This window comes from Nocardia sp. NPDC051787 (genome assembly GCF_040681325.1).
Taxonomy (GTDB): domain Bacteria; phylum Actinomycetota; class Actinomycetes; order Mycobacteriales; family Mycobacteriaceae; genus Nocardia.
This window is the reverse complement of the sequence record NZ_JBFAYO010000006.1, coordinates 56527-102004: the sequence shown is the minus strand read 5'-3', so window position 1 is coordinate 102004 and position 45478 is coordinate 56527. Positions and strand designations below refer to the sequence as shown.

The following is a 45478-nucleotide window of genomic DNA, read 5'->3' as shown; positions in this document are numbered from 1 at the left end:
CAAAGCCGGGGTGTGTTGGGGGGGGGGGGGGGGGGGGGGCGGCGCCTCCGCGCCCCCCGCGCGGGGGGGCGGGGGGCGGGCGCCCCCCCCCCACGGAGCGGTTCGAATGCCTATCGCACCGGCGGCGCGGCCGGGTCCTTGCAGTAGGGCAGTTCGGGCGGGCAGGGCGTCAGGATCGTGGAGAAGTACTGGAATGCCGAGAACAGCGCGACCGGGCCGCCGACGGTGATCAGTCCGACCATCGATCCCACCGCGCCGAAGGTGGCCGCGCCGAGCACACAACCGGCGATCGTCGCACCGACCCAGGGCAGCAGCAGCGCGATCACCGGGCTGGCGATCGTCGCTCCCGCCGCGGCGCCGAGCAGGCAGCCGACGCCCCCACCCAGAACGGCACCGATGATGGCGCTGATCGCACCGCCGATCGTGACCCGCTGGGTGAACGCGCCGAGCGCCAATTGATCGCGCGGGGTGAAGGACTCCGCCACCGGCTTCGCGGCTTGCTCCACGGTGACGATCTCGGCCTGGGAAATCGGCGCCACCGCGATGCCGCGCTCGCGAGACGGGGTCAACGTCGCGGTATTGCCCTCGATCCGGGCCGCGATCGGATAGGCCATGGCATCCATGCGATAGGTCAGCGGCACGGCCGCCACCGGTGTGCCGGACACGTCGGTGAGCACGAGCTGATCGCCGACGGTCTGGAGTTTGCCGTCGGTGCTGATCACCGCCGAGTCGCCTTGGCGGCTCACCTCATAGTGCACCTCTTGCTGCGCCGGTTCGGGCGCCGCGTGGGTGGCGCCCGCGCTGACGCCGACGGCCACCGCCGCGAGTACCGCGGTGACAACGGAATTTCGCAACTTCATCGTTGCTCCTCATCAATCGTTTTCTGCAAGCCCGTCCCGGATCTCGCCGGGGCGGGAGTCTGGGGAGTGCCTATTTGCCGGTCTCGATGACGTCGCCGGTGAGCACCCAGTGGTCGCCCTCGAATCGCTGAATCCGGACCGCCTCCATGGGGAAGGCGTCATCGGCGCCGGTGGTGAGCGTGATGCCGGGCAGCAGCAAATCGACGCCGACCTGGTTCAGCGCGCGCATGGAGTCGCGAAGCCCTTCGCGGGTAGGGCATTTCGCGGCAGCCATGGTCTTGTGGAAGCTCTCCGCGGCCGCCCACCCGACGACCGTGTACTGGTTGGTCGGATCGGCTCCCGGCGCGTATTTCGCCAGCTTCTCCTTGTAGCCGCGCATCGCGGGATCGGCTTCCCACTGCAGGTCGGCCGGGTCCTTGGTGAACGCCGCCGATACCACGCCCTGCACGTTGGCGAAGCCGACCGGCTTCAACGTGCTGATGGTGTTGGCGACCTGCGAGACGATGTGCAGCGGATTCCAGTCGGTGTTGCGTGCCTCGGCCGCGAGCGCCTGCGAGGCGAACTTGGGTGTGGAGAAGTTCAGCAGCACATCGGCTTTCGAGGCGGCCAGGTTGCGCACCTGCGCTTCCACGCTGGGATCGGTGACCTCGTAGCTCTGGTCGGCGACCACCGTGACGCCGCTGCCCGCGACGGCTTCGCTGAAGCTGGTCAGCAGATCCTTGCCGAAGTCGTCGTTCTGGTACAGCACGGCCACGGTCGCGTTCGGCCGCTGCTGGCGCACGTACTGGGCGAAGGCGCGGGCTTCGGTGCGATAACTGGGCTGCCAGCCGATGGTCCACGGATGCTTGTCGTCGGCGCCCCACTTCGTCGCGCCGCCCGCCACGAACACCTGCGGTACCTTGCGCTGGTTCAGGTAGTCCCACACCGCCGAGGAGGTCGGCGTGCCGAGGGTCTGGAAGACGGCGAACACCTGGTCCTGTTCGACCAGCCTGCGGGTCTCCTCCACGGTTTTGGGCGGTTGGTAGCCGTCGTCGCGCACCAGGTACTCGACCTTGCGGCCGTCGATCCCGCCGTGCTCGGCGTTGAGGTAGTCGAAATAGGCCCGAACGCCTTTGGGTAGCTCGCCATACGCGGACGCGGGCCCGGAGAGCGGGTAGATTCCGCCGAGTTTGATGCTGGTGTCGGTGATGCCCGTGGTCTGCTGTCCCCGGCAGTCGCCTTGTCCGACGGTGCCGCCGTCGTCGGCGCGGCCTCCGCAGGCCGTGACGGCGAGCAGGACGGCAGCCGCAACTCCCGCGGTGCGGATCGCCTTAGTGCGCATTGGTTTTCCCTTTCCGAACGAGGTGTTCGAGCCAGCGCGCCGCCCGGCCGGCGAGCCCGGCCAATCCGTTCGGCGCGAGGTACATGACCGCGATGATCAGCAGTCCGAAGATGACGCCGGGCGCGGCCTGATTGACGTCCTGGGCGAAGCTCGGCACGTACATCAGGAACAGCCCGCCCAGCAGCGGCCCCCAGTGCGAGCCGAGCCCGCCGACGACCAGCCCGGCCAGCAGGGTGATCGAGAGACCGACCGCGAAAGAGTCCGGGGAGACGAACCCGATCACCCAGGTGTAGACGCAGCCCGCCATCCCGGCGAGCATTCCGCTGTAGGCGAAGGCGAGAGTCTTGTAGAACGCCAGGCGCACGCCCATCACCTCGGCGGCGATCTCGTTGTCGCGGATGGCGTGCAAGGCCCGGCCGATCCTGGACCGCAGGATGCCGGCGACCAGCAGGAAGCTCACGGCGACGGTGGCCAGTGCGAGGAAGTACAGCCACTGGTCCTCGGCCAGTCCCGTCCACGCCGGTGGCGCCGGTTTGGCCAGCGTCAGGCCCATCGAACCGCCGGTGAGGAATTCGACGCGTTTGAGCAGCGGGACCAGGAAGATCGCGATGGCGAGGGTGACCAGCGCCAGATACAGTCCGCGCAACCGCAGCGCGGGCACGCCCAGAGCGAGTCCCAACGCGAACGTCACCGCCGCGGTGACCGGGACCGTCGCGAGATACGGAGCGTCCCATCGGTCCATCAGAATCGCCGCACTGTAGGCGCCGACACCGAAGAAGGCGCCATGCCCAAGGGAGATCTGACCGGTGTGGCCCACCAGTAGGTTCAGGCCGAGCAGTGCGATCGCGTAGATCATCGCCATGGCGAGCTGGAAGGTACGGAACGGCACCAGCTGGAACGGCGCGAGGCAGGCGAGGACGAGCACGACGGCGATTGCCAGCGTCCGCCAGCGCGTCGTCACCAGTTCCAGCAGACGTGCCGGGCGGGGGGCAGCCGGTGCCGCCACGGACTCGTCGACCGCCGAAGCAGCCGTCACCGTGTTCGGAGTGCGCATGTCGCTCATACCCTTTCCACCACCGCTCGGCCGAACAGCCCCTGCGGGCGCAGCAGCAGGACGCCGAGGATGATCACCAGCGGCACGCCGATCTCGAGTTCGGTGCCGATGACGTCGACGTACGCGCCGGTGAGGGTCTCGGCGACGCCGACGATCAGGCCACCGGCCACCGCGCCGCCCGGACTGTCGAATCCACCGAGCGTCGCCGCCGCGAAGGCGTAGATCAGCACTCCGCCCATCATGTTGGGCTCGAGGAACAGCAGCGGCGCCGACAGCACCCCCGACACCGCGCCGACCAGCGCGGCAAGCCCCCAGCCGAGCGCGAGTACGGTGCCCACCCGGATCCCGACCAGCCTGGCCGACTGGGGATTACAGGCGACCGCCCGCATCGCCAGTCCGATCTTGGTGTACCGGAACAGCAGGTAGAGCAGCCCCATCACCACGCCGACCACGGCGAGCACCCCGAGGCTGCCGTACCCGGCGGAGACCCCTCGGGCGCGCAGCGCGCCCTCCGGGAACGGATTCGGGAACGACTTCACCTGGAACGACCAGATCCAGCCCGCCGTCGCGTTGACGAAGAAGTACAACCCGACCGTCACGATCACCAGCGTGAGTTCGGGCGCGCCCTCGACCGGCCGGATGATCACCCGCTCGATCAGCATGCCGCCGGCGAACGAGACCGCGAGCGTGGCGATCAGCGCCAACCAGAACGGCATGCCGTGCTGGGTGAACTGCCAGGCCAGGAAGGCCGAGAACATGGCCAGCTCACCTTGCGCGAAGTTCACGATCCCGGTGAACCGGTAGATGAGCACCAGCGCCAGCGCCAATCCGGCGTAAATGGCTCCGGCGGTGAGCCCTTCGATGATCTGCTGTAGGAACCCGGCCATGGTCAGACCCGGTATCCGAGGTAGGACTGCGCGACCTGTTCGTCGGCGCGTATCTCGGCCGCGGTGCCGGACAAGACGATCCGCCCGGATTCCAGGACATGCGCGTGGTGGGCGGTCTCCAGCGCCAAGTGGGCGTTCTGCTCGACGACGATCACTGTTGTGCGTTCCTCTTCGTTGATGGTGTGCACGATCCGAAAGAGTTCCTGGGTGACCAGGGGAGAGAGGCCGAGCGACGGCTCGTCCAGCAGCAGCAACCGTGGCCGCAGCATGAGGGCCCGGCCGATGGCCAGCATCTGCTGCTGTCCGCCGGACAGCCCGCCCGCCGGCTCGCGCAGCCGTTCTTCGAGCACCGGGAAGTAGTCGAAGACCCGGCGCAGATCGGCTTCGACGCGCACTCGATCACGGTGCCGGTAGGCGCCGAGCCGCAGATTCTCCTCGACGGTCAGGGGCAGGAATGTCCCGCGGCCTTCCGGCACGTGCGCGACACCCGCGCGGGCCACGGCTTCCGGGGCCCGCCCGGTGACTTCGACACCATCGATGCGCACGCTGCCGCGGGCCTTGACCATGCCGCACAGAGCTCGCAGCAGTGTGGTCTTGCCCGCCCCGTTGGGACCGAGGATCGCGCACACCTCGCCCTCGGCCACCTCGAAGGTCAAGCCCTGCAATACTTTCGCGCCCCCGTAGCCCGCGTGCAGTTCGGTGACGGTCAGGAACGCGGTCATGCCGCCGTCCCTAGGTAGGCGCGAATGACGGCCGGATCGCGTTGCACGTCTTCGGGTTTGCCCGCGGCGATGACCCGGCCGAACTCCAGGCACACCACGCGATCGCAGGTGCCCATGACGAAGCCCATGTGATGCTCGACGACTATCACGGTGAGGTCCAGTTCGGCGCGCAAGGCCCGCAATCGGTCGGCGAACTCGTCGACCTCGCCGTGGCTGAGCCCGTTGACCGGTTCGTCGAGCAGCAGCAGTCGTGGTCGCACGGCCAAGGCCCGGGCCAGCTCGATCCGCTTGAGGGTGCCGAAGGGAAGCCCGGCGGCAGGCCGGTCGGCCACGTCCGCGAGGTCCAGCCGGGTCAGCAGGTCATCGATCTGCTCGCGCAACTCGCGCTCTTCTCGACGCACCCGGGGAAGACGCAGACCGGCGGCGACGAATCCGGCCTCCGCTCGGTGGTGCGCGCCGACCAGGACGTTGTCCCGGACCGACATGCGCGGGAAGAGGCCGAGGTTTTGGAAGGTCCGGGCGATGCCGAGCCCAGCGAGGGCGTACGGCCGTACCGCCAGCAAGTCCCGGTCCTGATACCGGAGGGTGCCCGTGGTGGGCTGATACCGCCGGGTCAGGCAGTTGAACAGGGTGGTCTTGCCCGCGCCGTTGGGCCCGATCAGTCCGACCATCTTGCCGGGGTCGACGTGGAACCCGACCTCCTGCAGGGCGGTGATGCCGCCGAAGCGGACGGTGAGGTTGGTTATCTCGAGCATGTGTCCTCCGGCCCACGTGCGAACGTGGGTGCGACTCAGTGCGGGGACGGCGCGGTCGTGCGACCGGCGTGTAGAACGTGGCCAGCGTAAATTTGCTGGTCAGGCTGCACATTGGACACAGCGGCCCAATCTCGGGCGTCCGGTTTGTCCGCTGCGGACACATGCCGGGACCGGGTGGCTCGGTTGACATATCCGGACAGGGCCATGGAGTATCCCCGGATATGTCAGCTAGATCACACCAGGTCGACGCGAGTGGTTCGGCGACGATGCTGGCCGAGCGGACGCGGATCGTCAGCGAGCTGTTCGACCACGCGGACGACATGGCCGCTGCCGGGATGTCGGCCATCATCGCCCAGATCCCCGCGTACGCCGCCCGTGATCTGAGCTTCCAGGCCGACGTGCACGACCAGTTGGCCCAGCTGTGCCGGACGGGACTCGGCGCACTGCTGGAGCGGCGCAGAATTACCGTCGACGACGTGTCCTACACCCGTCGCGCGGCGGCACGCCGCGCCCAAGCCGGGCTCGCTTTGGTGGACTACATCAACGCGTTCCGCCTCGGCCAGCAGGCGTTGTGGAAGTCTCTGGTCGCCCATGCCGGCGACACGGAGGCCGGGCGCGAGGCGGCGCTGTCGATGGTTACCCCGCTGTCGCGGTACTGCGATCTGATCAGCACCCAGGCGGCCAACGCGTATCTGGAGTTCCAGCAGTATTTCTCCACCGAGGCGAGCCGGGACAGCGCGCAGTTGATGGAAAGCCTGCTCGATGGCGTGCTGCCCGAGCGTGGCGCGCTGCTGACCACGGCGCAGGGCCATGGGATCGGTCTGGCGAAGTCCGCGCCCATGGTGGTGATCGACGCGGTCGTGCTGAAGGTGACCGACCGGGGCGATGGCCGGGCCGGGGGGTCGCGCGAATTGAATGCGCAGGCAGGGCACCTCGCGTCCGCCGCGCTCACCCGCACCAGCGTCAACGGGCTGCGCACACTGTCGGTGGTACGCGGGTCGGACATCGTCGCGGTGCCCGCGCTCGGCCGGGGCGGCACCGCCGAGGAGTTGTGCGACCGGCTGCGGGCGATGACGCAACGATTGCGCGCGGAGGGCATCACGCTCGGCGTCGGAGTCAGCGCGGTCGTCACCGATATCGGGGAAATCCCGCAGGCATACCAGCAGGCGCGTGGCGCGCTGGAGCTGCTGCCCGAGGACGGCGGGGTCACGGCGCTGCCGTGCATCACGCCGTTTCGGTATCTGATGCTGCGTGCCGACGACACCGCGCGGCGGCTGGTCGACCCGCGGATCCGCGCGCTGCTCTCCGACGACCGAGCCCGCGGCGGCGTGCTGGCCGAGACCATCCGCGCCTTCGCCCGCGCCGATATGAACCTGCGGGAAGCCGCGGACGCGCTGTGCATCCACCACAACACCGCCAAGTATCGGGTGCGCCGCATCCAGGAACTCACCGGGCGCAATGTGCGCAGTGTCGAGGATCTGGTCGATCTGCTCGTGGCGATCGAACTACACGCCACCGCGAAGTAGCCGGTACCGGCTGTCCAGGCCGTCGAGCAGCGATTCCAGGCCGACCTCGAAGGCGTCCCGATCGATCCGCTGCTGCCGATCGGCCAGCAGGTGCGCCTCGTTCAGATGCGGATACGCATCGGTGTAGACGGCCGCGTCGGAAGGGAAGCCGCCGGCGAACGAGCCGAGGGACGCACCGGTGAGGAAATAGCGCATGAGCGTTCCGACGGTGGTGGCCTCACGGCGCGGCCAGCCCGCCGCGACCAAGCCGCCGAAGACAGCGTCGGCCATGCGCAGTGCGTTCGGCCGTTGTCCTGGGCCGCTGGCCAGCGCGGGCACGATACGCGGATGCGCGGCCATAGCGGTGCGATAGGAGCGCGACCAGGCGCGCAGTGCCGATCGCCAGTCCGGATTGCCTGCGGAGATTTCATCGAACATGGAGATGTCCACTTCGCCGAGTACCGCGTCGACCATGGCGTCGATGAGGTCGTCCTTGGTGCGGACGTGGTTGTACAGGGAGGGGCCCTGCACACCTAGTTCGGTGGCCAGCCGCCGGGTGGAAACGGCCGCCAGCCCCTCGGCGTCGACGAGGGCGAGCGCGGTCGCGATGATGCGCTCGCGGGTCAGCAGCGGCCTGCGGGGTCTGGCCATGGGTCTCCTTTCGACCCTCGCATTCTCGCAATGAAGCTTGCGGCGCTGGTTCCGGTGCCCTACGGTGAGACGGAAACTTGCGCTGCTAGTTTTTTGGAGAGCGATGTCGAGATTCATCAGGCGGTCGGTGTGAACGCGACGCTGTCACTGGCCAGCATCCTGGCCGAGCAGGCGCGGCGGCGCCCGGACCGGACCGCGCTGATCGACGGGGCGCAGCGAATCACCTTCGCAGAGTTGTGGAATCGGGCGCGCGGGCTGATCGAACTCGGGGTGCGGCCCGGTGACCGGGTGGCGCTGATGTGCCCGAATGTCGCGGATTTCCCGGTCGCCTATTACGCGATCCTCGCCGCGGGCGCGGTGGTGGTTCCGGTGCATCCCTTGTCCACCTCCAGCGAGGCGGAATACCTGCTCGGCGATAGTCAGGCCCGGCTGCTGCTGTGTCATCCCGTGTTCGCCGAGGCGGGCCACCCGGCTGCCGCGGCAGCCGGAATCCCTTGTCGCGAACCGAATTCCCTGGTGGGGCAGCCGATCGTGTCCTATGTTTCGCGGCAGCCTGCGGACCCCGCGGTCGTGTTCTACACCAGTGGCACCTCCGGCAGGCCCAAGGGTGCCGAGCTGAGTCATCTGAACCTGGTGATGAACGCGACGGTCAACGCCTTCGACGCCAACGATGTCCGCGTCGACGACGTGGCGCTGGGCGCGCTGCCGCTCTCGCATCTGTTCAGCCAGACGGTCTCGATGAATTCGACCTGGCGCGCGGGAGCCACGCTGGTGCTGATGTCGCGCTTCGACCCCGCCGAAGCGATCCGGCTCATGGTCGCTCACGACGTCAACACTTTTCACGGAGTGCCGACGATGTACGTGCGGCTGATCGCCGCCGCCCGCGAGCTGACGGAACTGCCGAAGTTGCGGCTGTGCATTTCCGGTGGCGCCTCGCTGCCGCAGCCGGTGCTGGAGGCATTCGAGGAGACCTTCGGCGCGCCGATCCTGGAAGGCTATGGGCTGTCGGAGACTTCGCCGACCGCGGCGGTCGATCAACCGGATTTCGGCCCGCGGGTGGGTACCGTCGGGCACTCCATCTGGGGCGTCGAGGTGGAGATCGCCGATCCCGACGACCCGCAGCACGTCACCTTGCTGCCCACCGGTGAACTCGGCGAGGTGGTCATCCGTGGACGCAACCTGTTCAACGGCTATACCGGGAATGCGGCCGCGACGACGGCCGCGGTCGTCGACGGATGGTTCCGCACCGGCGATCTCGGCGTGCGGGACGCCGACGGCTATCTCCGCATCGTCGACCGGATCAAAGAGATGATCATCCGCGGTGGGTACAACGTGTATCCCAGCGAGGTGGAGGCGGCGCTGCTGCGGCATCCGGATATCGCCGCGGTCGCGGTCATCGGTATCCCGGATGACGTGTACGGCGAGGAGATCTGCGCGGTCGTCGTTCCCTCCGGTCCGATCACCGCCGATCAGGTTATCGCTTTCGCGCGTGAGCATTTGGCGAAGCACAAGTATCCACGCCGGGTTGAATTCGTGGCGGAACTACCGCTCGGGCCGAGTCATAAAATTCTCGAACGGAAGCTGAAGGAGCAGTTCGCGTGAGGGTGTTCGGGGATTTCGACGCCCTGCGCGCGGCGGTCGGCGAAGACCTCGGAACCAGCGATTGGATCACCGTCGATCAGGGTCGAATCGACCAATTCGCGGTAGCCACAGGCGATTTCCAGTGGATCCACGTCGACCCGACGCGCGCCGCGCATGGCCCCTATGGGCGCACGATCGCGCACGGGTTCCTCACTCTCGCTTTGCTCGTCCCGATGACTCAGCAGGTGTTGTCGGTGACGTGCGCGAAAATGGCCGTCAATTACGGACTCGGCAAGGTCAGGTTCATCTCTCCCGTTCCGGCCGGAAGCCGGGTTCGCGGCTCGGTCGCGCTCACTTCGGTGACCGATATTCCCGGTGGCGTGCAAACCGAGCGTCGTATAACAATCGCCGTCGAGGGGGCGGAGCGTCCGGCATGTGTCGCCGAGAGCATTGTGCGGTACCTCGGCTGAGTTTGCGGATACCCTTCTTCATGGCACACTTCAGTTCTATTCCGATTCTTCGGCGACCCTGCCGGTCCGACTTGTGGTTGGAGCCAAAATTCGGTTCGTGACTTATGTGTGCGGCGCAGTGACAGTGCTCGATTGATCGTTCAGGATGAAAGCGTCCGTATCACAAATTCATTACGGACGTTCGTGAAAGGCTTGCAATGAAGCACCGAATTCGTCGCCACATATTCGCCGCAGCGATTGTCGCCGGCGCCACCACACTCGCCATGAGCCTCGGCGTCGCCGCCGCGGACGCGGAACCGGATGCGCGGTCTCCACAGCAGCAGCTCGTCGAGGAACTGAACGCGGGATTGGGGCCGGCGCCGGACGGCAGGCAGCCGAAGGCGATCGTGGACTCCGGCAGCAGCTCCGGTTCGTCTTCGCGCAGTTACGCATCCGCCGCGGTGGGTGAGGGTCCTGAGATGCCCGCCTACCTCGCGGCTTTCATGCACGGACTGGCTCATCCCGACGCATCTCCGCCGGGCTCCAACCGCGAGAACTGCACCCCGTCCCCGGCGCATCCGCGTCCGGTCGTCTTGGTGCACGGAACCTGGTTGAACGCCTACGACACCTTCGCCTATCTGTCGCCGCGGTTGGCACGGGCCGGATACTGCGTCTACGCCTTCAACTACGGCCGCTCCGGTCTCTTGGAAGGTGGTGGCATCGGCCCGATCATGCCCGGCCGCTACGGTGTCGGTGCAATGGAGGATTCCGCGCGCCAATTGCGCGATTTCGTCGAGCAGGTGCGCGCGAAGACCGGCGCGGATCAGGTCGACCTGATCGGGCATTCCCAAGGTGGCCCGGTGTCGAGCCAGTACATGAAGTTCGAGGATGGCGCCGACAAGGTGGGAAAACTGATCACCTTCGGAGCGACCCACCACGGCACCTCGCTGATGGGAATGGCGACTCTGGGGCGGATCATCACCAATCTCGGCATCAACATACTGGGTTTCTACGAACCCATCGTGGGCCACGCGAATATCCAGCAGGCGGTCGGATCGAGGTTCTACGCAAAATTGAACGAAAACGGTGACACCGTTCCCGGCGTCGAGTACACGTCGGTCGGCACCCGCCACGACGAGATCTCCAACCCCTACGAATGGACCTTCCTGACAGCGGGACCGGACGCGACGGTGCACAACATCACTCTGCAAGACGGCTGTGCCGAGGATTGGTCCGACCATCTCACGATCATGTACTCCCCACGCGCCGCCTCGATCGCCCTGCGCGCCCTGGATCCCGACGCGAATCCGAGCCTCGACTGCGCCTTCAACCCATGGATGATCGGAGGCGCCAGTCACTGAGCGACTGAAGCTTTCGGCCCGGCACCTGGTCTAGGTGTGCCACGCCCGCTCAGGCAGAGCGGCTGCGCCGGCACTGCCGAGGACCGGATGCCGGTCCACAGCTGCCGGATGACCCGGCACGGATTACCCGCGGCGAAGACCGGCGCCGGGTTTCCCGCGCAACATGCGGGGGAAACGCGGGCTCTCCGGCGCGGATGTCGAGGCGGCAAAGCGAGGTTCGTGCGGGCTGGATGCGATGATGACCTCTTGTGGTGGATTACACGACGGTTTTCGACCGGGTCAGGGGTTCTCTGCTGGGTGGGGCGATCGGGGACGCGCTCGGGTGGCCCATCGAATTCCTTCAGCTGAAGCAGCTTCGCCAACGCTATGGTGCCGAAGGGGTGACGGGTTTTCTCCCGCAACATGTGGAGGGTGCGCCGCAGCAGATCACCGATGACACCCAGATGACCTTGTTCACCGCTGAGGGGCTGTTGCGGTCGGTGCCGGGCGCTGATCCGGTGCCTGCGCTGCGCCGGGCGTACTTGCGCTGGTTGCAAACCCAGCGACAGGACGAGCCCGCGGCACAGGCGGATGGGTGGCTGGTGAGCCTGCCGTTTCTCTACGCGGTGCGCGCGCCGGGGAATGCGTGCATGTCGGGGCTCGGTCAGCAGGCACGGGGATATATCGCACCGGGATCGATCGGTGTGGCCGGTCCGGTGAATCCACAGTCGAAGGGATGCGGCACGGTGATGCGGTCCGCGCCGTTCGGACTCGCCGGGCTCGGGCCTGATCGTGCGTTCACCGCCGCCGCACGGGCCGCGCAGTTGACCCACGGGCATCCGACCGGATACATCGCCGCGGGCGCGTTCGCGGCGCTGGTCGATCGCGTACTGAGTGGTGTCGAGCTGCCGATCGCGGTGCAGGAGACGGTCGCTCAGCTCACGGCGTTCCCCGCGAGTGAGGAGACGACGGCCGCGCTGACCCGAGCCGCCGAGCTGTCCGGGCAACCGCCCGCCGCCGAACTGGTCGAGCAGGTCGGCGCCGGATGGGTCGCCGAGGAGTGCCTGGCCATCGCGGTGTACTGCGCGCTGTACGCCGCGAAGACCGGTGATGTGCGCGCGGCGCTGTTGCTGTCGGTCAACCACTCCGGTGACTCCGACTCCACAGGTGCCGTTGCCGGAAACCTGATCGGTGCCGTCCATGGTGTTTCGGCGCTGCCGCTGGACTGGGCGGCTGCGGTCGAGGGGCGCGATGTGCTGGTTCAGGTCGCCGACGACCTCGTCATGAACTTCGGTGTCGGCGATCGGTCCGCGCTCGGCGCCCGGTACCCGCTCGACAAGGGTCTGTGAAGATCGGCAGCGATCAGGGCGAGGAGGCGTCGCGTTCGCTACTGGTCTCCTCGCCGGGATCTCCCGGTGCGGTCCGCTGTCGGCACACGTCGAGCACGCGGCTGCGCAGCCACCGATGAGCCGGGTCCGCGTCCAGCCGGGCGTGCCAGAGCAGTGACACCGTCACCTCCGGAGCGCGGAAAGGCAACTCGAAGGAGTGCATTCCGCACCGCAGGTTGGTGGTGTGCCGCCCGGGGACCGTGGCAACCAGATCCGAGGCTCGTGCCAGAGCCAAGGCGGCACTGAAGCCGTCCACCACGGTCACGACTTCCCGCTGGCGTCCGGTCGGGTGTAGTGCCTCATCCACCAGTCCCTCGGTCAGCCCGCGTCGTGAGACGTGCACATGCCGTGCCGACGCATACCGGTCGGTGGTGACTTTCCCGGTGCTCAGCGGATGCTCGCCGCGCACCACACCGATGAACCGGTCGGTGAACAGCGGGGTGCTCACGATGTCGGGGGGCGGATCCTGCTCGATGACGCCCGTCTCCATGTCGACGCTGCCATCTCGCAACGGACCGATGTCCTTCTTCGTCTTCTGCACGAAACGCAGCCGCACACCCGGTGCGTCGGTCCCGACCTCCGCCACCAATTCGGGTCCGAACCTCTCTACGAACCCATCGCTGCTGCGCACGGTGAAAGTTCTCGTCAGGATCGCCAGGTTCAGCTCTTCCGCCGGCCGCAAGACCTCTTCGGCCGCGCGGACCAGGCCGTGGACCCGGTCGCGGAGGTCCAGGGCGCGGGGCGTGGGCACCAGTTCTCGGCCTGCCCGCACCAGGAGGGGGTCGCCAGTGGCTCTCCGCAACCGAGCGAGCGCACGACTCATCGCGGACGGACTGAGCGCGAGCCGTTGCCCCGCCCTGGTCACGCTGCCCTCCTCGAGCAGAACATCCAGGGTGACCAGCAAATTCAGATCGGGCCGCGCCATGTTCCCACGATCTCACAAATCAGCCATACATGGCGTTGCGTGCACAAATACCTTTCCATCTTTGCGTCTTCCGCCAGGTCATGGGGAGATCTACCGTCCATGACGACCCCTTTTACGCCGAGAAGAGGACACCCGTGAGATCAGCAACGCCTCCGGGCGCCGAAGCTCAGCAGGCATCGCCCGCGCAGCGTCCACCACTGGGCTGGACGCTGACCGCCCTGTCGTTGTCGATGCTCTTGCCCTCGCTGAGCATCAGCATCGCCAACGTCGGCCTGCCCGCCATGGCCGTGGCATTCGACGCTTCCTTCAACGAGGTCCAGTGGGTCGTGATCGCCTATCTGCTGGCCATCACGACACTGATCGTCGGGGCAGGCCGACTCGGTGACCTCACCGGCCGGCGTCGCCTCTTGCTCGGCGGCATCACCGTGTTCACGATCGCGACGCTGCTGTGCGGTCTCGCTCCGGATCTGGTCTCCCTGGTCGCGGCCCGGGCGCTGCAAGGCGTCAGCGCCGCGTGCATGATGGCGCTGACCATGGCCTTCGTCGGCGAGACCGTGCCAAAGGATCGCACCGGCAGCGTCATGGGACTGCTCGGAACGATGTCGGCGGTCGGCACCGCGCTGGGACCGTCCGCCGGTGGAGTCCTCATCGCCCTCTTCGGCTGGCGCGCGATCTTCCTCATCGGCGTGCCCCTCGGACTGCTCGCGCTCGCGCTCACGATATGGGTGCTGCCCAGCTCCGCGCCGGTAACCAGCTCCGCACGACGGCGTTTCGATGCCACGGGCACGGCCTTGCTTGCGATCACCTTGGGCGCGTACGCGCTGGCCATGACGATCGAAGGAAACGATTCCGGTCCACTCGCCCTCGGATTGCTGATCGCATCCGGAGCGAGCCTCGGCCTGTTCGTCCTCGCCGAGAGCCGCGTGGCATCCCCGCTGCTCACCCTATCGATGTTCCGTGATCGCGTCCTCGCCGCCGGGCTGACGACCAGTGCACTGGTCTCGACCGTCATGATGACCACCCTGGTCGTCGGCCCTTTCCACCTCACCCTGGCACTCGACCTCGATCCGGCCGTCGTCGGGTTGGTGATGTCGGCAGGCCCCGCGGTGTCCGCTCTCACCGGTGTCCCGGCCGGACGCGCCGCCGATCGCTTCGGCGCCCAATTCATGGTGATCGCCGGGCTCTGTGGCGTCATCGTTGGCACCACGGTGCTCGCTGTGATGCCAACGGCCGCAGGCGTTCTCGGATACATCCTGCCTTTGGTCCTCACGACTGCCGGATACGCGATATTCCAAGCGGCCAACAACACCGCGGTGATGAAGGACGTCTCCGCGGACCAGCGTGGCCTGGTGTCGGGCATGCTGAATCTGTCCAGGAACCTGGGTCTCATCACCGGCGCATCGGTCATGGGAGCGGTCTTCACGTTCGCGGTCGGCACGAGTGATGTCACTTCGGCCTCCTCGGCGGAGGTCGCCAGGGGAACTCAGCGGGCCTTCGCCCTCGCGGCTCTCCTCGTGACCCTGGGACTGGCCACGGTCCTGTGGCTGCGCATGTCCCGGCGCGACGCGCTCCGGCCGGCACCCGCCCGTAAGAACCAAGGGGAATAGCCCGACTCACCGCTCCTCGGTGCCGAGGAATCGGAACATCCTCCGGCGCACCATCTCCGGGCGACACGACCCGCGGATCCGCATGCGTTCCCGTCAGGGCAGCAGCTGCCGGGTGAGCGCGTCGGTGGCCCAGTCTTGCCAGTCCTGGCTGGTCCAGCCGCGTTCGTGGACGAGCAGGTGGTAGGTCTCGGGTGCGAGGACGGCCAGGGCGATGTCGGCGGCGCGTTCGGGATCGATTCCCGCGCGCAGGGCCGTCTTGGCGGCCAGGGCCTCGCTGAGGCGTAGTTGCACCGTATGGCGCTGGGCGATGTTGGTCCGCCACAGCTCGGCCAGTTCCGGGTCGGTGGCCGCGGCCGAGCGGACCGCCTCCAGCAGCGGAGTGACCCTGCCCAGGATCGCGCCGGCCGCGGCGACCTGAAGCCGGATCTGCTCAGCCGCGGGTGCATTCACGGCCTCGGTGAACCAGGGGCGGTCGAGTGTGGCGATGGGCTCGGTGTCGCCCGCGATCTCGACGTCGAGCAGCTCGGTCAGAATCGCGCGCTTGGTGGCGAAGGTGAAGTACAGGGTCTGCACGGCCATTCCGGCTTCCTCGGCGATGGCCTTCATGGTGGTCGCGGTGTAGCCGCGGGCGGTGAACAGTTCCCGCGCGGCCGCCAGCATGCGAGCGCGGTTGGCTGAGGTACGGGCGGCGCGTACGCCGGTGTTCTTCGGCATGGATCAGATGCTACTTGACTGGAGTATGACTCCAGTGGAATATTTCACTAGATCTTTGCTCTAGCGAAAGGGAAAGCGAATGGGTGGGAAAGGGCGTTTGCGACTGCTGCTGATCACCGTTGTCGAGCTGGTGATCTTCTTGGACACCACGGTGCTGAACGTGGCGCTACCCGAGATCGGCAGGCACTTCGACCTGGGTGAAGCAGGACTGGGCTGGGTGACCAACGCCTATCTGCTCGCGTTCGGCGGGTTCATGCTGTTGGGTGGTCGTGCGGCCGATCTGTACGGTCCACGTCGCATGTTCGGCATCGGTTTGGCGGTATTCACCGTCGCCTCCGCTCTGGCCGGATTCGCGAACACGGCGTGGCTGCTGATCGCCGCGCGGGCTTTGCAGGGTGTCGGTGCGGCCGTGGTGATTCCGGCGCAGCTGGCCTTGCTGACCGCGGCGTTCACCGAACCAGCCGCCCGGCGCCGGGCGTTCGGCGTGTGGAGTGCGATGGGTGCGGCCGGTGCGGCGATCGGCACCGCGGTGGGCGGTCCGCTGACGGATGCTTTCGGCTGGCCGTCGATCTTCCTGATCAACCTGCCGGTCGGTGTGCTGGCGCTGGCGTTGCTGCGATCGCTGCCCGCGGATCCGCCCGCCACGGAAGGGGCCGACGGGCGGCTCGACGTGCCCGGTGCCCTCACCGGAACGGCCGCGTTGCTGATCATCGGATACGCGATCGGGGCGTGGGGCGATCCAGGCACCCGCGTTCCGGCCTCGGCCCTGCTCGGCCTCGGCGTCGTCCTCTTCGCCGCTTTCCTGGTCATCGAGATGCGCAGCCCGCACCCGCTGATGCCTTTGCGGCTGTTCGCGATTCGCCAGGTGACCGGTTCCTCGGCGGTGAACGCGCTCGTCGGTGCGGCGCATGTTCCCGCGTTCGCGCTGCTCGCGCTGTATCTGCAGAACTCCCAGGGCTACAGCCCGACATCGTCCGGCTTGGCGGTGCTGCCCGTCGCGGCGGTCAACATCGCCGTCTCCCGCACGCTGATCCCGTTCGCGCTGGCGCAGATCGGCCCGCGCGGCGTGCTGGCTGCCGGAATGGCGTTGCAGGCCGCGGCACTGGCCTGGTTCGCCAGGCTGCCCGACCACGTGTCGTATGTCACGGATGTGCTGCCCGCGGCGATCGTGTTCGGCATCGGGCTACCCGCCGCCTTCGTCGGTGTCACGGTCCCGGCCGTCACCGCGGTGGGCGAGGCCGATCGCGGCATCGCCGCGGGTGTCGTGAACACCGCGCAGCGCGCCGGCTCCGGGATCGGTGTGACAGCCGTGCTCCTGCTCGCCCAAACGGTGACCGAAAGGTCCACCGGCAGTGCGTCCTTCGTCGACGGTATCCGTGCCGGGTTCGCCGCCGCCGCCACGTTGGCGCTGCTCGGCTGCCTGCTCACGGTCGCGCTGCTGCGTGTTCCGCGTACCGATTCCGCTGCGGCACGCGGTAGCGAGGCCGCGCCGTCCACGCGGCGCTGACAGCAGGAGCCGAGATGCGCACACCTGCGCCCGTTCACCACGCAGCGCGTTTCACGCGCCGAGCGCGCGGGCCAGGTGCGGCCAGGAATCGTGCAGGTCCGTTTCGAACTGGCCCCAGGTGTGCGAGCCCTCCGGGCGGTTGACATGGATCGCGGGTAGGCCGAGGTCGGCGAGACGGTCCGCGAAGGCCGCCGTGCACGAACTCGCGATCGCCTCGATCGGCGGGAACGGCAGGCCGCCGCGATCGATCTCGCCGGGAGTGCCGGAGGCGGCGGACAAGTAGATGGCCTTCCCGGCGAGAGCGGACGCATTGGCGAACGCGTCGTGGACCCGCCAGATCGCCTCGCCGGGCGCGCCCCACATGTTCGCCGGGTTCCCCCCGCCGCGAATCACCTGCGCGCTGACCATCGCCACGCCGGCGGCGTCCGAGGCCCAGGGGCAGCCACTGTAGGCCGCCACAGCGCGGTACGTATCGGGTGCTTGGATCGCGAGGTCGATCGCCGAGGCCGCGCTCATCGAGACGCCCGCGATCGCGTTTCGTCCGGTGGCGCCCAGCTCGTGGTCGAGGGTGGCCGGAAGTTCTCGAGTGAGATAGGTCTGCCACCGGTTGCGGCCGACCGCAGGGTCATCGGCGAGCCAGTCGGTGTACATGCTGTAGGCGCCCCCGACCGGCATCACCACGTTGACATGCTTGTCGGCGAAGAACTCCCGGACGTCCGTGTCGTCCCACCACGAGATCCCGTCGACACCACCGCCGATGCCCGTGAGCAGGTACAGCGTAGGCGCGGGTCCACCGCCCGCGGCCCGGATCACCCGATGGGTGACCACCCGATCCATGGCGGGCGAGTAGACATCGATCTGCGATACGGAGCCACCGAGAGGGGTTCGGCCGACCACGTGCGCTCGCGTGGGGGTGGCTTCGGCAGGGCTGACGGAGGACACGGACGCCGCAACAGCGGTCGCCAGCGCGCTGAGGAGCGCGCCCAAATACTTTGAAGCACTCACGATTACGTTGTACCCATCCACCGGCGATGCACTCCGAACAGCGGGCTGCGCACGCGTCCGGCGGGAGCCTGCGCCGAGCGCGAAAATTGCACGGGGGCAACAGGTCCGTGGCATGTGTCCTGCGGCGCACGCGCCAGCGCTACAGCTCAGTGCAAATTGCGACTGCGGCACGAACAGCAACCATCCTCGATGAACTGATGGCCTGCAACGAATTCCGGTAGCCGACTGCCCGCCCAGCGGCACCGAAAATAGGCTGTCCGATACGCAGCGAGCACTATCGGCGATAAGTGATCCCGCAGCGTGCAGCGATTGTCAACGCGCCCAGCAAATCCGAAAACGGACAAAATCGGATCGGGAGATGCATTGCCCCGGTGCTGGTCCAGGGCAGTTAATGGTGTAGAGCCGGGCCACCGAAAAGGTCGCGCACCCCCCGGTGCAGTCGAACCAGCAACAAGGAGGCAGCGTCATGCCTACTATCACTTCTCTATCTCCCACCTCCGGGCCAGCTTCCGGAAATAACAGCGTGGTTATCAGCGGCAGTGGGTTTACCGGTCCCACCACGGTCCGGTTCGGTACGACCGCGACCACCTTCACGATGAATTCCCCTTCGCAGATAACGGCGATCGCGCCGCCGGGGACGGGCACGGTGCAGGTCACCGTCTCCAACGCAGAAGGAACGAGTAATGGGTTTCCCTATACCTACGCTCAGGTTCCCTCGCTGACGTCGCTCAGCCCCACCGGAGGACCGGCCGCCGGTGGGACTTCGGTGACTATCACCGGTTCGGGTCTGACCGGCGCAACCGCCGTGAATTTCGGTGCTACGCCCGCGACTTCGTTCACCGTGTTGTCGGATACGCAGCTCACAGCGGTCGCTCCGCCCGGGGCGGGCACGGCACAGGTGACGGTCACGACGCCGTCCGGTTCGAGTAATGCTCTTCCGTACACATATGTGGGGGTTCCCGTGATTGCTTCGATCAGTCCGAGTGCGGGTCCGGTGACCGGCGGGGTCCTGGTGACCTTGACCGGTACGGGGTTCACCGGCGCTACCGCCGTGAATTTCGGTGCTACTCCGGCGACGTTCTACGCTGCGTTGTCCGATTCGTTGATCGTCGCGCTGGCTCCGCCGGGAACGGGGACGGTTCCGGTCACGGTGACGACTTCGGCCGGTACGAGCGCCGGTGTTTCGTTCACGTACGTGCCTGCCCCCACATTGACCTCGATCAGCCCGACTTCTGGCCCGGTGACCGGAGGGACCACAGTCACTCTGACAGGCACGGGATTCACAGGTGCTACAGCGGTGTTCTTCGGCATCCTTCCGGCGGCATCGTTCACGGTCAACTCGCCTACGCAGATCACCGCGGTCACTCCGGTGGGGATCGGCACGGTGCCCGTCACGGTCGCCACCCCGGGCGGTATCGCTACTGGGGTTTCCTTCACTTACGTGCTGCCGCCGATCCTGTTCTTCTTGAATCCGCCGGTGGGACCGCCGGCCGGTGGCACTACGGTGACTCTCACCGGCGTGGGTCTGTCCGGCACCACCGGAGTCAATTTCGGTGCTACGCCGGCGACTTCGTTCACCGTCGTGTCGGATAACCAGGTCACGGCGGTCGCTCCGCCCGGAACGGGCACGGTGCAGGTGACGGCCATTACTCCGTCGGGTGCGAGTAACGGGTTGCCGTTCACGTATGTGGGGATTCCCGCGATCGTTTCGATCAGCCCGAGTTCGGGTTCGGTGAACGGCGGAGTCTTGGTGAACTTGACCGGCACAGGGTTCACGGGCGCCACCGCCGTGAACTTCGGTGCTACTCCGGCCACGTTCTTCATCGCGTTGTCCGATACCTCGATCATCGCGTTCGCTCCGCCGGGAACGGGGACGGTGCCGGTGACGGTGACGACCGCGGCTGGTACGAGTGCCGGGGTTTCGTTCACGTACGTGCCTGCTCCCACGCTGACGTCGATCAGCCCGACTTCCGGTCCGGCGACCGGAGGAACCACGGTGACGCTGACCGGTTCCGGATTCACGGGTGCAACCGCGGTGTTGTTCGGCATCCTTCCGGCGACATCGTTCACGGTCAACTCGCCTACGCAGATCACCGCGGTCACTCCACCCGGCCTCGGTACGGTGCCCGTCACGGTCGGCACCCCAGGTGGTCTCGCTACTGGGGTTTTCTACACCTACAGCTGACGGAATTGCCCCCACAGGCCTCGCTTTGAGGGAGGCCATGTGTGAGCACCGAAGGGACCGACTCGGATCGCGGGCCGGTCCCTTCGGCCGCGTGGTCGCTCCGGCAAGGATGTCCCGCAAGACATTTCAGTCGTCGATGTTCCGGTCGGCCCGCAATGTCCGATCGAGAAACTCGAGCACAGTGTCGATGTAGGTGCCTGGTTCGCTGGTGAATTCATTGCTCCTGGCTTTCGCGTAGTTCGGATCAGGGCAGGATCAGCGGGATTCCGTCATGGCGGCGAGGTCGTCGTGCACCGGCTGGGCGAGCCTCGGTGCAGTCATGTGCCGGTTGCCGTCAGGCGTTCACGTGGTCGCCCGCGATTCGCGTACGGCTTCGTCGCGGGAACCGCAACACTCCGGCTGCCCACAGCGCGACGCCGATGTACAGCACCTGCTCGGGGATTCGCGCCCACAGCGGTGTAGCGGGTGCGTCGTTGAACGGCACGTCGGAGACGGCGGCGTAGATATTGGCGGGCAGCATCACGACGAACAGCGCGACGAGCCCGAGTCCGGCGGGTCTGCGGGTCCGCGTGCGGAACAGCCCCAGCGCGCCGAGCAGTTCCAAGACGCCGGTCAGATAGATCATCAGACTGGGGAGCGGCACGAATGGCGGCACCATGGGGATGAAATCCGCGTGTGTGGGCGCGGGGGAGTCCGCGAATGTCCCGGGAAGGAAGTGCGTGATGCCGGTCATGATCAGCATCACGCCGAGGGCGTATGCGGCACAGGTAGGCCAGTCGGTGAACCGGCGAGCGCCGAGTGCGCCTGCCGCGCGCAGCAGGAGCAGCGTGGTCAGTAGAACGAGCAGGGTTTCCATCATGCCTCCATGGGGACGGACCGGTTGGGCGCCGGAGCTTTGGTGAGCCGGATGAGCAGGTGGAGCAGGACGCCGATCGGCGCGAACAGGATGGTGAGCAGCAGCAGGGGGCTGATCAGCAGTGGCGGCAGACCGCGAGTGCGGCTGTCGAGGAAGATCCATCGTCCGAGGAACAGATCGAATCCCACGAAGTGTGCCCAGGCTGCCGCCGCGCCGGGTCCGTCGCCCAGGATGCCCTGCAGCCCTGGCAGATTCGGGTTGATCAGTGCACCGGCGAATGCGCCGAACTCGGGGGCGACCAGCGCCGCGTAGATGATCAGCGGTGGAAGGCAGATGAGCGGTGACGCGACCACAGCGCTTGTCCGCTCCCATCTCGGCGCCAGGATCATCAGGGCCCAGAACGGCGCGGCGAACCAGAAGGTGAGGTGGAAAAGAAGGTTCGTCATCGGCTGGCACCTGCCGGGGCACGTTCCACTACCACCGGTTTCGGTCGCAGTGCCGCAGCCGCCGAACCTGCTGCGGCACTTGCGATCACACCGAAGGCCACCAGCGTCGCCGCATCGGGATGCACCACCGACTGCCCCCGCAATGCCTGCCAGGTGAGCACCGCGACCACAGCGCCATAGGTCGCCGCGGCGATCTTGACGAGCGTTCGTCTGGTCTCCATTGAGCGCAGTACCGGAATCCGCCGCGCCGCCAGTTCCACCGCGAGCACAACCAGGGGAATCACCTGCAACGCGTGCATTCCGAGGAAATGCGGAACCCGTAGATCGCCTCCGGCGGTGCTCCAGCCGAGAATCGGCAACCCTGGTCCGCCATCGGGAAGGCCGACGGTGTGGGCCCCGCTGATCGAACCGCCTTCGGCCCGCTGTTCCGGCGTTTCCCGAAGCATCAAGAACCCCAGCGCTGCGCCTGCGAGCGCAAGCACGGTGCCGCACCGGATCGCCGCGTTGCGGGCGTGATCGGCCGTCGGATCGATGAACAGCACCACCGACACGACCAGCGTGGCGATCCAGACCACCACGATCGACGAGCCCATGGTCTCCCACAGCGCCGCGTTCACCGGCGTCGTGAAATTGAAGTGGCTGGTCGTGCCCCGCAGGATCTGGGTCACGATGACGACCAGTTCCAGCGCGAGGCCCAGCGCCGCGATCGTGCCCGCCCACCACGCGGTCCGGCGCCAGCGGGTGAGCTGGGCGATCAACCATGCCCAGGTCACGGCGTAGATCAGCACGGAAAGGGCGAACTTGGCCGATTTGGCCCAGATCGGCAGCCCGGTGAGGGTGCGATCGTCGACCACCATTCCCGCGATCGACCAGACGACGAGCAACGCCATCGCTACGGCGAGCAGCATCAGCGGGCGATGCCAGGAGAGAACCAGATAGCGCTGGGACAGGGCGGTCACGAGCGTCAACCTTCCGAGGAACTTAGACTATCGATAGTTGTACTATCAGTACTGATTATGGATAGCTGTACTTTCCACTGTCAAGATGAGGATCGAGACCGAGGAGTCCGATGCGGATCGCCGAACTCAGCCGCGTCAGCGGCGTTTCTGCCGCGACGATCAAGTACTACGTGCGCGAGGGGCTGCTGCCTCCGGGTGTGCGAACCCATCGCAACCAGGCGGAATACCGCGACGACCACGTCAGCCGCCTGCGGCTGATCCGTGCGCTGCTCGATATCGGCGGCCTGTCCATCGAGGCGGCCAAGGAATTGCTCGCGGTGCTCGACAGCGGCAGCCTGTCCGCCCGCGACTCACTCGGCCACGTCCAGTACGCGCTGGGCGGGCGCAGGTCGCTGGTCGGTGCCGAGCAGCGAGAGGCGGCCGCCCGAGACGTCGCCGCCCTGCTCGACCGGCGGGGCTGGCGGATTCACGAAGACAGCCCTGCGCGCGGCGCCCTCGTCGACGTTTGCGCCGCCCTGCGCCTGCTGGGCCACGCCGACGTGGTCGCGGCGATGGACGAGTACGCGGGCGCCAGCGAAGCCATCGCCGCCACCGACATCGCCCTGGTCGGCAATGAACGCGGCCTGGAGCGGATGACCGAAACCGCGATCGTCGGAACGATCCTCGGCGACACTCTGCTCTCGGCGCTGCGCCGCCTGGCTCAGGAGCATCTCTCCGGCACGCTGCTGCCGCCGCGCGAGGCCACGTCTTCCGCATCCGGCGAGGTTTAGCCGGGGCGTCGAGCGGCATGTCCGAAGCAGGGCCATTTCCGATCGAAAGGAGTTGCTCATGACCGATCAGCTCGACGGCACGAGGGTCCTGATCATCACCTCGAACATGGGGGTGGAGCGGGACGAACTTTTGGTGCCGCGCGATGAGTTGCGCAAGCGGGGCGCACTGGTCACCCATGCCGCGCCCAAGAACGAACAGGTGCAGACGTTCCGGCATGATGTGGACAAAGACGCTGTCGTGCAACCGGATTCGTCGCTGCACGAGGTCTCCGTGGACGACTTCGACGTGCTCGTGGTGCCCGGCGGCACGGTGAACGCGGACAAGCTGCGGGTCACCGACCGGGCGGTCGAGCTGGCCAAGGAGTTCGCGGGCGCGGGCAAGCCGATCGCCGCGATCTGTCACGGCCCCTGGCTGCTCGTGAATGCCGAGCTGGTTCGCGGTAAGACACTGACCTCGTACTTCACCTTGCGCGCCGACCTGATCAACGCGGGCGGTGCGTGGGTCGACGAACCGGCGGTCCGCTCCGCGGAGGACGGCTGGACGCTGCTCACCTCGCGCAACCCGGGCGACCTGCCCGACTTCATCACCGCCATCACGCGAGAACTGGTTCCGGCCTCGCGCTGACGTGCCGAGACCGGCGGGCCGAGCAATTGCTGGTCGTGCCGACTCATCCCGGGTCGCAAGTATTGGCAATGTGCCAATACTCTGTTGGCGCGGCCGGTGAGGGCCTACGCTTCGCTGAGGTCCACCGAGGTGGCCGTGGCAGAGACAACGAGGTGCCGGCCACCTCCGGTGTGAAGGGATGGTCGCGCGGATGAGCGACGTCGATACTCCTCCGTTCAAGGATGTCGTCAACAGGGCATTGGAATTCACCATTCCGATCGCGCACAAGATGGGTGTGCAGGCAGTCGAGGTGCGGCGCGGCTTCGCGGCCACCTCGGTGCCTGTAGAGGGAAACGGCAACCATTTCGGCGTGATGTACGCGGGCGTGCTGTTCACCGTCGCGGAGATCCTCGGAGGCGCGATCGCCATCGCCACTTTCGACACCGCGGCGTTCTATCCGCTGGTGAAGGACCTGCACATCTTCTTCCGCAAGCCGGCCAAGACCGACGTGCGCGCGGAGGCGACGCTGCTGGAGGACGAGATCGCGCGCATCACCGCCGAGGCCTCCGCCCACGGCAAGTCCGACTTCACCTTGCGGGCGGTGGTGACCGACGCCGACGGCGTGGTGGTCGCCGAAACCGAGGGGCTCTATCAGCTGCGGGCGCACGGGAAGTAGCCCGAGCCGTCGCCGTCGGTATGGTCGCCGCCAGTTCGAGCGACGGCACTTACGTCGCTGATGCGCCCGCGCCGGCCGGTGTGTGACGCACGCTGCGGTGTGAGGTCGCGGGGGCGTCCCCGGACCGGCGGAGCAGATAACGAATCGAACGTCAGGGCCGATCCGCCACGTCGATCAGTGAGGTGCGGCAGGCTGCGGCATGTGGGGTCACGGGACCATCCCGACTCGGCGGCTGAGATAACGAATCGAACCTCGAGCGCCCCGTGACCCAGCGTGCACCCAGGCCGCGAACGCGGGTGCGCTCTTCTCGCACCATTCGGACCTGCGGAAATGCGACCCGTTTCACGATTTCGCGGTGATCTCCATCACATAACGGAGCTATAACAGCTGATCCGTATCGGCGTGTTTCCCGCAATCAACCAGCGAGTATGGCTATTAGTCTCGACCACTGGTTCACGCTATTCGGACGTTATCCGTACGTGATCTGCCGCGACTTCTCCGCTAACGTCGGTCACGGCTCGGAGCAACACCGAGATCGAGCTCGAATCGCTGAACGCCGGAAACCCTGTCCCGCGGTTCGAGTATCCCCGACATCACCTGGGGACAGGGACGCGGCGAAACTTCGCCGAGTCGGTGGGCGCAGGCGGGAATCCACATGTCGCAAAACCGTAAATTCACCACTCGTGTCCTCGGCTTCACCGCGGCTCTCGGCGCCCTCGTCGCCGTTCCGTTCGCTCTGTCCACTGCCACCGCCACCGCGTCCGGCCACAACTGGGATGCCGTCGCGCAGTGCGAGAGCAGTGGCAACTGGAGCACCGACACCGGTAACGGTTTCTCCGGTGGTCTGCAGTTCACCCAGAGCACCTGGGAGGCCAACGGTGGCACCGGCCGCCCGTCCAGCGCGAGCAAGGCTGAGCAGATCCGCGTCGCGGAGAACGTGCTCGCCACTCAGGGCCCGGGCGCTTGGCCCGTGTGCGGCGCGTACCTCTGATGCGTGATCCCGGCGCCTACCGTGCAATGCGGTAGGCGCCGGGCTATTTCATAGCGACATTGCTGATCGCCGTATTCACGCAGTACTTCGCAATTCGCAATTCAATTATCGAGCCGAATCCAGATATTTCATGCGAGGATTCGGCATCGTCTTCGGCGCCGGATCTCCCCGGCCCGGTCGCGGCCCGGTAACGAGGGCTCAGGCCCACCAGGCCCGGTCGAGACGTCGGGCCGCCTCGGCACCCGGTGCCCCGTGACCAGGGCGGAGCAGGCTCATCCGAGGCGTTCGATGATGGTGGCGTTGGCCGGACCGCCCGCCTCGCACATCGTCCGCAGTCCGTAGGGGCCGCCGGTCTGCTCCAGGTGATTGGCCAGATGCGGGTGCCTGCCGCGCCGAGCGGATGTCCGAGGGCGATTGCGCCGCGGCCTCCTCGCTCATGATCAGCGCGGCCGATGCGCCGTCGGTCAGCGGCGAGGAGTTGCCCGGAGTGATCGACCACGCAATCTCCGGAAATCGCGTTCACCTCTCCGGCCATGTCGTCCAGGGAGACCTTCTCAGGCGGGGTAGGTGTGTATTTCGGTGGCCTTGACCGCGGCCCACAGTCGCATGCCCGGCCGTAGGCGCAGCTCCGCCACGGTGGCAGGCGTGACGTCGGCGAGCACGGGTGGTATCCCGTCCAGGCGGACCCGGATGGTGTGGGCGTGCTGCTCGATACCGGCGATGGTGACGGGCCAGCTGTTGCGTGGGCTGCCTTCCGGCGGCGCGGGGTGCAGACCGACCGCGGTCGGCGGGAAGGCGATGTGAACCGGTCCTCGGCCGGGCTCGGCCACGGTGAAGGTGCCGCCGTCGGCGAACTCGACGGTGGTGCCGCGAGCGGTGCCGCGGTAGAGGTTGAGGCCGACCAGGTTGGCGACGTAGTCGGAGCGCGGGCGCCGGGCCACTTCAGCGGGCGGGCCCTCCTGCACCACGGCGCCGTGCTCGATGATCACGAGGCGATCGGCGAGAACCATCGCATCGAGCGGATCGTGTGTGACCAGCACGGTGTGACCCGGGTAGTCGGCGAGGTGGTGGGCAAGATCCGATCGGACCCGTGCACGCGTACTCGCGTCCAGCGCGGCCAGCGGCTCATCGAGCAGCAGTAGTGCCGGGTCGGTGGCGAGCGCCCTGGCCAGCGCGACCCGCTGGGCCTGGCCACCGGACAAGGTGCGCGGTCTGGCCCCGGCCTGCTCGGCGAGGCCGACGCGCCGCAGCCAATGCGCGGCGCGGTCGCGGGCCGCGGCACGACGATGTCCGCGGGCGCGCAGGCCGAACGCGATGTTGTCCAGCGCGCTCAGATGGCCGAACAGCAAGTAGTCCTGGAAGACGACACCGACCCGGCGACGCTCGGCAGGCAGGAACACCTTCGGTGGTGCGTCCCAGGTGTCGCCGTCCAACCGGATCGCGCCGCCGGTGAGTGGCGTCAATCCGGCCAACGCGCGCAACGCCGTGGTCTTGCCCGCGCCATTGGGCCCGAGCAGAGCGATCACTTCGCCTGCCGTGACGTTCACCGGGATATCGAGCCGGAACCGCTCCCGGCTGACCCGCAGATGCGCTTCGAGCGTCATATCGCCCCCCGGATCCACCGCTCCCGCAACGCGACCAGCACCGCCACCGAAACGGCGAGCAGCACCAGACTCAGCACGATCGCGTCGTCGGGATCGGTCTCCAATGCGAGATAGACGGCCAGCGGCATCGTGGTGGTCCGACCGGGGAAGTTGCCCGCGAACGTGATGGTGGCGCCGAATTCGCCGAGGGCCCGCGCCCAGCACAACACCCCGCCCGCGACGATGCCCGGCAGTACCGACGGCAGCGTGACCCGCCGGAATGTCAGCCAGCGTGACGCGCCGAGCGTCGCGGCCGCCTCCTCGAACCGAGGATCGGCCGCTCGCAGCGCACCCTCCACCGAGATCACCAGGAACGGCATCGCCACGAAGGCTTCCGCGACCACCACGCCCGCGGTCGTGAAAGGCAATGCGACGCCGAACCATTCGTACAGGTACCGGCCGACCAGCCCGCGCCTGCCGAGCACGAGGAGCAGGGCGACGCCGCCGACCACCGGCGGCAACACCAGCGGCACGGTGACCAGCGCCCGGATCAGCCCACGCCCCGGCACCTCCCCGCGGGCCAGCAGCCAGGCCAGCGGAATGCCGAACACCAGGCAGAGCGCCGTGGCCAGGCTCGCGCACAGCAGCGAAAGCCGTAGCGCCCGGCCGACTTCGGCGGTCAACAGCCGATCGGGCAGGGTTCGCCACGGCGCGCGCAGCAGCAGTCCCAGCAGCGGGACGACCAGGAATGCCAGCGCGCACAGTGCGGGCAGCACCAGAACGAGCGGTCGTCGTCCCGACGGTGCCCAGCGCCGCGCCGATCGGATCACGGTGCGTCGAATCCCGCCTTCGCGAACACCGCTCGCGCCTGCTCGGATCGCACGAACTCGACGAACGCGGCCGCTGCCGCGGCGTTGGGCGCGTGCGCCAGCGGCGCGACCGGGTAATCGTTGACCGCCTTGCCGGCCTCCGGGAAGGCGATGCCCTCCACCTGGCCGCCGCCCGTTCGCACTTCGGTGCGATAGACCAGTGCCGCGTCGACTTCGCCGAGCTTCACCTTGGTCAGGACCGCTTTCACGTCCGCCTCGTGGGTGTCGGGCTGGGGGTTGATGCCCGCCACCTGGAAGACCGTCTCGGCGGCGGCTCCGCACGGCACCTGCTCGGCGCACAGCGCGATCTTCGGCTCGGTCTTGCCGAAGTCGGCCAACCCGGTGATCCGGCCCGGGTTGCCCTTGGGTACCGCGATCTCCAGGCGGTTGCGTACGAAGGTGGCCGGGACGGCGGTCACTTCGCCTTTGTCCACGACCTGCTGCATGTTCTTCGGCGCGGCCGAGGCGAAGACGTCGGCGGGGGCGCCCTGGATGATCTGCTCGGCCAGCGCGGAACTGGCGCCGAAGCTGTAGACGACCCGCACTCCGGGGTGCGCGGCCTCGAATCGGCGGCCGAGCTCGGTGAACGTCTCGGTCAAGGAGGCGGCGGCGAACACCGTCGCGGTGCCGCCGAGCGCGTCCGAACCGGCGGGTCCGGCCTGGTCGGCGCCGCAGCCCGTCACCACCACGGCGGCGGCCGCCACGCTCAGCGATCGAATCATCCTGGTCAACTTTCCGGTACCTCCACCACGACGTGCGTCGATTTGACCGACGCCACCGCGACGCTGCCGACCTCGAGCCCGAGTTCGTCGACCGATTCCCGGCTCAGCAGCGACACCAGCCGGAACGGACCAGCCTGCATCTCGACCTGCGCCATCACGGTGTCTTTCACCACCCGCGTGACGATGCCGCGCAGCCGATTGCGGGCCGACGCGGCCACGATGACGCCGGGCTCCGGCGCCTCCGCGTTGGCCCGGAGGAATTCGGCGAGTTCCCGGCCGCGGACGCCTTTGCGCCCGCTGTCGAGCTGGACGGCGGTCAGCTTGCCCTGATCGATCCAGCGCCGCACGGTGTCGTCGCTGACCCCGAGCAGCGCCGCTGCCTCACTGATCCGCAAATTCGACATGCGGAGCAGTTTATTTCCGCATCTGCGGAAAGCAAGCGGCGAAAGTGGATCGTGATGTTCCCCGCTTTCGCGGGATGTCAGCGGTGCGAAGCGCGGCTAGCGAGTTTCCGCGCGCTAACTCTGGCCGGAGCCGGTCGGCTGGCCCGGATACAGGCGCTGGATCGTCAACGCGGCGGCCAGCAACCGCGAGTCGTGCGGATCGGTGGGATCGACACCGGTGAGGTCGGCGACGCGACGCAAGCGGTAGCTGAAGGTGTTGGGATGCACGTGGATCTCGGCGGCGGCGGCTTTGCGGTCGGAGCCGTGACGCAGGTGCGCGTCGAGCGCTTCGAGCAGGTGCGGGCTGTCCAGAATCGGGGCGATGCGCTCGGCCAGCCGGGCGCGGGCGGTGCCCGGTCTGGTCAGCTGGTATTCCAGCAGCAGGTCGTCGAGCTGGTAGACACCCGATGGCCGGCCGAGCAGCCGGGCGAGTTCGCCGAGGTCGGTGGCTTCCTTGGCGGTCTGCGGAATGGCATCCATCGGCACGGAGGGATATTCGGCGAGGAACACCGGCACGCCGAATTGTTCGGTCAGCTCCGAGGCCAGCCGCGCGTAACGCGTGTCGTCGATCTCGGCGTCGGAGGCGCTGGGCAGCAACGCGATTCCCGTCCAGCCGTCGAAGGTGGCCAGCGTCGTCGTGCCTGCGAGGGCGTCCAGCGCGCGGTGCAGGATGCGGATGCGGCGCCGGCCGAGGAGCGTCGCGACGGTGCTCGGCTGGTCGTCGTGCCGGATGTGGATCGCGAGCACGGTGTAGTGCTCGGCCAGGGCGGTGTCGGCTCGCGCCGCCAGCTCCGCGGCGGGCAGCCCGTGCAGCAGCGCCGAGCACAGCGCGCGCCGCGCTTCGCGCTCGGCGTTGTAGATGGACTGTTCGACCTCGGTGTAGGTCTCCACGACGGTGATGTTGATCTGCATCAGCAGGTCGAGCAGGCGGCTGCCGATCAGGACGAGGTCGTCGAGCTCCTCGCGGGAAGCCAGGGCCGCGGCTTCTTTCAGCACCGACTGCGCGGAACCGTGAATGGCCTCGATCAGGATGGGCAGCGGAAACCGGTCTTCGGCATGCCGCTCGGCCACCGGGGCGACGAAGGTCGCGACCTCGGTCTTGGTGAAATTGCGCTGTTCGCCGATCGCCTGGAGCACTGCGCGGCCGCAGGCGTAGATCGCGGGCAGCACCTCGGCGGTGAAATGCCCCTCCGGCAGATCGGCGGCCGGTGGGGTGGTGCCCAGCCCCGCGGCGAACATGCGCTCGGCGATCTGCGGCCAGCGGGTGAGCAGCCGGGCAACCAAAGGAGCATCACCGGCAACCGGGGACAACGCGACGGACATGGGCCGATTGTTTCCGACCACACAACCCGCGGCAAGGTTCTGCGAGGCAGCCCCCGAATTTTGGCTCCGACACCAATTTCCGGGCGGAATCTTCTCCTCGCGGTGCAGTGACACCGGCCGGGCATCGCCATAGATTCGGACCGCGGCTCGTGAATATGGTCCCGATCACATAACCGGTCGAATGTGTCGTGGCAAACATTGTGTGGCGGTGGTCTATTCGGCGCCGGGGCCGCGCATCTTCGGCGGGAACGGAAGTGAATCGGATGTTTGCAATGCGGCACAACGCTCGACGGGCAATTCTGGGGGCCGCGGTGATCGCGGGCGTGACCATCGCGACGGCGCTCGGTACCGGGCTGGCGTACGCGCAGGAAATCGAACCGACACAGCAGGCGCTCGCGGAGTACATCGACGCGGGCCTGGCCCCAGCTCCGGACGGCAGGCAGCCGCGGGCGATCGTGGACTCCGGCAGCTCATCAGGTTGGGCGACCAGCGTGGCTTCCGACACGTTGGGGGAGGGGCCGGAGATGTCGGCGTATCTGGCCGCGTACGCCTACGGCCTGGTCCATCCCGACGTCGCCCCGCCAGGGGCGAATCGCTGGAACTGCACGCCGACGGCCGAACACCCGCGGCCGGTGGTCCTGCTGCACGCCACGTGGCTGAACGCCTACGACAGCTTCGCCTACCTCTCGCCGCGCCTGGCGCGCGCCGGTTACTGCGTGTTCGCCTTCAACTTCGGGCGCTCCGCTCTGTTGGACGGTGGCGGGCTCGGCGCGATCATGCCCGGCCGCTACGGACTCGGCCGGATGGAGGAATCGTCCCGTCAATTGCGCGATTTCGTGGATCGCGTGCTGGCCGCGACGGGCGCGCAGGCGGTCGACATCGTCGGGCATTCCCAAGGCGGCACGGTCGCCAACCACTATCTGAAATTCGACGGCGGCGAGGGCAAAGTCGGCAAGCTGATCAGCTTCGGCGCCACCCACCACGGCACCTCGCTGATGGGCATCGCGACGCTGGGACGGATCATCAACAACCTGGGCGTCGACATCCTCGGTTTCTACGAACCCTTGGTCGGCATGTCGAATATCCAGCAGGCGGCGGGCTCGCCGTTCTACGCCAAGCTGAACGCGCAGGGCGACACGGTACCCGGTGTGGCCTACACGTCGGTCGCCTCGCGCTACGACGAAATCATGAACCCCTACCACTGGACCTTCCTGCAGCCGGGCCCCGGCGCGACCGTGGACAACATCACGCTGCAGGACGGATGTGAGCAGGATTATTCCGACCATCTGACGATCATGTATTCCCCGCGTTCGGCGTCCATCGTTTTGCACGCGCTCGATCCGGTCGCGCACCCGACGCTGGAATGCACCTTCAATCCCTGGATGGTCGGCGGCAACGGCAGCCTGTGAGTGGCGCTGTCACTGCATCGACAGGAGAAACCGCGACCGGCTAATTGGCACCCGGAACAATTCTTTTCCGGCCGCCGCATTGGTTGGGTGGAGTACGGGCACGCCGCCATTTATCGCCGGCGATGCCGGAACCACCGCGGTGCCGTCGGAAAGGATGAACCGGATGAGTGTGGAGCCCGAGTGGGATGCGGGTGCGGTGTCGCCGGATCCGACGGCGTCCTCGCATCGGCCGAGCCTGCCCGAAGACGATCCGTTCTACACACCGCCCCCCGCGGCCGGACGATTGCGTCCCGGCGCCATCATCCGCTCGCGCGGAGTGGAGATCGGATTCTTCGGCCTTGTGCGCCAGCGCATTTCGGCGTGGCAGCTGCTCTATCGAACCTGTGATCTCGACGGCGTTCCCGAGGTCGCGGTGACCACCGTACTGCTGCCGTGGGGCGCGGATCCTGCCGAACCGCGGCCGCTGGTCTCCTTCCAGTGCGCGATCGACGCGGTCGCCTCGAAATGCTCTCCCTCATACGCGCTGCGGCACGGTGCGCGGGCGCCGGGGTCGATTCCGCAACTCGAGTTGCCGCTGATCGTCAGCGCGCTGGCGCGAGGCTGGGCGGTATCGATCCCGGATCACGGGGGAACCACGGGCCGTTTCGGCGTCGCCAGAGAGCCGGGGTATCGCGCGCTCGACGCCATCCGCGCGGCTCTCGCCTTCGCCCCGCTCGGGCTGGATACGACGACACCCGTTGCGCTGTGGGGATATTCGGGCGGTGGATTGGCGACCGCATGGGCCGCGGAGATGGCCACCGAGTACGCGCCCGAGCTGAACGTCGTCGGCGCGGTCGCCGGATCGCCGGTCGGCGACCCGGCCGCCGCGTTCGTCCGGCTCAACGGCACGCTGTTCGCGGGGTTCGCCGCCGTCTTCACCGCGGGACTGCGGCGCGGGTATCCGGAACTGGACCGCCTGCTGACCGCACACTTGGACGCGAGGTACCTCGGCTGGATGGCCCAGGCCGAGAAGTCCGCGACCTTCCCGCTGCTCTACCGATTCGCCCGGCGCGACGTCGAAAAGCACAGCGGGAAGGATCTCGCCGCCATGCTCGCCCAGCCCGGACTGCGGCGCATTCTCGACGACATCCATCCCGGCCGTCGCGCCCCCGCCATGCCCATGTTCGTGCTGCAGGGCGTGCACGACGAGGTGATCGCGGTCGAGGACGTCGACGGCCACGTGGCGCGCTACGCCGACGCGGGCGTTCACGTGCGCTACCTGCGCGACCGGCTCAGCACCCACCTGCTTCTGCAATTCCAGGCACTGCCGGTGATGGTCGACTGGATCGCGGCACGCTTTGCCGACCGCGAGCTGCCTCCCGCGGGCACCGAGACCGTCTGGTCGCTCGCCTTCGCCGGACCGTGGGTGACCGGTCACCTGCGCTTCGCGGGCCTGCTGGTCCGGATGTGGCTCGGTCTGCCCATCCGCGCGCCGCGCGTGCTCGCTGCACCGCGTATCCGTCCGCGCCGCCTGTCCATCCTTCCCGCGGCACTGCGCAACCCGTTGTCCTGACCCGCTCCCTTCCTCGCATCGCGCCGCTGAGCAGGCGAGATCTCGCAGGGCGTCTTGGTCCGAGATTCGTGTGTCAGGTCACGAACGTGTCCGTTTTGCTCTAGCGTGAGCACGGTTGGTGCCGAGAGGGGTCGTGGATGCGTAGCGGGATGCTGAGTGTGGCGCAGTTGCGGGACCGGGTCGACACGGGGGAGGTCGACACCGTGCTGGTCGCGATGACCGACATGCAAGGCCGGCTACAGGGAAAGCGCTGCGCGGCACGCTATTTCCTGGACGAGGTGCTCCAGCACGCGACCGAGGCGTGCGGTTACCTGCTCGCGGTGGACGTGGACATGGCGACCGTCGGCGGCTACGCCCTTTCGTCCTGGGAAACCGGGTACGGGGACGTCGTGCTCCGGCCGGACCTGCGCACGCTGCGGATGGTGCCGTGGTGGCCGGGCACGGCGCTGGTGCTGTGCGACGTGGAGCACGTGGTGCCGCACGGGCGACCGGTCGCCGCCTCACCGCGCCAGGTGCTGCGCAAGCAGCTGGACCGGCTGGCCGAGCGTGGACTGCGCGCGTTCGTCGGGACCGAACTCGAATTCCTGGTGTTCGCCGACAGCTACGAGGCGGCCTGGAACGCCGGATATCGCGGGCTGACACCGGCCAACCAGTACAACGTCGACTACTCGATGCTCGGTACCGCGCGGATCGAGCCGCTGCTGCGGCGCATCCGGAAGGAGATGGACGGGGCGGGGATGTACGTCGAGTCGGCCAAGGGCGAATGCAATCCCGGCCAGCACGAGATCGCGTTCCGGTACGACGAAGCCCTGGCCACCTGTGACAACCACAGCATCTACAAGACCGGCGCGAAGGAGATCGCCGCCCAAGAGGGGCGCAGCCTCACGTTCATGGCGAAATACAATGAACGAGAGGGCAATTCCTGCCATATCCATCTGAGCCTGCGTAGCGAGGCGGGTGAGCCGGTGTTCGCGGGCGACGGAGCCGACGGAACCTCCGCGCTGATGCGGCATTTCATCGCGGGACAGCTGGACTGCCTGCGCGAGTTCACCTACCTGCTGGCCCCGAACATCAACTCCTACAAGCGATTCGTGGCGGGCAGCTTCGCGCCCACCGCGATCGCGTGGGGCCGGGACAACCGGACCTGCGCGATTCGCGTGGTGGGCGAGGACCACGCGCTGCGGATGGAGAACCGCGTGCCCGGCGGTGACGTGAACCCGTACCTCGCCGTCGCCGCGCTGATCGCGGCGGGACTGCACGGCATCGATCGGCGGCTGCCGCTGGAGCCGGAATTCCACGGCAACGCCTACCACTCGGAGCGCCCGCGCGTGCCCCACACGCTGCGCGAGGCGGCCCAGCTGTTCGGGGACAGCACGGTGGCGCGCGCGGCCTTCGGTGATGATGTAGTGGAGCACTACCGCAACGCGGCCCGGGTGGAGTTGGACGCCTACGACGCCGCGGTCACCGACTGGGAGCGTATCCGTGGTTTCGAACGACTCTGAGGTCGCGGGAGCCCGTCCCGTGATCGGCTTGCCCACCTATGTGGAACAAACCCGCTTCAACGCGTGGGATCTGCCCAGCGCGGTGCTGCCGCACGCCTACGTCGACATGGTGGTGGCCGCGGGTGGCATCCCGGTGTTGCTGCCACCCGCGGGGGTAGCGCGTCCCGAACTGGTGCGGCGGCTCGACGGGTTGGTGCTCACCGGTGGCGCCGACATCGATCCCGCGCGCTACGATGGGCCCTCGGCAGGGATTCCCGGCTACACCAGGCCCGATCGCGACGAATCGGAGTTCGGTCTGTTCGAGCTGGCCAGAGCCGCGGGCATGCCGATCCTCGCGGTGTGCCGCGGGCTCCAGCTGGCGAACGTGGCACTCGGCGGCACCTTGATTCCCCATCTGCCCGATGTCGTCGGCCACGAGGAGCATTCCGGCGTCGCGGGCGGGTTCACCGCCACCCGCGTGCTGACCGCCACGGGCAGCCGGGTCGCGGAACTCGCCGGTCCCGAGGTGAAGGTCTACTGCCACCACCATCAGGCCGTGGACCGGCTCGCGGACGGTCTGACCGCCACCGCCCACGCCGCCGACGGCACGATCGAGGCCGTGGAAGCGTCCGACGGGTCGTTCCTGGTGGGTGTGCAATGGCATCCGGAGGCCGACGCCACCGATCGCCGGTTGACCCAGGCCCTGGTCGAGGCGGCCGACACCCACCGAAGGGAGCGCAACTCGTGACGACAGCGCACGTGGTCAACCCGGCGACGGAACAAGTCGTCACGTCCATCGAGCTGCTCGGCGAAGCGGAGTCCGACGCGGCCATCGCGGCGGCCCAGCGCGCTTCGGTCGCGTGGCGCGAGGTGGCGCCGGGCGACCGGGCCCGGCTGCTGCGCCGGTTCGCCGCCGCGGTCGACGCGGACCTCGAGCACCTCGCGCGGCTCGAGGTCGCGAACGCCGGGCACACCATCGGCAACGCACGCTGGGAGGCGGGCAACGTCCGCGACGTGCTGCACTACGCCGCCGGGATGCCGGAACGGCTGCTGGGCAATCAGATCCCGGTCGCGGGCGGAGTCGACATCACTTTTCACGAACCGCTCGGTGTGGTCGGGGTGATCGTGCCGTGGAACTTCCCGATGCCGATCGCGGCGTGGGGGTTCGCGCCCGCGCTCGCGGCGGGCAACACGGTGGTGCTGAAGCCCGCCGAGCTCACGCCGCTGACCGCGCTGCGGCTCGGGGAACTCGCGCTGGCGGCGGGGCTGCCCGAGGGCGTATTCCAGGTGCTGCCGGGTAAGGGCTCGGTGGTGGGTCAGCGGTTCGTCGCCCATCCCGCGGTCCGCAAGGTGGTGTTCACCGGCTCCACCGAGGTGGGCAAGCAGATCATGGCGGGCTGCGCGCGGCAGGTGAAACGGGTGACGCTGGAACTCGGCGGCAAGAGCGCGAACATCGTGTTCGCCGACGCCGACCTGGAACGGGCGGCGGCAACCGCGCCGTACGGCGTCTTCGACAACGCCGGCCAGGACTGCTGCGCCCGCTCTCGAATCCTGGTGCAACGCAGTGTGTTCGACCGTTTCCTCGAGTTGCTGGAACCGGCGGTGCGTGGTGTGCGGGTCGGCGATCCGTTCGACGAGTCCACCGAGATGGGCCCGTTGATCTCGGCCGCGCATCGCGAGCGTGTCGCCGAGTTCGTGCAGCCCTCGACCAAGGTCGCGTTCACCGGGAACGCGCCCGGCGGCCCCGGATTCTGGTATCCGCCGACGGTCGTGCTGCCCGGCGCGCCCACCGACCGGGTGCTCACCGAGGAGGTGTTCGGCCCGGTGGTCGCGGTGCTTCCGTTCGAGGACGAGGCCGACGCGCTGGGGATCGCCAACGACACCGACTACGGCCTGTCCGGGTCGATCTGGACCAATGACGTGGGCCGGGCTTTGCGGGTGGCGCGCGGCGTGGAGGCGGGCAACCTCTCGGTGAATTCGCATTCGTCCGTGCGGTATTGGACGCCGTTCGGCGGTTTCAAGCAGTCCGGGCTGGGGCGTGAGCTCGGGCCGGACGCCGCGCTGGCGTTCACGGAGACCAAGAACGTCTTCCTCGCCACCCAGTGACCACCCCGCACATCCCGACAGGAGATACGTTGCAGCGCTTACAGGATCGAGTCGCCGTCGTCACCGGCGGCGGGAGCGGTATCGGTCTGGCCACGGTCCGCCGTTTCGCGGCCGAGGGGGCGAAGGTGGTCGTCGCCGACATCGACGCCGAGACCGGCAAAGCGGCGGCCGAAGAGGTCGCAGGGCGGTACGTCCAGGTGGACGTCACGGACGAAGCCCAGGTCGAGGCGCTGTTCCAGACCGCGGTGGACACGTACGGCGGGTTGGACATCGCGTTCAACAACGCGGGCATCTCGCCCCCGGAGGACGACTCGATCCTGACCACCGGCATCGACGCCTGGCGCCGCGTGCAAGAGGTCAACCTGACCTCGGTCTATCTGTGCAGCAAGTACGCGATCGGGCACATGCTGGAGCGCGGCAAGGGGTCGGTGATCAACACCGCGTCGTTCGTCGCGGTGATGGGCGCGGCGACCTCGCAGATCTCCTACACCGCCTCAAAAGGCGGGGTGTTGGCGATGAGCCGGGAACTCGGAGTTCAGTTCGCGCGCAACGGTATTCGGGTCAACGCCCTGTGCCCCGGTCCAGTGAACACGCCGCTGCTGCGGGAATTGTTCGCCAAGGACCCCGAGCGTGCGGCCCGTCGCCTGGTGCACGTGCCACTCGGGCGGTTCGCGGAACCGGAGGAGATCGCGGCGGCCGTCGCATTTCTCGCCAGCGACGACTCCTCGTTCATCACCGCCTCGCAGTTCATGGTCGACGGCGGCATCGCGGGCGCGTACGTTACGCCGCTGTAGTCAGGCGTACGCGCTGGATGTCGACCGACGCCTCCCGCGTCTCGCGAATCGGGTTACACGTCCGGGAGGTCGCGTGTATTGCGGATCGGGCGGCCAGATGTTCGGTCCGGCTGCGGCGCGGATCTGTCAGATCGGTGTTGCCTCGACTCCACACCCAGGGATGGCGGTCGCCGTGTCCCCATGCTCTCGAGTGGAGTGACGTATGTCACGCCGTATCGTGTGATGTTTCGGCGCTCTGCGGTGTCTCGAGGGCATGACTGGACACGCCACACACCACAACGTCGTCGTCATCGGCGGCGGTTACGCCGGAACACTGGCGGCCAATCATCTGCGGATGCGCACTGATGTCGACATCACGCTGGTCAATCCCCGCCCGGAGTTCGTCGACCGAATCCGGCTGCACCAGTTCGTGGCCGGCACCCGCGACGCGACGGTCGACTACGGCACGATGCTCGGTGACGGCATCCAGTTGGTTGTCGACAGTGCCACGTGCATCGACACCGCCGGCCGTGTGGTGCGGCTGGCGTCGGGCCGCACGCTGGACTACGACCACGTCATCTACGCGGTGGGCAGCTCCGCGGCGATGCCGTCTGTATCCGGCGTGGCGGAGGTTCCTCGTCGGATCAGCCGGTAGCGGACCCACGCCGTTTTCGTCCGGCTACGACGCCTGGATGACTCATTTGTGACTGGCGTCACAATATTGGTGAATCGGCAGTTCAGGACGGCTCTTTCCGGGGCTGTCCCGGGCTGTTGCTGTTTGTCCGGTGAGAAACCTGGGTATGGCCTTGTTTCGTGCCGAACCTCCGGAAGTCAGGAGCCGGAGGTGGAACGAACTTAGGTCCGTGTACGGGCTGGAGAGGACGTGCACGTGACCACATCCGAGGGTTTCCCGCTGCGGCGTTCCGTGGCGGCGTCCGCCATGGGCAACGCCACCGAATGGTTCGACTACGGCGTCTACGCGGCCACCGCGACGTACCTCACCGACGCCTTCTTCCCCGGCGAATTGGGGACGCTCGGCACCATGCTCGGCTTCGCCATCTCGTTCGTGCTCCGGCCGCTCGGCGGCATGGTATGGGGACCGCTCGGTGACCGGATCGGTCGAAAAGCAGTGCTGGCCACCACCATTCTGCTCATGGCCGCGGCAACCGGAGCTATCGGCCTGCTGCCCACCCATGCTTCCGCCGGTGTGCTGGCTCCGATCCTGCTGATCACCCTGCGTGTGGTGCAAGGATTCTCGACCGGTGGTGAATATGGCGGCGCCGCAACGTATCTGGCCGAGTGCGCCACCGACCGCAGGCGCGGATTCCTCGGCAGCTTCCTGGAGTTCGGCACGCTCGCCGGTTTCGTCGGCGGCTCCGCGACGGTGCTGGCCTGCCAGCTCGTGCTCGGCTCGGACGCCATGCACGACTGGGGCTGGCGCATCCCGTTCCTGATCGCCATCCCACTCGGCCTGACCGGCTGGTACCTGCGGGCCAGGCTGACCGAGAGCCCGGTGTTCAGCGAGGTCGCCGAGCACAAGCATCCGCCGGGCGGGTTGCGGGCAGTGTTGACCACCTACCGGCGCGAAACCCTCACGCTGGCCGGATTGGTCGTTGCCCTCAACGTGGTGAACTACACGCTGCTCACCTACCAGCCCACCTACTTGCAGAACACGATCGGCATGGGCGAGTCGGCGACCACCGCGATGATGCTGGTCGGGCAGCTGGTGATGATGCTGGTGCTGCCGTTCTTCGGCCGGTTGTCCGACAGCGTAGGGCGCCGCCCGATGTGGCTGTTCTCGCTGGTGGGTCTCGCGGTGCTCGCGGTGCCGATGTACTGGTTGATGGGGCAGGGCACCGGATGGGCCATCGCCGGATTCATCGTGCTCGGGCTGCTCTACGTGCCACAGCTGTCCACCATCAGCTCCACCTTCCCGGCCATCTTCCCGACCCACGTCCGCTACGCGGGCTTCGCACTGGCCTACAACGTCTCCACCGCGGCCTTCGGTGGCACCGCCCCGCTGATCAACGAAGCGGTGATCGAGGCCACCGGCTGGGCACTGTTCCCCGCCGTCTACATGATCGGCGCCTCCCTCATCGGCCTGGTCGCCTGGACCTTCCTCCGCGAAACCGCCGGAACCTCCCTGCGCGGCACCGCGGTCCCCGACGCGGGCGAGCCCGCCCCGAACGTGCTCACGCAGCCCGCGTCCGAACTCCCTTCGCATACTCCGTGAACTCCTCCGGTGCTCCCGCACGTGCGACGAGCGCTCTCGACCGCTGCCGGGACGAATAGCCGCGTTCTCCGACTGTCTTTAGTCGCAATTGAACGGGGATACCGTGGAATTCCCTTGACCAGCTCGGCGAGATCCCGCACCCGCCGTTACACCTATAGCGACTTGTTATTTACCTGCGTCCGCCACTGCGGCAACTGTTTTGGGATCCCGAGCCTCGGGCCCGCTCCTTCTCAGCGTTCGGCGGAGAGTTCCCGCCGGCCCCGTCAAATGCGGTCAGCGGGACCCCTGCGTTGTGCCTTACTCGTTCTGCTCCGGTGGTCGCGGTGACGTCGGGCCCGTATGTGGCTTCGGGCGGTGTAACCGCGTCCAAAGCTGCCGGAGCCGGACCGGCCCCCAGAACTTCACCCGATGCCACAGCCCTGGGTCGGGTTCGTAGTCGGCGTATCGACCCTGGAATATCGGCATCGGCTCTATCCTCTCGGGCATTCGCTGGAGGTGATCGTTCGAGTGTCGCCTATCTCGGTGAAGTCGAATGGGCGGCCTTGAATACTGCCGTAGACGTGAACGGTAATCCGCCAGTCCCCGGCCTCACACTCGGCCGATACCTTGTAAGAACGGCCGCTACGAGTGGGAATTCCGGAATCGACAGTGAGGGCCCATCGTACCCAGCTGCCAGCATTGACGTGGTCCAAACTCAGCTCGAGTGTATGCCGCTCAGGCGGTTTGTCGCAGACGGCCGTGGCGTCGGCGGAGATGACCGGATGCAGCAGCGTCGGTTTGGTGAAGGTGGTCCAGAAGTCGCATACCGGCTTGGCGACCGGTGTCGGTGCGGCGGCTACCGGGCCTGCACCGATGGCCGCGACCACGGCCACTGCCGCGACTGGGATGCTGAACCGAGAAGTGGTGCCATGCATGGCTTTTCCTGTTCCTTCCGCCAAGCGACCGATGCCGCTCAGTACTCCCGTGATGTGTCCGGTCTCATCCGGCCCGCGTCGATCAGTGCTTGCTGCGCCGCAGCTTTGCGTGGGCAGTCTTGGGCCCGGCACTCTCGATGGCGCTGCATTGTCGAGTGCGCCTCGGTCACGCTCAGTGGTTGCTCCGGCGCCTCGCGCGGCCACCCCACCGGCCATAGTCCGGCGTTGGCGGAATGTCCGTCTTCCGCCTGCATACGTCGACGTTCGGCTCTCCACTCTGCTTGTACGCGGTCCACGATTTCTTGCACTGACGTGCCATCCGGCTCGGCTTCTCGCCACCAGTTGAACCCCACCGCTTCACCCCTTCGATTGCCATGTGGGCGCACACCGACCGCCGAGGAAAGTCACGGGGATGACTCACTGACCCGTGTGCCATTTCGAGAGGGATCGCGATCAGAGCATCGACTCGGCGGCCGGGTGCGCTGAAACCAGACTCAGCGTGCGCGTCGGGGGTCACAATGGCAGTCGGAAGCAGAGGCCTTGCAAAATACTAATTTTCAGCCCACACTGCGGCATCTGGGCCCACGTACCGTTGGTCTATGAGCGCACAACTAGGGGATCGCCTGCGCAGTATCCGCAAGCGGCGCGGGCTCACGCAGAATCAGCTCGCGGAACGATCCGGCGTATCGGTTCAACTGATCAGGTTGCTCGAGCAGGGCGCGCAGGAGTCGACCAGAACCGAGACGGCTCGACGATTGGCTACCGCGTTGCGCGTCGAAACCTCGGCGTTGATCGTCCAGCCTGACGCGGCCGATCCCGAAGCCACAGATGTAGAGCTGTGGGCAGAAGTCCGACAGGCTCTGGCTGGTATCTACCCGGCTGACGAATTCAGCGAGCCGCCCACCGTGGCTGGTGTCAGCGCAACGTTCGCAGAAGTCAAGCCGTTGTTCCGTGGCGGCCGGTTCACCGAGCTGGCACCACAGCTCGTACCGATGCTCCGGGACTCGGATTACCTTGTGTCGACGGCCAATTCGGATACTACTGATGCGCGGCGGTTGCGATCACGGATACGCCAGATGGTCGCGTGGCAGATGTGCCTCACCTGGCAGTTCGACGCGGCCGATCATGCTATCGCCTTGGCGTTGGATGATTCGCCGGACCTCCGTACAGCCGCGCCATTGGCGGACGCAGATTGCTGGCGCTGGATTCGGCAAGGAGATCTCGCCAAGGCTCGGGAGGTGGCGACCAAGTGGGCCGACGACCTGGAACCGCGTCGGATCTCAAAGGCTTCCCGCGAGGACCTGGCCAGCTGGGGTCTTATGCTGCAACGAGTTTCGACAGCCGCCATCCGCGACAACCGGCCAGGTGAGGCGGACGACGCGCTAGCGTTCGCCCGCGTCGCCGGGATGGCTATCCGTCATGGGGAACATGATTCGAAAGACGGCCTACTGCACGCCTTCGGTCCTGTCACCGTGCAGATGCTCGCAGCCGAGAACGCCATGGTCATCGACAAACCCGAAATCACACTGGCGATCTCGTCGCAACTGAGCGGTGTCGAGTATCCACTGCCGTGGCCGTGGCAACGTCACCGGCTCGACGTCGCCGCCGCTCACGCGGCCATGCGGCAGTATCCCGAAGCGTTGGCCGTGCTCCAGCAAATTCGGCAGGAGTTGCCACAGTGGCTTGTGAAGCAACGGTTTGCGCGTGACATCCTCGGGAAAATGATCGAGAAGCGGCGGACGTTGACACCCGAGATTCGCGAGCTAGCCGACTTCGTAAAGGTTCCATACTGACCTATCGCTTGTTGCCACGGCCTTGCCTGCTGTCCTTGTCGACGGGTGGACCTGCACGAAAAGATTATTCGGCGCTATCGAGCTGCTCGTCCTCCTCCGGCCAGTCGTCCTCGATGATCAGACGGCCGTCCTGGAGTGCGGCGGTGTACTGGTCGGCGACCATCGTGGCGGGGTAGGTGGGCCAGTAGGAGACCGCGCCGGTGGGTTTGTCGATGACGCAGACCGAGCCGCCGACGACCACTACCGGTACGTTGGGGTCGGCGTGTGGGGGTCCGTCGAAGAAGGCGACAGCGACGAAGCAGGTGTCGAATTCGGTGATGTGGTAGGTGATTCCGCGTGCGGCGTGGTCGCCGGCGGTGAGGTAGCGGTCGGTGATCCGGTGTGCCTCGGGGAGGTCCACCGGTGTGGGCGCCTCGGTCGGGTAGGCGTGGATGTCCATGTGTCGACGGCAGCCGGGATGGGGCCGCCTGCTCCTTCCGGATGTCCAGCTAACACGGTGGCGGCTCGGCGCGGCACGGTTTCCGGTCAGTCGAGCCGGACGGTGGACAGCATCGTACGCGCGAGGACTTCGGGATCGGGGTCGGTGACCAGCGCCGAATTGTGCAGTGCCCCTTCGCGCCACAGCGAAGCAAAGCCGTGCACCAAGGACCATGCGGCGAGTTGCGTCGCCTGCTGGTGGGTTCGGCTGTGCTCCGGCTGGATCGCCGAGACGCCAGAGCGCAGCGCGGTGCCCGAACGTTCTCGTGCCGCTTGTAGTTTCGGATCGTCGGCGTGCAGCAGGCTGTGCCGGTACATCACGTCGAAATGCCCGGGGTGCTCGCGCGCGAAGCGAATGTACGCCACCGCGACCTCGCGGAAATCCCCGGCGGCCTGTTCGAGTCGTTCGGCCAGCAGCTCGAAGCCCTCGGTGGCCAGCGCGGTGAGCAGGCCCGCTCGATCGCCGAAATGATGTGCGGGCGCGGCATGCGATACGCCCGCGTGCCGTGCCAAGTTGCGCAGGGAGAGGGCGTCGACGCCGTCGGCGGCGATGCGCTCCGCGGCCGCGGTCAGCAATGCCGCGCGCAGATCGCCGTGGTGGTAGCTGTCCTTCGCCATGCCTCGATGGTGGCCGATTATCTAGACGTTGACAAGTTTGTGTGTGCAGATCTATCTTGTCACTGTCAAGATTTGCTTCCGATCCACAGGAGTCCCGATGGCACCGTTGGTGGTCCTCGCCGTCGTCACCGCAACCGCCCGGCTCATCGGCTGGCTGATCGGCCCCGCCTGGCTCGATTCGTGGACGCACGCGACCGCGCTCGGGCTGGCCGCGGTGTTCGTCCTCACGGCGAGCGCGCATTTCCTCCAGCCACGTCGCGACGCGCTGATCGCCATGGTGCCGCCGCGACTGCCGAATCCACCCGCACTGGTGACGCTGACCGGCGTGCTCGAAGCGGCGGGCGCGGCCGGCCTGCTCATCCCCGCGACCGCCGACCTGGCGGCGGCCTGCCTGATCGCGCTGCTGGTGGTGATGTTCCCGGCCAACGTCCGCGCCATACGTGCCGACGTGGGGATCAAGACCATGCCGCTGCCGCTGCGGACGCTGATGCAAGCCGTCTTGATCGGGGCTTGCGTGATCGTCTTGGTCGGCTGAACACGACGAAGGCCCGCCCGCGCACCGGAATCCGATGCGCGGGCGGGCCTTTCGCCGCCGACGTGACCACCTGCACCGTGCTGCCACGGCTGACCGAGGCCCCGGAACAGCACGACGCCACTGGGACCTGCCCGGCCGGGCTTCGGCTAGGGACGCCGACCGGGACGAACACTCACTCCGAGCCGAGTGCCTTCGCGATGGTTCGGCGCAGGAACGGTCGTGCCAGATCCTCTGGCAGATTCGCCCAGGCCAGGAAGAACCGGGTCAGCGGGTCGAGCGCGATGTGATGCCTGCCCCGTTCCAGGCCGCGCACGGCGGCCTCGGCGACCCGCTCGGCCGACATCGGCTCGATCGATCCGGTGACGGCCTTGGTCTCCACCGGCTTGCGGAGGTTCTCCTTGGCCAGCCCCGGCGTATCGGTGTCGGCCGGGTAGATCACCGTGACATCCACGCCGCGCGGCTCGACCTCGTAGCGCAGACACAATGCCAACTGCCGGATGCTCGCCTTGGTCGGACCGTAGCCGCTGTAGCCGGGGATGCCGAGGAACGCGGAGGTCGAGCTGACGAGAAGGATCTTCCCCCGCGACCGTTCGACCATGCCGGGCAGTACCTGACGCACCGCGTGCACGGCGCCGAGATAGTTCGCCGACATCTGCACCTCGAACTCGCCGGCATCCACCTCGAGAAACCGGCCGGGCAGCGTGAGTCCCGCGCAGCACGCGATGACCTCGCACGGCCCGTTCCGCTGCTCCAATTCCGTGATGGCGGAGGCGAGTTGGTCCGGACGCGTCACGTCGGCGGTGGCCCGGTCCGCGCCGAGATCCTTCGCGGCGTCGCGCAGCGGCTGTTTCCGGCGCGCGATGACGGAGACCCGCGCGCCACGCCGCGC

Annotated in this window: 42 protein-coding genes and 3 pseudogenes (1 of these 45 cut by a window edge); 22 read left to right on the top strand and 23 right to left on the bottom strand. The window is 67.5% G+C overall.

What is annotated here, in order from left to right:
- Positions 1 to 110: 110 nt before the first annotated feature.
- From AB0M45_RS08435 to AB0M45_RS08410, 6 genes are all read right to left on the bottom strand, one after another.
- Entirely contained in the window at positions 111 to 860 is a 750-nt protein-coding gene (locus AB0M45_RS08435) for a hypothetical protein (protein WP_364324352.1), read from the bottom strand.
- Positions 861 to 930: 70 nt separating this feature from the next.
- Complete coding sequence (locus AB0M45_RS08430) at positions 931 to 2181, bottom strand: ABC transporter substrate-binding protein (protein WP_364324349.1); 1251 nt, start codon at positions 2179 to 2181, stop codon at positions 931 to 933.
- A complete protein-coding gene (locus tag AB0M45_RS08425) occupies positions 2171 to 3244 on the bottom strand; it encodes a branched-chain amino acid ABC transporter permease (RefSeq protein WP_364324346.1) in 1074 nt (357 codons plus the stop codon). Before AB0M45_RS08425 ends, AB0M45_RS08430 begins: the two co-directional genes overlap by 11 nt.
- Positions 3241 to 4122: a branched-chain amino acid ABC transporter permease gene (locus tag AB0M45_RS08420; RefSeq protein ID WP_364324343.1), complete on the bottom strand. Its 882-nt coding sequence runs from the start codon at positions 4120 to 4122 to the stop codon at positions 3241 to 3243. The genes AB0M45_RS08425 and AB0M45_RS08420 overlap by 4 nt, the downstream gene beginning before the upstream one ends.
- Before the next feature lie 2 nt (positions 4123 to 4124).
- Positions 4125 to 4844, bottom strand: a complete 720-nt coding sequence (locus AB0M45_RS08415) for an ABC transporter ATP-binding protein (protein WP_364324340.1) — start codon at positions 4842 to 4844, stop codon at positions 4125 to 4127.
- Entirely contained in the window at positions 4841 to 5599 is a 759-nt protein-coding gene (locus tag AB0M45_RS08410) for an ABC transporter ATP-binding protein (RefSeq protein ID WP_364324337.1), read from the bottom strand. Before AB0M45_RS08410 ends, AB0M45_RS08415 begins: the two co-directional genes overlap by 4 nt.
- Before the next feature lie 221 nt (positions 5600 to 5820).
- Here AB0M45_RS08410 and AB0M45_RS08405 point away from each other — a divergent pair, with 221 nt between their 5' ends.
- Positions 5821 to 7125 (top strand): helix-turn-helix domain-containing protein, encoded by a 1305-nt coding sequence (locus tag AB0M45_RS08405; protein WP_364324334.1) that lies wholly within the window; start codon positions 5821 to 5823, stop codon positions 7123 to 7125.
- Here AB0M45_RS08405 and AB0M45_RS08400 read toward each other — a convergent pair.
- On the bottom strand, positions 7105 to 7755 hold the full coding sequence (locus AB0M45_RS08400; protein WP_364324331.1) for a TetR/AcrR family transcriptional regulator C-terminal domain-containing protein: 651 nt from the start codon (positions 7753 to 7755) through the stop codon (positions 7105 to 7107). The two genes, AB0M45_RS08405 and AB0M45_RS08400, sit on opposite strands and share 21 nt — an antisense overlap.
- Before the next feature lie 30 nt (positions 7756 to 7785).
- On the opposite strand from AB0M45_RS08400, the gene AB0M45_RS08395 reads away from it, so the two are divergent.
- The 4 genes from AB0M45_RS08395 (at position 7786) to AB0M45_RS08380 (ending at position 12474) form a co-directional block, all read left to right on the top strand.
- The gene (locus AB0M45_RS08395; protein ID WP_364324328.1) at positions 7786 to 9357 is read left to right on the top strand and encodes a long-chain fatty acid--CoA ligase; all 1572 of its coding nucleotides are present in this window, start codon (positions 7786 to 7788) and stop codon (positions 9355 to 9357) included.
- Positions 9354 to 9806 carry a MaoC family dehydratase gene (locus AB0M45_RS08390; protein WP_364324325.1) on the top strand — a complete coding sequence of 151 codons (453 nt, stop codon included), beginning with the start codon at positions 9354 to 9356 and terminating at the stop codon, positions 9804 to 9806. Before AB0M45_RS08395 ends, AB0M45_RS08390 begins: the two co-directional genes overlap by 4 nt.
- 197 nt (positions 9807 to 10003) lie before the next feature.
- Positions 10004 to 11146, top strand: coding sequence for an alpha/beta fold hydrolase (locus tag AB0M45_RS08385; protein ID WP_364324322.1), 1143 nt, complete (start codon positions 10004 to 10006; stop codon positions 11144 to 11146).
- Positions 11147 to 11397: 251 nt separating this feature from the next.
- Positions 11398 to 12474 (top strand): ADP-ribosylglycohydrolase family protein, encoded by a 1077-nt coding sequence (locus tag AB0M45_RS08380; protein WP_364324319.1) that lies wholly within the window; start codon positions 11398 to 11400, stop codon positions 12472 to 12474.
- A gap of 13 nt (positions 12475 to 12487) precedes the next feature.
- Here the strand turns inward: AB0M45_RS08380 and AB0M45_RS08375 are convergent, their stop codons facing one another.
- Positions 12488 to 13438, bottom strand: coding sequence for a LysR family transcriptional regulator (locus AB0M45_RS08375; RefSeq protein WP_364324316.1), 951 nt, complete (start codon positions 13436 to 13438; stop codon positions 12488 to 12490).
- Positions 13439 to 13572: 134 nt separating this feature from the next.
- Between AB0M45_RS08375 and AB0M45_RS08370 the strand changes: the two genes are divergently transcribed.
- Positions 13573 to 15045, top strand: a complete 1473-nt coding sequence (locus tag AB0M45_RS08370) for an MFS transporter (protein ID WP_364324313.1) — start codon at positions 13573 to 13575, stop codon at positions 15043 to 15045.
- A gap of 93 nt (positions 15046 to 15138) precedes the next feature.
- Here AB0M45_RS08370 and AB0M45_RS08365 read toward each other — a convergent pair whose 3' ends face one another.
- Entirely contained in the window at positions 15139 to 15759 is a 621-nt protein-coding gene (locus AB0M45_RS08365; RefSeq protein ID WP_364324310.1) for a helix-turn-helix domain-containing protein, read from the bottom strand.
- A gap of 79 nt (positions 15760 to 15838) precedes the next feature.
- Here AB0M45_RS08365 and AB0M45_RS08360 point away from each other — a divergent pair, with 79 nt between their 5' ends.
- Positions 15839 to 17266 (top strand): MFS transporter, encoded by a 1428-nt coding sequence (locus AB0M45_RS08360; protein WP_364324306.1) that lies wholly within the window; start codon positions 15839 to 15841, stop codon positions 17264 to 17266.
- 51 nt (positions 17267 to 17317) lie between these two features.
- On the opposite strand, the gene AB0M45_RS08355 is transcribed toward AB0M45_RS08360, so the two are convergent.
- A complete protein-coding gene (locus tag AB0M45_RS08355; protein WP_364324303.1) occupies positions 17318 to 18271 on the bottom strand; it encodes an alpha/beta hydrolase family protein in 954 nt (317 codons plus the stop codon).
- Between the two features lie 466 nt (positions 18272 to 18737).
- Between AB0M45_RS08355 and AB0M45_RS08350 the strand changes: the two genes are divergently transcribed.
- Entirely contained in the window at positions 18738 to 20456 is a 1719-nt protein-coding gene (locus AB0M45_RS08350) for an IPT/TIG domain-containing protein (RefSeq protein ID WP_364324300.1), read from the top strand.
- Between the two features lie 334 nt (positions 20457 to 20790).
- Here the strand turns inward: AB0M45_RS08350 and AB0M45_RS08345 are convergent, their stop codons facing one another.
- Genes AB0M45_RS08345 through AB0M45_RS08335 form a run of 3 tightly spaced genes read right to left on the bottom strand, consistent with a single transcriptional unit; the run spans position 20791 to position 22717 of the window.
- Complete coding sequence (locus AB0M45_RS08345) at positions 20791 to 21315, bottom strand: hypothetical protein (protein WP_364324297.1); 525 nt, start codon at positions 21313 to 21315, stop codon at positions 20791 to 20793.
- The gene (locus AB0M45_RS08340) at positions 21312 to 21758 is read right to left on the bottom strand and encodes an ABA4-like family protein (protein WP_364324294.1); all 447 of its coding nucleotides are present in this window, start codon (positions 21756 to 21758) and stop codon (positions 21312 to 21314) included. The genes AB0M45_RS08345 and AB0M45_RS08340 overlap by 4 nt, the downstream gene beginning before the upstream one ends.
- Positions 21755 to 22717, bottom strand: coding sequence for a hypothetical protein (locus tag AB0M45_RS08335; protein ID WP_364324291.1), 963 nt, complete (start codon positions 22715 to 22717; stop codon positions 21755 to 21757). The genes AB0M45_RS08340 and AB0M45_RS08335 overlap by 4 nt, the downstream gene beginning before the upstream one ends.
- Before the next feature lie 110 nt (positions 22718 to 22827).
- Here AB0M45_RS08335 and AB0M45_RS08330 point away from each other — a divergent pair, with 110 nt between their 5' ends.
- The 4 genes and pseudogenes from AB0M45_RS08330 to AB0M45_RS08315 form a co-directional block, all read left to right on the top strand.
- Positions 22828 to 23487, top strand: coding sequence for a MerR family transcriptional regulator (locus AB0M45_RS08330; protein ID WP_364324288.1), 660 nt, complete (start codon positions 22828 to 22830; stop codon positions 23485 to 23487).
- Positions 23488 to 23545: 58 nt separating this feature from the next.
- Positions 23546 to 24112, top strand: coding sequence for a type 1 glutamine amidotransferase domain-containing protein (locus tag AB0M45_RS08325; protein WP_364324285.1), 567 nt, complete (start codon positions 23546 to 23548; stop codon positions 24110 to 24112).
- Positions 24113 to 24302: 190 nt separating this feature from the next.
- Positions 24303 to 24767: a PaaI family thioesterase gene (locus tag AB0M45_RS08320; protein WP_364324282.1), complete on the top strand. Its 465-nt coding sequence runs from the start codon at positions 24303 to 24305 to the stop codon at positions 24765 to 24767.
- Between the two features lie 655 nt (positions 24768 to 25422).
- Positions 25423 to 25755: pseudogene (locus AB0M45_RS08315) on the top strand (transglycosylase family protein); the annotation flags it as partial.
- 275 nt (positions 25756 to 26030) lie between these two features.
- Here the strand turns inward: AB0M45_RS08315 and AB0M45_RS08310 are convergent.
- The 6 genes and pseudogenes from AB0M45_RS08310 to AB0M45_RS08285 form a co-directional block, all read right to left on the bottom strand.
- Positions 26031 to 26274: pseudogene (locus AB0M45_RS08310) on the bottom strand (hypothetical protein); the annotation flags it as partial.
- A 38-nt stretch (positions 26275 to 26312) separates the two neighbouring features.
- The gene (locus tag AB0M45_RS08305) at positions 26313 to 27362 is read right to left on the bottom strand and encodes an ABC transporter ATP-binding protein (protein WP_364324279.1); all 1050 of its coding nucleotides are present in this window, start codon (positions 27360 to 27362) and stop codon (positions 26313 to 26315) included.
- Positions 27359 to 28171 (bottom strand): molybdate ABC transporter permease subunit, encoded by an 813-nt coding sequence (gene modB, locus AB0M45_RS08300; RefSeq protein WP_364324276.1) that lies wholly within the window; start codon positions 28169 to 28171, stop codon positions 27359 to 27361. Before modB ends, AB0M45_RS08305 begins: the two co-directional genes overlap by 4 nt.
- Positions 28168 to 28932 carry a molybdate ABC transporter substrate-binding protein gene (gene modA, locus AB0M45_RS08295; protein WP_364324273.1) on the bottom strand — a complete coding sequence of 255 codons (765 nt, stop codon included), beginning with the start codon at positions 28930 to 28932 and terminating at the stop codon, positions 28168 to 28170. Before modA ends, modB begins: the two co-directional genes overlap by 4 nt.
- 5 nt (positions 28933 to 28937) lie before the next feature.
- Positions 28938 to 29336: a helix-turn-helix transcriptional regulator gene (locus tag AB0M45_RS08290; protein WP_364324270.1), complete on the bottom strand. Its 399-nt coding sequence runs from the start codon at positions 29334 to 29336 to the stop codon at positions 28938 to 28940.
- Positions 29337 to 29450: 114 nt separating this feature from the next.
- Positions 29451 to 30698, bottom strand: coding sequence for a helix-turn-helix domain-containing protein (locus AB0M45_RS08285; RefSeq protein WP_364324267.1), 1248 nt, complete (start codon positions 30696 to 30698; stop codon positions 29451 to 29453).
- Positions 30699 to 30970: 272 nt separating this feature from the next.
- Here AB0M45_RS08285 and AB0M45_RS08280 point away from each other — a divergent pair, with 272 nt between their 5' ends.
- The 8 genes and pseudogenes from AB0M45_RS08280 (at position 30971) to AB0M45_RS08245 (ending at position 40252) form a co-directional block, all read left to right on the top strand.
- Entirely contained in the window at positions 30971 to 32107 is a 1137-nt protein-coding gene (locus tag AB0M45_RS08280) for an alpha/beta fold hydrolase (RefSeq protein WP_364324264.1), read from the top strand.
- 163 nt (positions 32108 to 32270) lie between these two features.
- Entirely contained in the window at positions 32271 to 33659 is a 1389-nt protein-coding gene (locus tag AB0M45_RS08275) for a lipase family protein (protein ID WP_364324261.1), read from the top strand.
- Positions 33660 to 33796: 137 nt separating this feature from the next.
- Complete coding sequence (locus tag AB0M45_RS08270; RefSeq protein ID WP_364324258.1) at positions 33797 to 35161, top strand: glutamine synthetase family protein; 1365 nt, start codon at positions 33797 to 33799, stop codon at positions 35159 to 35161.
- Positions 35142 to 35888 carry a gamma-glutamyl-gamma-aminobutyrate hydrolase family protein gene (locus AB0M45_RS08265; RefSeq protein ID WP_364324255.1) on the top strand — a complete coding sequence of 249 codons (747 nt, stop codon included), beginning with the start codon at positions 35142 to 35144 and terminating at the stop codon, positions 35886 to 35888. Before AB0M45_RS08270 ends, AB0M45_RS08265 begins: the two co-directional genes overlap by 20 nt.
- Positions 35885 to 37246, top strand: a complete 1362-nt coding sequence (locus AB0M45_RS08260) for an aldehyde dehydrogenase family protein (protein WP_364324252.1) — start codon at positions 35885 to 35887, stop codon at positions 37244 to 37246. Before AB0M45_RS08265 ends, AB0M45_RS08260 begins: the two co-directional genes overlap by 4 nt.
- Positions 37247 to 37275: 29 nt before the next feature.
- The gene (locus AB0M45_RS08255) at positions 37276 to 38040 is read left to right on the top strand and encodes a 3-oxoacyl-ACP reductase (protein ID WP_364324249.1); all 765 of its coding nucleotides are present in this window, start codon (positions 37276 to 37278) and stop codon (positions 38038 to 38040) included.
- A 253-nt stretch (positions 38041 to 38293) separates the two neighbouring features.
- Positions 38294 to 38650 (top strand): annotated as a pseudogene (locus AB0M45_RS08250) (FAD-dependent oxidoreductase); the annotation flags it as partial.
- 309 nt (positions 38651 to 38959) lie between these two features.
- Entirely contained in the window at positions 38960 to 40252 is a 1293-nt protein-coding gene (locus AB0M45_RS08245; protein WP_364324872.1) for an MFS transporter, read from the top strand.
- A gap of 470 nt (positions 40253 to 40722) precedes the next feature.
- Here AB0M45_RS08245 and AB0M45_RS08240 read toward each other — a convergent pair whose 3' ends face one another.
- On the bottom strand, positions 40723 to 41166 hold the full coding sequence (locus AB0M45_RS08240) for a hypothetical protein (protein WP_364324247.1): 444 nt from the start codon (positions 41164 to 41166) through the stop codon (positions 40723 to 40725).
- A 599-nt stretch (positions 41167 to 41765) separates the two neighbouring features.
- Between AB0M45_RS08240 and AB0M45_RS08235 the strand changes: the two genes are divergently transcribed.
- Positions 41766 to 42959 carry a helix-turn-helix transcriptional regulator gene (locus AB0M45_RS08235; RefSeq protein ID WP_364324245.1) on the top strand — a complete coding sequence of 398 codons (1194 nt, stop codon included), beginning with the start codon at positions 41766 to 41768 and terminating at the stop codon, positions 42957 to 42959.
- Positions 42960 to 43023: 64 nt separating this feature from the next.
- Here the strand turns inward: AB0M45_RS08235 and AB0M45_RS08230 are convergent, their stop codons facing one another.
- A complete protein-coding gene (locus tag AB0M45_RS08230) occupies positions 43024 to 43398 on the bottom strand; it encodes a hypothetical protein (RefSeq protein ID WP_364324244.1) in 375 nt (124 codons plus the stop codon).
- Positions 43399 to 43484: 86 nt separating this feature from the next.
- Positions 43485 to 44054, bottom strand: a complete 570-nt coding sequence (locus AB0M45_RS08225) for a WHG domain-containing protein (RefSeq protein WP_364324243.1) — start codon at positions 44052 to 44054, stop codon at positions 43485 to 43487.
- A 97-nt stretch (positions 44055 to 44151) separates the two neighbouring features.
- On the opposite strand from AB0M45_RS08225, the gene AB0M45_RS08220 reads away from it, so the two are divergent.
- On the top strand, positions 44152 to 44589 hold the full coding sequence (locus AB0M45_RS08220) for a hypothetical protein (RefSeq protein WP_364324241.1): 438 nt from the start codon (positions 44152 to 44154) through the stop codon (positions 44587 to 44589).
- A 172-nt stretch (positions 44590 to 44761) separates the two neighbouring features.
- Here the strand turns inward: AB0M45_RS08220 and AB0M45_RS08215 are convergent, their stop codons facing one another.
- Positions 44762 to 45478, bottom strand: the 3' portion of a protein-coding gene (locus tag AB0M45_RS08215; protein WP_364324239.1) for an SDR family oxidoreductase. The gene runs 87 nt beyond the window's last position; 717 of the gene's 804 nt are visible here — the last part of the coding sequence; its start codon lies off the right edge, out of view; the stop codon is at positions 44762 to 44764.

Excerpts from the sequence above, each read along its gene's own strand:
- AB0M45_RS08375 (WP_364324316.1), bottom strand. The coding sequence starts at position 13,438 with ATGGCGCGGCCCGATCTGAATTTGCTGGTCACCCTGGATGTTCTGCTC.
- AB0M45_RS08240 (WP_364324247.1), bottom strand. The coding sequence starts at position 41,166 with ATGCATGGCACCACTTCTCGGTTCAGCATCCCAGTCGCGGCAGTGGCC.
- AB0M45_RS08435 (WP_364324352.1), bottom strand. The coding sequence starts at position 860 with ATGAAGTTGCGAAATTCCGTTGTCACCGCGGTACTCGCGGCGGTGGCC.
- AB0M45_RS08330 (WP_364324288.1), top strand. The coding sequence starts at position 22,828 with ATGCGGATCGCCGAACTCAGCCGCGTCAGCGGCGTTTCTGCCGCGACG.
- AB0M45_RS08220 (WP_364324241.1), top strand. The coding sequence starts at position 44,152 with ATGGCACCGTTGGTGGTCCTCGCCGTCGTCACCGCAACCGCCCGGCTC.
- AB0M45_RS08360 (WP_364324306.1), top strand. The coding sequence starts at position 15,839 with ATGGGTGGGAAAGGGCGTTTGCGACTGCTGCTGATCACCGTTGTCGAG.
- AB0M45_RS08290 (WP_364324270.1), bottom strand. The coding sequence starts at position 29,336 with ATGTCGAATTTGCGGATCAGTGAGGCAGCGGCGCTGCTCGGGGTCAGC.
- AB0M45_RS08225 (WP_364324243.1), bottom strand. The coding sequence starts at position 44,054 with ATGGCGAAGGACAGCTACCACCACGGCGATCTGCGCGCGGCATTGCTG.
- AB0M45_RS08350 (WP_364324300.1), top strand. The coding sequence starts at position 18,738 with ATGCCTACTATCACTTCTCTATCTCCCACCTCCGGGCCAGCTTCCGGA.
- AB0M45_RS08340 (WP_364324294.1), bottom strand. The coding sequence starts at position 21,758 with ATGACGAACCTTCTTTTCCACCTCACCTTCTGGTTCGCCGCGCCGTTC.
- AB0M45_RS08280 (WP_364324264.1), top strand. The coding sequence starts at position 30,971 with ATGCGGCACAACGCTCGACGGGCAATTCTGGGGGCCGCGGTGATCGCG.
- modA (WP_364324273.1), bottom strand. The coding sequence starts at position 28,932 with ATGATTCGATCGCTGAGCGTGGCGGCCGCCGCCGTGGTGGTGACGGGC.
- AB0M45_RS08305 (WP_364324279.1), bottom strand. The coding sequence starts at position 27,362 with ATGACGCTCGAAGCGCATCTGCGGGTCAGCCGGGAGCGGTTCCGGCTC.
- AB0M45_RS08430 (WP_364324349.1), bottom strand. The coding sequence starts at position 2,181 with ATGCGCACTAAGGCGATCCGCACCGCGGGAGTTGCGGCTGCCGTCCTG.
- AB0M45_RS08395 (WP_364324328.1), top strand. The coding sequence starts at position 7,786 with ATGAAGCTTGCGGCGCTGGTTCCGGTGCCCTACGGTGAGACGGAAACT.
- AB0M45_RS08245 (WP_364324872.1), top strand. The coding sequence starts at position 38,960 with ATGGGCAACGCCACCGAATGGTTCGACTACGGCGTCTACGCGGCCACC.
- AB0M45_RS08285 (WP_364324267.1), bottom strand. The coding sequence starts at position 30,698 with ATGTCCGTCGCGTTGTCCCCGGTTGCCGGTGATGCTCCTTTGGTTGCC.
- AB0M45_RS08345 (WP_364324297.1), bottom strand. The coding sequence starts at position 21,315 with ATGATGGAAACCCTGCTCGTTCTACTGACCACGCTGCTCCTGCTGCGC.
- AB0M45_RS08405 (WP_364324334.1), top strand. The coding sequence starts at position 5,821 with ATGTCAGCTAGATCACACCAGGTCGACGCGAGTGGTTCGGCGACGATG.
- AB0M45_RS08320 (WP_364324282.1), top strand. The coding sequence starts at position 24,303 with ATGAGCGACGTCGATACTCCTCCGTTCAAGGATGTCGTCAACAGGGCA.
- AB0M45_RS08230 (WP_364324244.1), bottom strand. The coding sequence starts at position 43,398 with ATGGACATCCACGCCTACCCGACCGAGGCGCCCACACCGGTGGACCTC.
- AB0M45_RS08385 (WP_364324322.1), top strand. The coding sequence starts at position 10,004 with ATGAAGCACCGAATTCGTCGCCACATATTCGCCGCAGCGATTGTCGCC.
- AB0M45_RS08365 (WP_364324310.1), bottom strand. The coding sequence starts at position 15,759 with ATGCCGAAGAACACCGGCGTACGCGCCGCCCGTACCTCAGCCAACCGC.
- AB0M45_RS08235 (WP_364324245.1), top strand. The coding sequence starts at position 41,766 with ATGAGCGCACAACTAGGGGATCGCCTGCGCAGTATCCGCAAGCGGCGC.
- AB0M45_RS08425 (WP_364324346.1), bottom strand. The coding sequence starts at position 3,244 with ATGAGCGACATGCGCACTCCGAACACGGTGACGGCTGCTTCGGCGGTC.
- AB0M45_RS08325 (WP_364324285.1), top strand. The coding sequence starts at position 23,546 with ATGACCGATCAGCTCGACGGCACGAGGGTCCTGATCATCACCTCGAAC.
- AB0M45_RS08275 (WP_364324261.1), top strand. The coding sequence starts at position 32,271 with ATGAGTGTGGAGCCCGAGTGGGATGCGGGTGCGGTGTCGCCGGATCCG.
- AB0M45_RS08415 (WP_364324340.1), bottom strand. The coding sequence starts at position 4,844 with ATGACCGCGTTCCTGACCGTCACCGAACTGCACGCGGGCTACGGGGGC.
- AB0M45_RS08400 (WP_364324331.1), bottom strand. The coding sequence starts at position 7,755 with ATGGCCAGACCCCGCAGGCCGCTGCTGACCCGCGAGCGCATCATCGCG.
- AB0M45_RS08420 (WP_364324343.1), bottom strand. The coding sequence starts at position 4,122 with ATGGCCGGGTTCCTACAGCAGATCATCGAAGGGCTCACCGCCGGAGCC.
- AB0M45_RS08270 (WP_364324258.1), top strand. The coding sequence starts at position 33,797 with ATGCGTAGCGGGATGCTGAGTGTGGCGCAGTTGCGGGACCGGGTCGAC.
- AB0M45_RS08410 (WP_364324337.1), bottom strand. The coding sequence starts at position 5,599 with ATGCTCGAGATAACCAACCTCACCGTCCGCTTCGGCGGCATCACCGCC.